The 57,671-nt window shown below is 54.9% G+C and carries 54 protein-coding genes and 1 pseudogene; 31 read left to right on the forward strand and 24 right to left on the reverse strand.

Translation table 11 applies throughout. The features are described from left to right. The 12 genes from bamD to rimP all read right to left on the reverse strand — a co-directional run. Positions 1-391 (reverse strand): outer membrane protein assembly factor BamD (gene bamD / locus ACKVOS_RS05230; protein ID WP_409210960.1); only part of this gene is annotated, 391 nt, incomplete at its 3' end. A 97-nt stretch (positions 392-488) separates the two neighbouring features. Then, positions 489-2,705, reverse strand: coding sequence for a M28 family peptidase (locus ACKVOS_RS05235; protein WP_409210961.1), 2,217 nt, complete (start codon positions 2,703-2,705; stop codon positions 489-491). A gap of 230 nt (positions 2,706-2,935) precedes the next feature. After that, positions 2,936-5,275 carry a polyribonucleotide nucleotidyltransferase gene (pnp, locus tag ACKVOS_RS05240; protein WP_409210962.1) on the reverse strand — a complete coding sequence of 780 codons (2,340 nt, stop codon included), beginning with the start codon at positions 5,273-5,275 and terminating at the stop codon, positions 2,936-2,938. A 170-nt stretch (positions 5,276-5,445) separates the two neighbouring features. Further along, a complete protein-coding gene (gene rpsO, locus ACKVOS_RS05245; protein ID WP_158898788.1) occupies positions 5,446-5,715 on the reverse strand; it encodes a 30S ribosomal protein S15 in 270 nt (89 codons plus the stop codon). Positions 5,716-5,739: 24 nt separating this feature from the next. Beyond that, positions 5,740-6,693, reverse strand: coding sequence for a tRNA pseudouridine(55) synthase TruB (gene truB / locus ACKVOS_RS05250; RefSeq protein WP_409210963.1), 954 nt, complete (start codon positions 6,691-6,693; stop codon positions 5,740-5,742). 30 nt (positions 6,694-6,723) lie between these two features. Further along, the gene (locus ACKVOS_RS05255) at positions 6,724-7,152 is read right to left on the reverse strand and encodes a DUF6491 family protein (protein ID WP_409210964.1); all 429 of its coding nucleotides are present in this window, start codon (positions 7,150-7,152) and stop codon (positions 6,724-6,726) included. Between the two features lie 43 nt (positions 7,153-7,195). After that, a complete protein-coding gene (locus ACKVOS_RS05260) occupies positions 7,196-7,777 on the reverse strand; it encodes a thymidine kinase (protein ID WP_409210965.1) in 582 nt (193 codons plus the stop codon). A gap of 7 nt (positions 7,778-7,784) precedes the next feature. Continuing rightward, the gene (rbfA, locus tag ACKVOS_RS05265) at positions 7,785-8,189 is read right to left on the reverse strand and encodes a 30S ribosome-binding factor RbfA (RefSeq protein ID WP_409210966.1); all 405 of its coding nucleotides are present in this window, start codon (positions 8,187-8,189) and stop codon (positions 7,785-7,787) included. Between the two features lie 28 nt (positions 8,190-8,217). After that, positions 8,218-10,758 carry a translation initiation factor IF-2 gene (gene infB, locus ACKVOS_RS05270; protein WP_409210967.1) on the reverse strand — a complete coding sequence of 847 codons (2,541 nt, stop codon included), beginning with the start codon at positions 10,756-10,758 and terminating at the stop codon, positions 8,218-8,220. 21 nt (positions 10,759-10,779) lie between these two features. Next, a complete protein-coding gene (locus ACKVOS_RS05275) occupies positions 10,780-11,490 on the reverse strand; it encodes a DUF448 domain-containing protein (protein WP_409210968.1) in 711 nt (236 codons plus the stop codon). After that, entirely contained in the window at positions 11,468-13,078 is a 1,611-nt protein-coding gene (gene nusA, locus ACKVOS_RS05280) for a transcription termination factor NusA (RefSeq protein ID WP_409210969.1), read from the reverse strand. Before nusA ends, ACKVOS_RS05275 begins: the two co-directional genes overlap by 23 nt. Beyond that, positions 13,071-13,643 (reverse strand): ribosome maturation protein RimP, encoded by a 573-nt coding sequence (rimP, locus tag ACKVOS_RS05285; RefSeq protein WP_409210970.1) that lies wholly within the window; start codon positions 13,641-13,643, stop codon positions 13,071-13,073. Before rimP ends, nusA begins: the two co-directional genes overlap by 8 nt. 186 nt (positions 13,644-13,829) lie before the next feature. On the opposite strand from rimP, the gene ACKVOS_RS05290 reads away from it, so the two are divergent. Further along, a complete protein-coding gene (locus ACKVOS_RS05290) occupies positions 13,830-14,969 on the forward strand; it encodes a PQQ-dependent sugar dehydrogenase (RefSeq protein ID WP_409210971.1) in 1,140 nt (379 codons plus the stop codon). 16 nt (positions 14,970-14,985) lie between these two features. On the opposite strand, the gene ACKVOS_RS05295 is transcribed toward ACKVOS_RS05290, so the two are convergent. Beyond that, complete coding sequence (locus ACKVOS_RS05295; RefSeq protein WP_409210972.1) at positions 14,986-15,867, reverse strand: DUF1499 domain-containing protein; 882 nt, start codon at positions 15,865-15,867, stop codon at positions 14,986-14,988. A gap of 118 nt (positions 15,868-15,985) precedes the next feature. Here ACKVOS_RS05295 and ACKVOS_RS05300 point away from each other — a divergent pair, with 118 nt between their 5' ends. The 5 genes from ACKVOS_RS05300 to ACKVOS_RS05320 are packed head-to-tail and all read left to right on the forward strand — an operon-like array spanning position 15,986 to position 20,105. After that, positions 15,986-17,221 (forward strand): TCR/Tet family MFS transporter, encoded by a 1,236-nt coding sequence (locus tag ACKVOS_RS05300; RefSeq protein ID WP_409210973.1) that lies wholly within the window; start codon positions 15,986-15,988, stop codon positions 17,219-17,221. A gap of 2 nt (positions 17,222-17,223) precedes the next feature. Next, a complete protein-coding gene (locus tag ACKVOS_RS05305) occupies positions 17,224-17,730 on the forward strand; it encodes a GNAT family N-acetyltransferase (protein WP_409210974.1) in 507 nt (168 codons plus the stop codon). Between the two features lie 31 nt (positions 17,731-17,761). Then, a complete protein-coding gene (locus ACKVOS_RS05310) occupies positions 17,762-18,313 on the forward strand; it encodes a DUF1285 domain-containing protein (RefSeq protein ID WP_409210975.1) in 552 nt (183 codons plus the stop codon). Then, positions 18,310-18,882 carry a CoA pyrophosphatase gene (locus tag ACKVOS_RS05315; RefSeq protein WP_409210976.1) on the forward strand — a complete coding sequence of 191 codons (573 nt, stop codon included), beginning with the start codon at positions 18,310-18,312 and terminating at the stop codon, positions 18,880-18,882. The genes ACKVOS_RS05310 and ACKVOS_RS05315 overlap by 4 nt, the downstream gene beginning before the upstream one ends. Continuing rightward, a complete protein-coding gene (locus tag ACKVOS_RS05320) occupies positions 18,879-20,105 on the forward strand; it encodes a CCA tRNA nucleotidyltransferase (RefSeq protein WP_409210977.1) in 1,227 nt (408 codons plus the stop codon). Before ACKVOS_RS05315 ends, ACKVOS_RS05320 begins: the two co-directional genes overlap by 4 nt. Here ACKVOS_RS05320 and ACKVOS_RS05325 read toward each other — a convergent pair. Both ACKVOS_RS05325 and parC read right to left on the reverse strand, forming a co-directional pair. Beyond that, positions 20,063-21,802: a putative bifunctional diguanylate cyclase/phosphodiesterase gene (locus tag ACKVOS_RS05325; protein WP_409210978.1), complete on the reverse strand. Its 1,740-nt coding sequence runs from the start codon at positions 21,800-21,802 to the stop codon at positions 20,063-20,065. The genes ACKVOS_RS05320 and ACKVOS_RS05325 overlap by 43 nt on opposite strands. Before the next feature lie 83 nt (positions 21,803-21,885). Next, positions 21,886-24,210 carry a DNA topoisomerase IV subunit A gene (gene parC, locus ACKVOS_RS05330; protein WP_409210979.1) on the reverse strand — a complete coding sequence of 775 codons (2,325 nt, stop codon included), beginning with the start codon at positions 24,208-24,210 and terminating at the stop codon, positions 21,886-21,888. 126 nt (positions 24,211-24,336) lie between these two features. Between parC and purB the strand changes: the two genes are divergently transcribed. The 11 genes from purB (at position 24,337) to ACKVOS_RS05385 (ending at position 33,901) form a co-directional block, all read left to right on the forward strand. Further along, entirely contained in the window at positions 24,337-25,647 is a 1,311-nt protein-coding gene (purB, locus tag ACKVOS_RS05335; protein ID WP_409210980.1) for an adenylosuccinate lyase, read from the forward strand. 514 nt (positions 25,648-26,161) lie between these two features. Beyond that, entirely contained in the window at positions 26,162-26,467 is a 306-nt protein-coding gene (locus tag ACKVOS_RS05340) for a hypothetical protein (protein WP_409210981.1), read from the forward strand. Beyond that, a complete protein-coding gene (gene pyrF / locus ACKVOS_RS05345; RefSeq protein WP_409210982.1) occupies positions 26,464-27,138 on the forward strand; it encodes an orotidine-5'-phosphate decarboxylase in 675 nt (224 codons plus the stop codon). Before ACKVOS_RS05340 ends, pyrF begins: the two co-directional genes overlap by 4 nt. Positions 27,139-27,158: 20 nt before the next feature. Further along, entirely contained in the window at positions 27,159-27,635 is a 477-nt protein-coding gene (locus ACKVOS_RS05350; RefSeq protein WP_409210983.1) for a GNAT family N-acetyltransferase, read from the forward strand. Between the two features lie 416 nt (positions 27,636-28,051). After that, a complete protein-coding gene (locus ACKVOS_RS05355) occupies positions 28,052-28,693 on the forward strand; it encodes a phosphoribosylanthranilate isomerase (RefSeq protein ID WP_409210984.1) in 642 nt (213 codons plus the stop codon). Next, positions 28,680-29,921 carry a tryptophan synthase subunit beta gene (gene trpB / locus ACKVOS_RS05360; protein WP_409210985.1) on the forward strand — a complete coding sequence of 414 codons (1,242 nt, stop codon included), beginning with the start codon at positions 28,680-28,682 and terminating at the stop codon, positions 29,919-29,921. Before ACKVOS_RS05355 ends, trpB begins: the two co-directional genes overlap by 14 nt. Beyond that, positions 29,918-30,229 (forward strand): cupin, encoded by a 312-nt coding sequence (locus ACKVOS_RS05365; RefSeq protein WP_409210986.1) that lies wholly within the window; start codon positions 29,918-29,920, stop codon positions 30,227-30,229. Before trpB ends, ACKVOS_RS05365 begins: the two co-directional genes overlap by 4 nt. Further along, positions 30,226-31,011 carry a tryptophan synthase subunit alpha gene (gene trpA, locus ACKVOS_RS05370; RefSeq protein ID WP_409210987.1) on the forward strand — a complete coding sequence of 262 codons (786 nt, stop codon included), beginning with the start codon at positions 30,226-30,228 and terminating at the stop codon, positions 31,009-31,011. Before ACKVOS_RS05365 ends, trpA begins: the two co-directional genes overlap by 4 nt. Before the next feature lie 2 nt (positions 31,012-31,013). Next, a complete protein-coding gene (gene accD, locus ACKVOS_RS05375; protein ID WP_409210988.1) occupies positions 31,014-31,868 on the forward strand; it encodes an acetyl-CoA carboxylase, carboxyltransferase subunit beta in 855 nt (284 codons plus the stop codon). 54 nt (positions 31,869-31,922) lie between these two features. Further along, positions 31,923-32,216, forward strand: a complete 294-nt coding sequence (locus ACKVOS_RS05380; protein WP_409210989.1) for a GIY-YIG nuclease family protein — start codon at positions 31,923-31,925, stop codon at positions 32,214-32,216. 347 nt (positions 32,217-32,563) lie between these two features. Continuing rightward, on the forward strand, positions 32,564-33,901 hold the full coding sequence (locus ACKVOS_RS05385) for a bifunctional folylpolyglutamate synthase/dihydrofolate synthase (protein ID WP_409210990.1): 1,338 nt from the start codon (positions 32,564-32,566) through the stop codon (positions 33,899-33,901). Positions 33,902-34,077: 176 nt separating this feature from the next. On the opposite strand, the gene ACKVOS_RS05390 is transcribed toward ACKVOS_RS05385, so the two are convergent. After that, on the reverse strand, positions 34,078-35,688 hold the full coding sequence (locus ACKVOS_RS05390) for an AmpG family muropeptide MFS transporter (protein WP_409210991.1): 1,611 nt from the start codon (positions 35,686-35,688) through the stop codon (positions 34,078-34,080). Between the two features lie 85 nt (positions 35,689-35,773). On the opposite strand from ACKVOS_RS05390, the gene ACKVOS_RS05395 reads away from it, so the two are divergent. From ACKVOS_RS05395 to ACKVOS_RS05410, 4 genes and pseudogenes are all read left to right on the forward strand, one after another. Continuing rightward, a complete protein-coding gene (locus ACKVOS_RS05395) occupies positions 35,774-36,619 on the forward strand; it encodes a pseudouridine synthase (protein ID WP_409210992.1) in 846 nt (281 codons plus the stop codon). 103 nt (positions 36,620-36,722) lie between these two features. Beyond that, a pseudogene (gene rsmD / locus ACKVOS_RS05400) lies at positions 36,723-37,277 on the forward strand (16S rRNA (guanine(966)-N(2))-methyltransferase RsmD); the annotation flags it as partial. Next, positions 37,274-38,197, forward strand: a complete 924-nt coding sequence (locus ACKVOS_RS05405) for a DMT family transporter (protein ID WP_409210993.1) — start codon at positions 37,274-37,276, stop codon at positions 38,195-38,197. The pseudogene rsmD and the gene ACKVOS_RS05405, both read left to right, overlap by 4 nt. A gap of 10 nt (positions 38,198-38,207) precedes the next feature. Beyond that, positions 38,208-40,496 carry an ATP-dependent helicase gene (locus tag ACKVOS_RS05410; protein ID WP_409210994.1) on the forward strand — a complete coding sequence of 763 codons (2,289 nt, stop codon included), beginning with the start codon at positions 38,208-38,210 and terminating at the stop codon, positions 40,494-40,496. Here ACKVOS_RS05410 and ACKVOS_RS05415 read toward each other — a convergent pair. Next, the gene (locus ACKVOS_RS05415; protein WP_409210995.1) at positions 40,485-40,946 is read right to left on the reverse strand and encodes a globin; all 462 of its coding nucleotides are present in this window, start codon (positions 40,944-40,946) and stop codon (positions 40,485-40,487) included. The two genes, ACKVOS_RS05410 and ACKVOS_RS05415, sit on opposite strands and share 12 nt — an antisense overlap. A 134-nt stretch (positions 40,947-41,080) precedes the next feature. On the opposite strand from ACKVOS_RS05415, the gene ACKVOS_RS05420 reads away from it, so the two are divergent. From ACKVOS_RS05420 to cysK, 4 genes are all read left to right on the forward strand, one after another. Beyond that, positions 41,081-41,740, forward strand: a complete 660-nt coding sequence (locus ACKVOS_RS05420) for a PilZ domain-containing protein (protein ID WP_409210996.1) — start codon at positions 41,081-41,083, stop codon at positions 41,738-41,740. Further along, on the forward strand, positions 41,730-43,010 hold the full coding sequence (locus ACKVOS_RS05425) for an HD-GYP domain-containing protein (protein ID WP_409210997.1): 1,281 nt from the start codon (positions 41,730-41,732) through the stop codon (positions 43,008-43,010). The genes ACKVOS_RS05420 and ACKVOS_RS05425 overlap by 11 nt, the downstream gene beginning before the upstream one ends. A 232-nt stretch (positions 43,011-43,242) precedes the next feature. Next, complete coding sequence (locus ACKVOS_RS05430) at positions 43,243-44,565, forward strand: MFS transporter (RefSeq protein ID WP_409210998.1); 1,323 nt, start codon at positions 43,243-43,245, stop codon at positions 44,563-44,565. Next, positions 44,562-45,482 (forward strand): cysteine synthase A, encoded by a 921-nt coding sequence (gene cysK / locus ACKVOS_RS05435; protein WP_409210999.1) that lies wholly within the window; start codon positions 44,562-44,564, stop codon positions 45,480-45,482. Before ACKVOS_RS05430 ends, cysK begins: the two co-directional genes overlap by 4 nt. Positions 45,483-45,566: 84 nt before the next feature. Here cysK and ACKVOS_RS05440 read toward each other — a convergent pair whose 3' ends face one another. From ACKVOS_RS05440 to ACKVOS_RS05455, 4 genes are all read right to left on the reverse strand, one after another. Beyond that, positions 45,567-45,848 carry a hypothetical protein gene (locus ACKVOS_RS05440; protein ID WP_409211000.1) on the reverse strand — a complete coding sequence of 94 codons (282 nt, stop codon included), beginning with the start codon at positions 45,846-45,848 and terminating at the stop codon, positions 45,567-45,569. Positions 45,849-45,995: 147 nt separating this feature from the next. Further along, entirely contained in the window at positions 45,996-47,795 is a 1,800-nt protein-coding gene (locus ACKVOS_RS05445) for an acyl-CoA dehydrogenase C-terminal domain-containing protein (RefSeq protein WP_409211001.1), read from the reverse strand. 33 nt (positions 47,796-47,828) lie between these two features. Next, positions 47,829-48,281 (reverse strand): MerR family transcriptional regulator, encoded by a 453-nt coding sequence (locus ACKVOS_RS05450; protein ID WP_409211002.1) that lies wholly within the window; start codon positions 48,279-48,281, stop codon positions 47,829-47,831. A 73-nt stretch (positions 48,282-48,354) separates the two neighbouring features. Continuing rightward, positions 48,355-49,116 carry a L,D-transpeptidase family protein gene (locus ACKVOS_RS05455; protein ID WP_409211003.1) on the reverse strand — a complete coding sequence of 254 codons (762 nt, stop codon included), beginning with the start codon at positions 49,114-49,116 and terminating at the stop codon, positions 48,355-48,357. 192 nt (positions 49,117-49,308) lie between these two features. On the opposite strand from ACKVOS_RS05455, the gene ACKVOS_RS05460 reads away from it, so the two are divergent. Beyond that, positions 49,309-49,944, forward strand: a complete 636-nt coding sequence (locus ACKVOS_RS05460; protein WP_409211004.1) for a murein L,D-transpeptidase catalytic domain family protein — start codon at positions 49,309-49,311, stop codon at positions 49,942-49,944. A 149-nt stretch (positions 49,945-50,093) separates the two neighbouring features. On the opposite strand, the gene ACKVOS_RS05465 is transcribed toward ACKVOS_RS05460, so the two are convergent. Further along, complete coding sequence (locus tag ACKVOS_RS05465) at positions 50,094-50,615, reverse strand: superoxide dismutase family protein (protein ID WP_409211005.1); 522 nt, start codon at positions 50,613-50,615, stop codon at positions 50,094-50,096. A 92-nt stretch (positions 50,616-50,707) separates the two neighbouring features. Next, positions 50,708-51,601: a phosphoserine phosphatase SerB gene (gene serB / locus ACKVOS_RS05470; protein WP_409211006.1), complete on the reverse strand. Its 894-nt coding sequence runs from the start codon at positions 51,599-51,601 to the stop codon at positions 50,708-50,710. Between serB and miaA the strand changes: the two genes are divergently transcribed. The 5 genes from miaA (at position 51,594) to ACKVOS_RS05495 (ending at position 56,930) form a co-directional block, all read left to right on the forward strand. Next, a complete protein-coding gene (gene miaA, locus ACKVOS_RS05475) occupies positions 51,594-52,526 on the forward strand; it encodes a tRNA (adenosine(37)-N6)-dimethylallyltransferase MiaA (RefSeq protein ID WP_409211007.1) in 933 nt (310 codons plus the stop codon). The genes serB and miaA overlap by 8 nt on opposite strands. A 122-nt stretch (positions 52,527-52,648) precedes the next feature. Further along, positions 52,649-54,391, forward strand: coding sequence for an acetolactate synthase 3 large subunit (locus ACKVOS_RS05480; protein WP_409211008.1), 1,743 nt, complete (start codon positions 52,649-52,651; stop codon positions 54,389-54,391). Continuing rightward, complete coding sequence (gene ilvN, locus ACKVOS_RS05485) at positions 54,391-54,906, forward strand: acetolactate synthase small subunit (RefSeq protein WP_409211009.1); 516 nt, start codon at positions 54,391-54,393, stop codon at positions 54,904-54,906. The genes ACKVOS_RS05480 and ilvN overlap by 1 nt, the downstream gene beginning before the upstream one ends. 120 nt (positions 54,907-55,026) lie before the next feature. Continuing rightward, a complete protein-coding gene (gene ilvC / locus ACKVOS_RS05490; RefSeq protein WP_409211010.1) occupies positions 55,027-56,046 on the forward strand; it encodes a ketol-acid reductoisomerase in 1,020 nt (339 codons plus the stop codon). Between the two features lie 254 nt (positions 56,047-56,300). Then, positions 56,301-56,930: a YceI family protein gene (locus ACKVOS_RS05495; RefSeq protein WP_409211011.1), complete on the forward strand. Its 630-nt coding sequence runs from the start codon at positions 56,301-56,303 to the stop codon at positions 56,928-56,930. Positions 56,931-57,050: 120 nt separating this feature from the next. Here ACKVOS_RS05495 and ACKVOS_RS05500 read toward each other — a convergent pair whose 3' ends face one another. After that, entirely contained in the window at positions 57,051-57,527 is a 477-nt protein-coding gene (locus tag ACKVOS_RS05500; protein WP_409211012.1) for a YHS domain-containing (seleno)protein, read from the reverse strand. Positions 57,528-57,671: the final 144 nt, after the last annotated feature.

Below are 57,671 nucleotides of genomic sequence, written 5' to 3' on the forward strand. Positions count from 1 at the left end.
GCTCATAATAGCTGAGCGCAATCAGATAATAGGCATAAGGCGCGTCTTTGTTGCCCGGGTGAATAGACAGAAACCGGCGTGACGACTGTATCGATTCGTTATATTTCTGAGCCATATAATAGCTGAACGAGCTCATCAGCTGGGCACGACGTGCCCAAGGTGAATATGGATGCTGGCGTTCAACTTCATCGAACAATGCGGCCGCAACAGGATATTGCTTGTTATCCAGCTTCTCTTTTGCCGCCGCGTACAGCGTGTTTACATCGCGCGCGACATAGCGGGTGTTGCTACCCGGTTTTGCACCGCCGCCGCCAAGCCCGAGAGCAGCGCAGCCGGAAAGCAATGAAGTAGTGGCAAGCAACGCCACGGACACGAGCATTTTTTTGTTCATAAACATTCCCTAGATAAACTTCATCGCGTCGCCAAGTGCTTTGCTGATTTTGTCCCCAGATGCATTGTATAGCCTGTATAACAGATGAACTTGACCATCATTCAGGTGGGGACGACATGCCATAACTCAGATTGATCGAACCGCGCACAACCCGTGTTCCGTTAAAGCGAGTCCAATCCGTATCCGGACCTCCCATAGGAGGCGCGCCCGGTGGAAGTTTTGCGACAGCATATAAATAATCGATAGTTAACTTGCCCGGCGCTTTCCGGTCGAATTCGAACATCAATTTTGCATCTGGCGTTTCTGCTCGCCACCCTATCCGCGCGGGTTGACCGGGGCGCATATTGATCGCCTTTCCATTCACGCGCACATTGGACAAGGTCAAAGTCGGTTTGATCGAGAAATTCATCAATCGCGGCGCAGCTTTGCTGATCATGCTAATCACAATTTTTTCGCGCTGCTCGTCAATTTTCACCTCCGGCAGTGCCACATCGGCAGGCGGCGCAGGCACAGCGGTCCATTTGTAACTCTCGAAACCTGGTGGAATGATTTCTGTTACGGGGCCGTCGGGCAACTCACGCGAAGTCGAACTGGTGGCCCAATAGTTTTTGCCATTTACGCGATCGCTGTAGTGAAACAGGTCACCAGGCTTGGGATTCTGGTCCGAAAAGCTCGGATCAAAAATCAACCAAGCTGCGCCAAGCCAAGCCATGGAAAAAAGGACAGCACCGAAGTGACGTGCGTAAGTAAGATTTCCGAAGCCCATGATAACAGGCCCGATCAAAGTAATCGCGAAAGGTATAATCAACGCCACCGGAGCGGGCGTCATCGGCGCAACGGTGTCGTAGGTTATAATGACGCCTGTCAGCAACAGAGCCCCCCATAATCCCCCTGTTATAGCGCTCACCCATATGACTGCAGAAGACTGCCAACCTGACCGTGCAGCCAAGTTAAGCAACAACGCCCCAATCAATCCACCCCAGTCAAAAAGCCAACTTGCACCCGGCATCCAGATTTGGGTTACCACCGCGGTAATAAGCATAAGGATAACCGAACCTGTCCACATCGCCTCTCTTGGTCGCACTAGCAGGACTGAACTCGAAGCGAGCGCGACAAAAAGCCACAGTGCTGGGCCCATTTCATTTATCCGCTCGCGCAATTGTATGATGCCGTTGCCATAAGCATAGCTCGAGAAAACATGGCTTACCAAACCAACCGTGACGGTCAACGCTAGCACACCCAATGTGCCGCCCAGCGCCTGACGCCAGCGAACACCAAGTCTTTCAACCTTTGCTGTAAACAATAAGCCAAAACCTATCGCTAGCAATATCCAGCCGAACCACATCGGATAGCGGACAACGAAAAGCCCGAAAAAATCAAAATAGGCCGCTTCACTCGCAGGCGCAGGCAACAACTCGGCATTTGCCAGAGCAGTTGTCGTGGTCAGCGCAAAATTCCCCAAATGTTTCACCGCATGCATATCGATATTGTCAAGCCGATCGCTGGGCATGTGATAGTCTTTTAACCGGTTGATAAACGCAGCATTTATGCCCGTGACGCCCTTCTTCAAAGGTACCGATAAATCAGTGTCATTTGGCAGCAACTGGTAAACATTATTGGCCAGACTGTTCCCGGTCGGCTGAACTGCATGTTTCGCCCAAAGTTGAATAAGTTCCCCATTTTTCGGGGACGTCTGGAACATGATGGCCCGGCCTCGAGATCCGCGTGCTTCGACATTGACCACCGCTCCAACCCGCGGCGCAAGAGTGTGCTTGTCAAAAAACTCCTGCGCGCCGACAAGTCCAACTTCCTCAGCATCGGTTAGCAAGAATATGACATCGCGCGCTGGCGTAGGTCCATTTACAAGAATCCGGGCTGTTTCCAGTACCGCAGAAACGCCAGAAGCATTATCGGCCGCACCGTTTGCTCCCAACACACTGTCATAATGCGCCATCAGCAGCACGGCCTTTTTCGCCCGATCCCGCCCCGGTATAACCGCAACAATATTTTGGTAAGGAGAAACGCTCACCGCGCCTTTTCGCCGATTGTCAAAGTCCGCCTGCCGAACTCCCACACCAACCTGCGTATGCACGTCCAGTCCAAGCGCCGTTAATCGTGCCACAAGCCAGTCATGTGCCTTGGCATGCCCAACCGAGCCTACGGGGCGCGGTTCAGAAGCAATTGCAATCAAAACTTTCCTGGCTTCGTTGAAAGAATAGCCGGTGCTGTCACCTCCATATGGGGCAACGCGTGTAATTAGAGCGATCGCAAGCGCGACGGCAACGACCATTGGTAAAAATAGATATCGACGCATTCAGAAAAGGGGCCCCTCAACTCCGCTGCACCCTGATTATCGTGATGATGCGCCGCTATAGGGAAAATTAACCATAAAACAATCGATGTGATGGTGTGCCGGCAAGTTTCCCGTCACATAATGATACACAGTTGCTTTTTTTCGCATCTTTTTGTCAGATGGGTCGGCCTTTCCAGACAAAAAAAGGGGCCGCGCGCGCGACCCCTTTCCTCTCCATTGCCTTTACGGGCTTAGTCTTTCAGGAAATCCGGAACATGGTCTGGATTTCCTTCGCTGGCGTTTCCGCCTTCCGAACGCTCACGGCGCGGTCCACGGTCGCCGCGGCCTTCGCCACGGGGGCCACGTTCACCGCCACCATCCCGGCGTGGACCACGATCACCGCGACCTTCGCCACGGCCACCTTCGCGGCCGCCATCACGACGGGGGCCACGATCGCTGCGCTCGCTCTTTTCGCGGGGCGGACGTGTATCTTCCAGTTCTTCGCCAGTTTCCTGGTCGACGACGCGCATCGACAGGCGAACCTTGCCGCGCGGGTCGATTTCGAGAACCTTGACCTTGACGTCCATTCCTTCGCTGACAACGTCGGTTACCTTCTCAACGCGTTCGTTGCGCATTTCGCTGACGTGGACGAGTCCGTCCTTGCCGCCCATGAAATTCACAAACGCACCGAAATCGACGAGGTTTACAACCTTACCGTCATAGATTTTGCCGACTTCAGCTTCTTCAACGATACCGCTGATCCACTTGCGAGCTGCTTCAATCTGCGTCAGGTCGCTCGACGAGATCTTGATCAGACCTTCATCATCAATGTCCACCTTGGCGCCGGTTGTTGCCACGATTTCGCGGATAACCTTACCACCGGTGCCGATGATGTCGCGGATCTTCGCCTTGTCGATTTGCATCGTTTCAATGCGCGGAGCATGCGCCGACAGTTCGCCACGGACTTCGCCCAGTGCCTTGGCCATTTCGCCTAGGATATGCGCGCGGCCTTCCTGGGCTTGGGTCAATGCGGCTTCGAAGATTTCACGGGTAATCCCGGCAATCTTGATGTCCATCTGCATCGTGGTGATGCCTTCGGAGGTACCGGCAACCTTGAAATCCATATCGCCCAGATGATCTTCATCACCCAGAATGTCGGAGAGGATCGCAAAATCCTTACCTTCGAGGATCAGGCCCATGGCAATGCCGCTGACCGGACGCTTGATCGGCACACCAGCGTCCATCATGGCGAGGCTTCCGCCGCACACCGATGCCATCGACGACGAACCGTTGGATTCGGTAATGTCGCTGGTCAGACGGATGGTGTAGGGAAACTCGTCCTTGCTCGGCAGAACAGGGTGCAGAGCGCGCCATGCAAGCTTGCCATGGCCGACTTCACGACGGCCCGGCGCGCCGAAGCGGCCGACTTCACCAACCGAATAGGGCGGGAAGTTATAGTGCAGCATGAAATGCTCATAATGCAGGCCACCAAGGCCATCGATCATCTGCTCTGCGTCCTTGGTGCCCAAGGTGCAGGTTGCGATAGTCTGGGTTTCGCCACGGGTAAACAGGGCGGAACCATGTGCGCGTGGCAAGAAGTGCGTTTCGCCGAGGATCGGACGAATTTGCGTGGTGGTGCGTCCGTCGATGCGGGTGCCGTCCTTCAGGATCGCGCCGCGAACGATTTCAGCTTCCAGCTTCTTCATCAGCTTGCCAGCAGCCATCTGGTCCTGCGGGGTTGCATCGGCGAAGGCTTCCTTCGCTTTTGCACGTGCTTCGTTCAGGGCATTGCTGCGTGCCGACTTGTCGGTCAGCTTGTAGGCTGCAGCAATATCCTTGCCGATCAGCTTCTTCAGCTTGTCTTTTGCAGCCGAAAGATCGGCCTGCTCTGCCATTGCCCAAGGTTCCTTGGCGGCTTGTTCGGCAAGCTTCACGATTGCCTTGACGATTTCCTTACATGCGTCGTGCGCAAACAGGACGGCGCCAAGCATGATTTCTTCCGAAAGCTCGTTTGCTTCGGATTCAACCATCATCACGGCATCATAAGTTGCCGCAACCACCAGATCGAGGTCGCCTTCGGCAACCTGTTCGTCGGTGGGGTTCAGGATATATTCGCCATTCACATAACCAACGCGTGCTGCGCCGATCGGGCCCATGAAAGGAACGCCCGAAATGGTCAGAGCAGCCGACGTTGCAACCATGGCAAGAATGTCGGGCTCGTTGTGGCCATCATAGCTCAGAACCTGTGCAATGGCGTTGATCTCGTTGTAGAAACCTTCGGGGAAAAGCGGACGGACCGGACGGTCGATCAGACGCGAAACCAGCGTTTCCTTTTCCGTGGCGCCACGTTCGCGCTTGAAGAAGCCACCGGGGATACGGCCGGCTGCGGAATATTTTTCCTGATAGTGAACGGTCAACGGGAAGAAATCCTGACCTTCTTTCACCGACTTTGCAGCGGTAACCGCGCAAAGAACAACAGTTTCGCCCAGCGACGCCATGACAGCACCGTCGGCTTGACGGGCAACCTTGCCCGTTTCGAGTGTCAGGGTTTGTCCGCCCCACTCGATTGATACAGTTTTCGTATTAAACATAGATTTTCCTTTGACTCAGCACCGCCCTATTGCGGTGTGAGGCCTCTTGATTGCGGAAATACCGATCCGCTGCGGGTGGGGCTAAAAAGCGCCCCTATGGCAAACCAGCCTCATTGCCGGATCGCCCCATAAGCAAAAAGCGGCCCGTTTTGGGGGCCGCTTTCGCATAATTACTTGCGAAGACCGAGCTTCGCGATGAGTGCGGCATAACGGTCCGCATCAATTTTCTTCAAATAGTCCAGAAGCGAACGACGCTTGTTGACCATCATCAAAAGACCACGACGCGAGTGATTATCCTTGTGGTGATCCTTGAAATGACCCGTCAGGGTGTTGATACGGTCGGTCAGAATGGCAACCTGCACTTCAGGCGATCCGGTATCGTTAGGCTCGCGAGCATGCTCTTTGATAACCTGGGCTTTACGTTCTGCAGTAATAGACATATTTTTCCTTCGAACATCATGGTTTTAAAGGTTAAAGCCACGGACGGATCTTAATTCTCCGTCGATGTTCTCCACCAGCGCAATAGGCCGCATTTCCGCGTCCCTCGCCCAATGTAGACCATCTTTCATGGCAATCCCGGTCGAGACGCGACCCTGTTGGATCGCCCTTGCCTGTTCCGGGGAGAGATCAAGAGCCGGGATGTCGACCAGCCCTGCCTCTATCGGCAAGATAATGTCTTCTTGGGCCGCCCCTTGGCCGAAAGCATTCAGTTTGTCCAGCGAAATCGCGCTTTCCAGGTCAAATGGTCCGGCGCGTGTCCGGCGCAGCATAGTCACATGACCGACCGTACCAACAGCATAAGCGATATCGCGCGCCAGTGAACGGATATAAGTGCCTTTGGACACATCGGCGATAAGGGTGACCGAACTCAACGTCTCGTCACCCTGAACTTGTTTCAGGGTCTTACTATTCTGCTCGTCAAAGTAAGACCCTGAAACAAGTTCAGGGTGACGGAGTGTGAGGCTGTGGATGAATACTGACCGCGCCTTCATCTCCACATCTTCGCCAGCCCGGGCCCGTTCATACGCACGTTTACCATCGATTTTGATAGCTGAATATGCCGGTGGAATTTGCGCTATGGCACCGGTGAACTCGCCCAAAACCAGCTCCATTTCTGATATGGTCGGCCGACGGTCCGAAGTAGCCACTATATCACCCTCTGCATCAAGGCCGCTAGTTTCGGCTCCGAAACTTATAGTGAACTCATAGGTCTTCGACGCATCTAGCATTCGCCCGCAAAGCTTCGTTGCCTCACCAAGAGCAATTGGCAATACCCCGGTTGCCAAGGGATCGAGCGTACCACCATGACCCACCTTGACCTTGCCAAAGCCAGCCTGACGCAGGTTCCGCTTTACGGCTGCGACGGCCTGGGTGGAGCCCAGACCCAGAGGTTTATCCAATATAATCCAACCATGCATGGCCTGCCTTTAAGGCCGCACGCGCTTTAGTCAATTTGAAGGCGCTACCACGTCCTTTGCAGCGACCTTTGCGGCATTCCTCAATTTCAGCCTTTCCTTGCGCGGCAAAGGCTTTTCCGATGTTTGCAGGCTAATCAAAGGACATTTCTGTCCACGCACGATAATCGAGCTGAATTTATCAAATTGCGGCGAACCGCCGGTATCAAAACCGATTGCCTGCGCAAAATTCAAATCGTAGCATCCACCCAGAAGTTCGGCATAATACCAACGCCGCTGACGATCCTCCAACCATATCCCGTCGCTACCGTCTGCTTCGAAATTGCGAATAGCCCCGTGATTTGGAAAAATTATCTTACTTTCCACCCCAAGTTCGGGCCAAACATATGGCTCCGGCTTTTTGGCATGAACAGAATCAGACAGTGTGGCTGCGGCTAAGGCGATGATAATGAAGCTTTTCATAAACAATATGATAAAAGCGCGAACCTGAACGGGCGATTAAAATTTACCGGGCCGAGCGTGCTTCCATAAAATGATTACGGCACATCGCAACATAACGGTCATCGCCGCCGATTTCGGTTTGGGCACCATCAATTACCGCGTTGCCCAACTCGTCAACGCGCAGGTTCATCGTCGCCTTGCGACCACAATCGCACACGCCTTTCAGTTCCACCAAACTGTCCGCGATGCCGAGAAGAGCCGCAGAGCCGGGAAACAACTCGCCCTGAAAATCGGTCCGCAGACCATAGCACACAACCGGAATATGGGCTCTATCCGCCAGACGCGCACATTGCCACACCTGCTCCTTTGACAGAAACTGCGCCTCATCGATCAACACACAGGCTAACGGGCTTTCCAGATGCTGGCGCAATACAACGGTCTCAATATCGGTATTTGACTCAAACCGGCTCGCATCCCCCGCAAGCCCGATCCGCGAGCTTATCGCCCCAAAGCCGGGACGGTCGTCAATGGCCGCCGTCCACAACATCACCTTCATGCCGCGCTCGCCATAATTGAACGCCGCCTGCAGCAGGGTCGACGATTTTCCGGCATTCATGGATGCGTAGTAGAAATAGAGCTTGGCCATCAGCCGCTTAGCCCTCGTTATCGGTCAAATCCTGTTGGACCTTGGGGGCGCTTAACAGGGTTTCGATGTGCGTCGCCTGATCAAAGCTGTCGTCTGCAAGGAATTTCAGCTTGGCCGCATATTTCATGCTCACGCGTGATGCGACTTCCTTTTGGAAGAATGCCGTATTGGTCCGTAGCGCCTTCAGCACCACATCTTCATTTGCGCCAAGCAGCGGCTTGATGAAAGCCGTGGCGTGGCGCAGGTCGGGCGACATTCGTACTTCGGTAACGCTGACGCTGTGGCTGTTGAGGACATCGTCATGTACCTCGCCGCGCGCGAGCAGTTCCGACAGAATATGGCGGAATTGCTCGCCTACACGCAGCAAGCGGACGGAGCGCCCTTCTGGCGAGACATCGTTATGCTTGGCCATAATGCCTCCTTTGGTGCCGACGCCGAACTTACAATGTCCGTTCACGCTCCTCGATTTCGAAGACTTCAAGCATATCGCCTGCCTTCACATCGTTGGTATCCGCCAGAACTACGCCACATTCCATCCCGGCGCGGACTTCATCCACATTGTCTTTGAAGCGACGCAGCGATGCGATCGTTGTTTTCGATACAATAACGTCTTCGCGGGTAAGGCGGGCATGAAGGCCCTTTTTGATAACGCCTTCGGTAACCAGAAGACCGGCTGCCTTGTCGCGCTTGCCCGATTTGAACACGTCCTTGACCTCGGCGCGTCCGACGACGGTTTCGATGATTTCCGGACCCAATTCGCCCGCCATTTCCTTGGCGATGTCGGCGGTCAGGTGATAGATCACATCGAAATATTTCAGACGCACCCGATCCCGCTTGGCGAGCGCGGCCGCCTTGCTGTTCGGGCGCACGTTGAAACCGATAAGCGGCGCGTTGGATGCCGCAGCCAAAAGCATGTCGGATTCGGTGATACCACCGACACCGGCCAGCAAAACGCGGACCTTGATGTCATCGGTGGAGATATTGTTGAGTGCGGTAACAATCGCTTCAACCGAACCTTGTACATCGCCCTTGATAACCACCGGATATTCCATCGCCCGTGTGGCCGACAGATTGTCGAACAGATTTTCAAGGTTCGGTGTAACCTGGGCTGTACGGACCTTGGTCGACTGTTCCTTACGATAAAGGGCAACTTCGCGGGCACGTGCTTCATTTTCGACAACCGTCAAAACGTCGCCTGCCGAAGGTACGCCGGTTAGACCGAGCACTTCCACAGGTGTTGCAGGACCTGCTTCGGTAACCTGCTGGCCCTTGTCGTTGATCAAGGCACGGACTTTTCCGCTCTCTGACCCGACGACAAAGATGTCGCCGCGTTTCAACGTACCGCGCTTGACGAGTACCGTCGCAACGGCTCCCCTTCCCTTATCGAGTTGGGCTTCCACCACGATTGCTTCTGCTGCGCGGTCAGGATTGGCTTTCAATTCCATAACCTCGGCCTGTAAAGCCAGCTTTTCGAGCAATGTGTCGAGGCCGGTCTTTTTCAGTGCGGAGACTTCAACATCCTGCACATCGCCGCCCATCTGTTCGACGATCACTTCATGTTCGAGCAGACGTTCACGGACCTTTTGCGGGTTCGCGCCTTCCTTGTCGACCTTGTTGATCGCGACGATCATCGGCACACCAGCTTCCTTACTATGCTTGATGGCTTCGATTGTCTGAGGCATCAGGCCGTCGTCAGCGGCAACAACCAGGATCACGATGTCGGTCACCGAAGCGCCGCGACGGCGCATCTGGGTAAAGGCCTCGTGGCCCGGTGTATCAAGGAAAGTAATGACAGAACCGTCCTTTGCCTTCACCTGATAAGCACCGATATGCTGGGTAATGCCACCGGCTTCACCGGATACGACATTGGCACCGCGCAAGGCATCAAGCAGCGAAGTTTTTCCGTGGTCGACATGGCCCATGACCGTAACAACGGGCGGACGCGGCTTTTGCGTTTCGGAGGCATCGACGTCTTCATCATGCACAATGTCGACATCGGCATCGGACACGCGGGTGATGTTGTGGCCAAATTCTTCAACCAGCAATTCTGCCGTATCCTGGTCGATCGTTTCATTGATCGTGACGGGCATACCCATCTTAAACAAGGCTTTGACCAGATCGCTGCCCTTTTCGGCCATACGGTTGGCGAGTTCCTGAACCGTGATGGTTTCAGGCACGACAACATCGCGGCTTTGCTTGGGCTGTGCGGTACGATTACCGCCACCATGCAGGCGCTTTTCCTTTTCGCGGGCGCGCTTCAGTGCTGCGAGCGAACGGGCGCGTGCACCTTCATCATCATCAAGTGCTCGGGTAACGGTCAGCTTACCCGATTGACGCCGGTCGGCGGTGCGATCGCGGGTCGGACGGTGCGGAGCCTTTTTCGCTTCTTCGCGCTCGCGCTCTGTAGGTGCGGGCGCAGCAGCGGGGCGCTTTGGTGATTCCACGGGCGTAAACCGGCGAGGAGCAGGCGCAGCGCCGTCATCATTGCTGACAGTTTCTTCGGGTTCCTGTTCGACCACAGGCGTTGCAACTTCAACAACGGCAGGCGGGGCTTCCTCGGCTTTCCGATTTTCCTCTGCCCTCCACTTTTCCTCTTCGGCTGCACGTGCCCGGGCCTCATCTTCGCGACGACGGCTTTCTTCGAGCATCGACAAACGTGCTTCTTCGGCTTCACGCAGTAATTTTGCCTGACGCTCCTGCCGGCTGAGCATATCATTTGCGACAGGCTTAGGGGCTGGCGCAGGTTCGGGTTTTGGAGCAGCGGCCACAACCGCCACGGGCGGTGGCGGAGGCGGTGGTGCCGCTTCGGGTTCAGGCGCATAACCCGGTTTGCCCACCAGTTTCTTGCGCTTTACCTCGACCACAACCTTGTTGGTGCGGCCGTGGCTAAAGGTCTGTTTGACTTCACCCGACTCAAGCGAGCGACTCAAGGTGAGCGGCTTGCGCGTTAATGTCGGCTTGTTGTTGGTATCATCACTCATCGAAACAGAACCCGTCCTTACTCAATCAATAGCGGGGATATCAGTATCGGGGCCCCACTTTTCCGAAGCATTGCTTCCGGAATCGAGGGGCGCATTACTGCATCCTTTGAAATTTAGCCAGCGTCCAAGATGATGTGTCACCCTGTCTGCCGCTTTTTGGTCAATTAGTGCGACATGCACGGCATTTTGCCGTCCCAGTGCCGCCGACAATTGGTCACGGTCGACGGGCAGCTTTATACCGCCTTTTCCGGAACCTTCCGCATCTTCACCAACGCGCCATGCCTGATCACGCTTTCCGCTGCCGTCGGCGCTCGCGTCCGATGCGTGTAAAAGCAAACGAACTTGACCGCTGCGTGATGCGGCATCAATCTTCTCGGCGCCCAAGATAAGATGCCCTGCCCGCGCTTCCAAGCCCAACCGGTCAAGAAACGCCTTCTCAAGACTACGCTCAATCCGCCCGGCCATATCATCGATTAGTTCAATTTTTTCAGTCTTGAATGCACGACGAAGCAGTCCGGCGAGCTTACCCTTGGCCTGCGCCTTTGCCAGTTCATCGTGATTAACGCCGATCCATGCGCCACGACCGGGAGCCTTGGCGAACACATCGGGCGCGACACTGCCATCGGGGCCGAGCGCTAGACGAATGAGCGTGGCACGGTCGCCATGCTCACCCGATAATATGCACTTCCTTATTGGGGAGTGTCGGTCCTCATTGGGAGTCGTCCGCTGCAACCGCGTCCTCCTCTTCGAACCAATGGGCACGTGCGGCCATGATGATCTCATTGCCTTGCTCTTCGGACAAGCCGAACACAGCCAATATACCTGCTTTGTCTTCGGTGCGATTGCGGCGCACTTCGCGGTCGCTGCGTTCGTTGCGGCGCGGTTCGCGTGCTTTCTGGATCAACTCGTCCGTCGCCAAATCGGCCAGATCATCAAGCGTCTTGATGCCCGCTTTACCCAGCACAACCAGCATCGCTTCGGTCAGTATCGGCAGTTCGGCCAGCGCATCTTCGACACCCAACTCGCGCCGTTCTGTGCGGTTGGCTTCTTCGCGACGCTCCAGAGCTTCCTGCGCGCGGTTTTGCAATTCCGCTGCCAAGTCTTCATCAAATCCTTCGATCGCTGCAATTTCCGATGGATCGACATAAGCAACTTCTTCAAGTTCGCTAAAGCCTTCGGCCACCAGCAATTGTGCCAGCGTTTCGTCAACGTCCAGCTCTTGCTGGAACATTTCGGAACGCTCGACAAATTCCTTCTGCCGCTTCTCGCTCGATTCCGCTTCGGTCATGATATCGATGCCACGACCCGTCAATTGCGAGGCCAGACGGACATTCTGTCCACGGCGGCCGATCGCGAGGCTCAACTGATCATCGGGCACAACGACTTCGATGCGGCCTTCTTCTTCGTCGATGACCACGCGGCTAACCGTTGCTGGCTGCAGCGCGTTCACGATGAAGGTTGCGGTATCTTCCGACCAGGGAATGATGTCGATCTTTTCGCCCTGCATTTCCTGAACAACAGCCTGCACGCGGCTGCCCTTCATGCCGACGCAGGCGCCGACAGGGTCGATGCTGCTGTCGTAGCTGATGACACCGATTTTGGCGCGGCTACCGGGATCACGTGCGGCTGCCTTGATTTCAATCACGCCGTCGTAGATTTCGGGAACTTCCTGCGCAAACAGCTTCTTCATGAAGTCAGGATGCGCGCGGCTCAGCAGGATTTGCGGCCCGCGATTTTCGCGCTGCACTTTCATGATGAGCGCACGAACGCGGTCACCGTTGCGGACAACCTCGCGCGGAATTTGCTGGTCGCGGCGAATGACACCCTCGGCACGGCCCAAATCGACGACGACGTGGCCGAATTCGACCGACTTCACGACGCCGGTGATAATCTCGCCAGCGCGTTCCTTGAATTCTTCATACTGACGCTCACGCTCGGCATCGCGTACTTTCTGGAAAATGACCTGCTTGGCCGATTGCGCATCGATACGGCCCAGATCCACCGGAGGCAACGGGTCCACGATAAAGTCACCCACGACCGAACCCTTTTGCAGCTTTTCCGCCTGCTTAAGATCGACCTGCTTGAAATAATCCTCAACTTCTTCAACAACCTCGACAACGCGCCACAAGCGAAGGTCGCCGGTCTGCGTGTCAAGCTTTGCACGAATGTCGTTTTCCGCACCATAACGCGCACGGGCAGCACGTTGGATCGCTTCTTCGAGAGCTTCGACGACAATCGACTTGTCGATCATCTTCTCAGATGCAACCGCATTGGCAATTGCGAGCAATTCAGCCTTGTTCGCGGCAATCGTATTAGCCATACTCTTCGTCTTCCTGTGCTTCGTCGTGAATGGGGTCTGCCTCTACTTCGTCGGCCCCATCGCTGTTGATGGGCGCAGTCGACGCAATAAGGCGGTCTGTCAAGAGCAGCTTGGCTGAGCCAAGCGCGGAAAAGGGAAAAGTCAAACGTCCGGCTTTGCGGTCATCGACCATTATGATATCGCCATCAACACCAGCAAGATCGCCACGCATATTCTTTCGGCCATCCATAGGCTCGGCAAGTTCAATCTTCGCCTCATGCCCTTTCCAATCGGTGAAATCGGCAAGACGGGTCAACGGGCGGTCGATCCCGGGCGAGCTGACTTCCAACCGATAGGCTTCTTCGATTGGATCAAGTTCATCAAACAGATCGGAGATACGATGCGATAACGCCGCGCAGTCATCGATACCAAGCTGTCTAGTCTCTGGTCGTTCCGCCATCACTTGCAATGTTGGCTCATCGCTACCTTGCGCGCCATTTTCAAACCACGCAACGCGCACCAACGTAAAGCCAAGCGCTTGCGCTTCGGGCGATATCAACGCGGACAATTTGTCGAGGTCGGGCAACGTCGGTCTTTCTTGTGCTTTTATGCAAAGCTTTCGGGTGCCGGCCCCGATAGGCGCCAGCGCTTCCAAAATCTCGCGATGTAAGGATGGAAGCTGTATATCGCCGATAAGGATATTATGCAAGCCTCTTGCTATCGAGGGGTACACACACCAATTCGTGTCGATGCACAGCAAAGGAACCGCCCCATGAACAAACCCGCTTTATTGCTATCGGCAACATTGATGATCGCCGCATGTCAGCCAACAAACAGCGATGCCGCAGCGGCCGTCAGCAGTGACAAGCCCTTTGATGTTACGGCGGTCGCTGACTTTAATCAGCCATGGGCCATGACGTTCATTCCGGGCACACCCTATGCGCTGATAACGGAGAAAAAGGGAGAGTTGAAACTTTGGCAAAATGATGGCGTTGTGGTTGACATCGCGGGAGTTCCGGAGGTCGCTTACGGCGGCCAAGGGGGCTTGGGCGATGTTATAGTCCATCCAGACTTTGCCAATAATCAATATATCTATCTCAGCTTTGCCGAAGCTGGCGCAGGCGGCTTCGGCGCGGCGGTTGCCCGCGCAAAGCTGCTACTCGACGATGCAAAGCCAGCTTTGAGCGATGTCCAGATAATCTGGCGACAGGAACCCAAAGTTTCAGGACAAGGGCATTATGGCCACCGATTGGCATTTGGCCCCGACGCCATGCTGTATATCAGCAGCGGCGAACGGCAGAAATTTCAACCTGCGCAAGATTTGAACCAGAATTTGGGCAAGATCGTCCGATTAACCGATGGCGGCATGGTGCCTTCTGACAATCCATTTTATGATCAGGGCCGAGTAAAATCACAGATATGGTCCTATGGACATCGCAACCCGCTGGGGCTCGCCTTTGATGCACAGGGCCGTTTATGGAATCAGGAAATGGGGCCTGAAGGCGGGGATGAATTGAACCTTGTCAAGAAAGCCGCTAATTATGGATATCCCAAGGTGTCAAATGGCCGCAATTATGGATCATTCACTGACGATATCCCCGACCACAAAACCGGAGACGGATATGAAGCCCCCAAGGTCTATTGGAACCCGGCGATCTCGCCCGGCGGCCTGATGATTTATTCTGGCGACATGTTTCCGGAATGGAAAGGCGATGCTTTCATCGGTGGATTGGGTGCCCAGGCTCTGGTCAGGGTAAAGCTGGATGGCGAAAACGCCGCCAAAGCTGACCAGTGGGACATGGGCGCCCGCATCCGTGAGGTCGAGCAAGGCCCTAATGGAGCCATCTGGATACTCGAAGATGGCAACAACGGGTCTGAAGGACGCTTGCTTAAGCTAACACCGAAAAAATAGACAATCGACGTAAATTCTAACGCGCTGCCGTCACGGTTCCGGTCAAATCGGCGAGGAAGGATCGAATGCGCATTGCATTCATTCCCAAATCGCTAACCCCGACGCGGCTGACAGAGCGCATATCGACAACGCTGCCTTCACCGGTATCCGTTGGACGCACCCTGATGACGACGTCGTCCTTGAACTGGAAAAATGCACTGGTTTCGGTGGCTTCCATCCGCCCTTCTTCTGGTAGGGCGATTGCTATCGTCCAGCCCCGGGCCTTTGCCAACCGCTCTGCCTTGGCAACAACATTGGGGACAGGTTCGTTAATTCGCACCGAACGAATGTCGCCATATGCCTTTTGATGAACCGTTACCCACCGCTGTTGAGGGGTAAGGCCTTTCATCTGCGCGTCATCGGCGCCCGGAATATTGTCCAGATTATCAGCCCTGAGTTGGAGAGTCCGGAATGCAGGAGGGTCGGCCAGGTCGGTTGAAACATCATGGATAGCGGGCACCGACAATGCGGAAACCAAAAACGTTCCTACCCATCCCACATAGACCAAAGCGATCAGCATACCGGCCCAGCGGCGCGTGCGCGGTGGCGGCGCGATGGACTTGCGCGCACGCCAACCAAATAATACGCCAAATAACAGGGCACCTATCCCAAGGAAGAACGCCCATGTTACGCCTTTTAATCCAGACGTAAATTCCCAGAACCCCCAGCCAGTCCCGACAGCTGACACAAGGCCCCACAATAATGCGCCGACGCCTGCCACAAGAACGAATGTGCCTTGATAATCGAATTTCTTCTTTTCGGCCAACGGCATCGCCGTTGACGAGACGTTCGGCGGCACAATAGCTTCGGCCTGATCGGCGGGATTTTCCTGTTCGTTCAAAACCTGTTTCCTTATCATGACGACATAACCCCCTCATGCTAATCGAAGATCCTCTTGATGGCAATTTACCCTTCAAAATTATGTTTGCCCATGACATTCAATTGGACAAAATACCGCTCAACTGACAGGAGGCGGCATGATAATCGACCCTGCCTCGCAGAAACGTGCCAAGCGATTTATCTTGCTGACGGTGTTCATATATTCGGCAGGCTTTGGTATCATCATGCCGGTTCTGCCCGATCTTATAAGGGAACTTACCCAACTTAGCCTATCGGAAGCGACGCAATTGGGCGCTTGGATTGGTGCGGCTTACGGCATTTTCCAGTTCATAATGGGGCCGATGATGGGCAATCTTGGCGACCGGTTTGGACGCCGCCCCGTATTTCTGGTTTCATTGTTCGGGTTTGGCGTCGATTTCCTGCTCATGGGGTTGGCTCCCTCTATAATCTGGCTGTTTGTCGGACGCTCGATTGCTGGCGGATTTGGTGCAATATTCGGCCCGGCCAACGCAGCGATGGCCGACATGTCGAGCGCAGAAGATCGCGCTGCCAGCTTTGGTAAAGTTGGTGCGGCCTTTGGACTTGGATTTATTATCGGCCCAGCGCTTGGCGGTTTTTTAGGTGACTATGGCACAAGACTGCCCTTCTTCGTTGCCGCAGGCCTTGCCTTTGCAAATGGTATCTACGGGTATTTTGTATTTCCCGAAACAATGGCCAAAGACAGGCGGCGTCGATTCGAATGGCGTCGGGCTAACCCCTTTGGTGCCTTGGCCAATCTTGGGAAAATTAAGGGCATTTTGCCCATAGCCTTCATTTATTTTCTGTGGGTCTGTGCGATCAATATCTATCCTTCATCCTTTTCCTTTTTCGCGCCTGCGCAATTTGGCTGGGACAGCAAAATGGTCGGTATTTCCCTGACGCTGGTCGGGGTATCCATGCTGCTTTTCCAGTCGCTGGTCATTGGCAAGGTCGTCAAACGGTTTGGCGAACGGAAAACGGCAATGATCGGCATGGCATTTGGCGTGACCAGCTTCGCGATTACGGCGTTTCTGACCAATGGGACAATTGCACTTGTGCTGAATATCCTGAACGGATTTTCCGGCATGGCTATGCCCGCTATTAACGCGATGATGTCGCGGCGAACGCCACCGAACCAACAAGGCGAACTGCAGGGATTGAATGGCAGCATGTCGGCTTTGGCATTTTTGATGGCGCAATTGGTTTACAATAATCTGCTGTCGATGTTTACGAGCGCAACTGCCCCGATCTATTTTCCGGGCGCCATTTTCCTTGTTGCCGCCAGTCTTGGACTTGTAACATTAACTTCGTTATTTTTGCTGTCGCGACGTGATCCTGAAACATCGATGCCTTAAACGTGTTTACGCCCATTTCCCTTTCCCGCGTTTCCGGTGAAGCCGTCGAAGCTCTTTTGGATGATGCTTTTGGCTTGGACCGGCATCAACGCACGGCATATTTGCTCCGCCAGGCTATGCCGGTAATCGACCATCTGTCTTTTGGCATGATGTTAAATGACAATTTGGTCGGCAGCATCCAATGTTGGCCGGTTGCGATTGGCAAAGCACCCTTGATACTGGTCGGCCCCGTGGCCGTTGCGTCGAACCGACAGAATGTCGGTATCGGAAAAATGCTCATGCATCACATGCTTAAAGCAAAGCGAGCTTTGGATGCCCCAATGGTGATAATCGGTGACCCCGAATATTATGGTCGCTTCGGTTTTGATTCGGTCGCGACACAAGGCTGGATTTTACCAGGCCCATGGGAACCGAGGCGATTGTTGCTGCGGAACCCCGAAAACCACCCATTGCCATCGCACGCTGATCTGGGTCCAGACCCTCAGCCGCGAAATTCGCCCTTCATTTGACGGCTGCGACCTTTGGCCTTATCGATTTCTTATGCCTTATGAAGCGCCAGATCTGGCTACATTGACCCTTGCAGAAGTCGCCGAACTCGTCGCCGCACGAAAATTGCCCGCCGTCGAAAACTGGCAACCATCGCAAGTTGGTGACAGTGAAATGCGGATATCGCCCGATGGCAAATGGTATCATCAAGGCGGCGAGATTCAACGCCCGGCAATGGTTCGGGCATTCTCCAGCCTGTTACGATGTGATGCCGACGGAACATATTGGCTGGTTACACCCCAGCAGAAATTATCTATTTTGGTCGATGACGCTCCGTTCATAGCGGTCGAAATGCAAAGTGAAGGAGAAGGCAATAAACGGACGATCATGTTTCGCCTGAACAGCGATGATTTGGTTGTAGCGGGGCCGGACAATCCCATTGAAATTCGCAATGGCCTCCTTTACCTCCACGTCCGCGCAGGTTTAACGGCGAAAATCGCACGACCCGTCTTCTACGAATTGGCTGATATTGCCCTAAACGAAAACCCCGATGCACCGGAGGTGTGGAGCAAAGGTGTGGCATATTCGATTGGTTCGGCGGAATGAACTGGATCGAACATATGGCCGCCGCACTTGACCCTGCACGGCGCATAGAAATTGAAGATGAACGCAGTCTTGGTGAAGTCCGCCACCGCCCCGCCGCCGTGCTCATTCCCATAACCGAGAGGGCAGAACCCGGGGTAATCCTGACCCAGAGACCCGACTGGTTGCGCAGCCATGCGGGGCAAGTTGCCTTTCCGGGTGGCAAGATTGACGATACCGACACCGATGAAGTGTCGGCCGCATTGCGTGAGGCGCAAGAAGAATTGAGCCTAAATCCAGACGATGTAAATGTCATCGGCGTTGCCGACACCTATTACTCGGGAAGTGGATATCGCATCGCACCTGTCGTGGGTATCATTCCCCCCGACCTTCCCCTTTTGGCGAACCCGGGCGAAGTCGAAGACTGGTTTGAAGTCCCCCTGTCCTTTTTACTTGATCCTGCCAATGCAATGAAGAAGGAGGCCCGATGGAACGGGCAATGGCGGACCTATTATGATATGCAATGGCAAGACCGTCGGATTTGGGGTGTTACTGCCGGTATCATCGCAAATTTGGTGCGTCGCCTGAAATGACTTCCATGCTTGCAAACACCATTTGGTTTCGCGCCGATAGTTTGCGCCGCATCGTTGCCGCTCTCCGCGATGAACAGGGTGGTCCGCGTATCGTCGGCGGTGCGGTGCGCGATACGCTAAAAGGCGTTGATGTTACCGATGTAGATTTGGCGACACCGTTGATTCCGGCAACCGTAATTGACCGCCTTGACGCAGCGCGGATTAAGGCTGTTCCTACTGGTATCGACCACGGGACGGTCACGGCAGTTGTCGATGGCAAGAACTATGAAATCACAACTTTACGACGCGATGTAGCGACAGACGGCAGGCGCGCCACGGTCGCATTTTCGACCAACTGGCGCGAGGATGCGGCCCGTCGCGATTTTACCATCAACGCCCTTTATGCCGATTCTGAAAGCGGTGAGATTTTCGACTATTTTGGCGGGCAAGCTGATCTGGAAGCCGGAATTCTGCGTTTCATCGGCGATGCCAATCAGCGCATTGCCGAGGATTATCTCCGCATTTTACGCTTTTTCCGGTTTCTGGCGCGCTTCGGCTCCGGCTATGTAGATCCGGCAGCTTTATTAGCATGCAAAAATGGAGCGCATGGCCTGACCGCGTTGTCACGTGAACGAATTGCTCAAGAATTGACGCGGCTTATGGTGTTGCCCAACCCGGTCCTTTCGGTGCGGTTGATGATTGAAAACGACATATTCAGGTCGTTTCTGCCCGAACTCAAAGACGAAGCAGCGCATCATCTGGAACAGACCTTTGCTCGCGAAACCGGGTTCAATCAAAAAATTTCCCTTCCCGCGCGATTGCTGACTTTGTTACCCCGCGATGCGGTAATCGTGGACCGCGTTGCAGCGCGCCTGAAACTGTCCAATCGGTTGCGGGAGCAATTGACCAAACGGGTAAACACTCCCGACCCTGACGTTGAAAATATCAGGGTAATAGCCTATCGAAATGGTGTGGAATGCGCCACCGATGCGGCCATGCTATACTGTGACAACAGCTGCCTGCCCTCGTGCCTTTCAAAGCTCAAAGATTGGATTGCGCCTGACTTTGTTGTAAAAGGGGGCGATTTGATTAGTCTTGGGTTACCTGTCGGCCATATGGTGGGCAAGACAGTTCATTCTGTGGAAGCTTTATGGATGGAAGAAGATTTTCCGCCGCACGACCGACAATTGGAAATCGCGCGTCAGGTGGTTGAGACGCTTCTGTCTGCACCGAGAAACGCGTAAGCCGCTTCGCCTATCATTGGACGGGCAAAGTAATATCCTTGGCCTACGGAGCATCCCAAACGGCGTAAGACTTCGGATATTTCGCTGCTTTCGATGCCTTCCGCGGTGGTTTTCATGCCCAATGCCCGGGCCAGAGAAAGGACTGTCCGAACGATAGCCCGCTTGTCCTTGTTCACCATCATTTCCGATACAAAGCTGCGGTCAATTTTCAACACATCGATCGGAAGTTGCTGCAAATAGGCGAGGTTGGAATAACCCGTGCCAAAATCATCCATTGCCAAATTGGTATCCAGCGCTTTCAAATTGTCGAGCAAATGCTTCGCACCTGCAGGATCGTTGATAAACGCGCTTTCGGTCAATTCCAGAGTCAAACGGTTCCCGGCTATTCCGGCTCCGCGCAAGGCTTCGTCAACCGCAGCCACCACATCGTCGCGCTGTATTTGTACCGCCGACATGTTAACCGAAATACGGAAATCCTGATTACCGGACAAACGGGAATCCCACAGGGCGATTGTCTTTGCGGCTTCCTGCAGTGCCCAGCGTCCCAAAGGAACGATCAGCCCGCTTTCTTCGGCCACGGGTATAAAATCTTCCGGGGAAATCGCGCCAAGGTCTGGATGATGCCAGCGCGCCAAGGCTTCGAATCCGCTCAAGGACCCTGTGTCCAAATCAACCAAGGGCTGATAATGCAATTCCAGCTCGCCCATTTGAAGTGCGCGGCGGAGATCCGTTTCCATACTGAACCGACGCCGTGCGGTATCCACTGTCCCGGGTGTATACAGCTCAAAAGATTTAGTGATCTTCGCCTTTTTCAAGGCTATCTGGGCATGGCGCAACGTATCCATCGGGTCGTCGTCACCAACTGTTCCTATGGCCGCCGCAGCAGCGCAGTCTACCTGTATTTCAAGGCTGGAGAGCTGACATGGGGTCGCAAACGCGTCCATGAGCCGGTTTGCAATCCGGCTAACGTCCGTGCAGTCACCGCCCAATTGCACGAACAAAGCGAATTCATTCCCGCCCAAGCGGCACAAAATCTCGTTGCTTCTAATGCGTGAGTTCAAACGTCGGGCGACTGTGATTATCAATTCGTCACCGACCATCGCACCGGCGGATTCGTTTATCCGGCTGAAGCGAGCGAGATCGAACAGGATAATGGCATAATCCTGAACAGACCCTGCTTCAGCCAACGCGTCAATTCTGACTTCGATTTCTTCTTCAAATCCCGTCCGGTTGCAAAAGCCCGTGAGGCTATCGCTCAGCATTTCCCGGCGCAGATTCAACCGGCTGGTCGCCTCGGCAGTTCGGTCCACCATCGACAGCAAGATCATATTACCGTCTGCGCCAAAACGAGCGATGCTGATTTCCAGTTCCCGCTTATTTACCGGATCGGGGGATTGCCAACATTCGAAATGTGTTTCCCGTCCACTTGCCACCATCGAAAACGCACGGTCAGCAAGCGTTCCAAGGTCCAAACCCGCTTCGCGTTCAAAGCCGAGCGCCAAATCATCGAACTTGGGATTGCTCAACACATATTCGACCCGGTCTGCTTGCAACCGGAAAATTGCACCGGCGATTGGCAGTGATGCCAACCAGCCAAATTCCAAACGCGGATCGACCGGATTTGGCTCCGTAACCTTCATCAGCTTTGGGCTGAAAGGGGACAATTCTGCAATATCGCGTCGGATAATATGCTTCATTCCAACAGGCCATAAGGACCAGTTGTAAAAAATAGTCACCTAAGTTGTGGTGGATATTTGGTTAATTTTTGCGCGACAGGATATTAGTCAAACCGGTTATTTCGCGGAAATCCTTGCGGAGGGAGCCTTCCTGCGGCCCCGCGTGCCACACGCCACAGCGACATGTCTTGTTCGGTCCGCATCCGACCGCTGTCGCCGCCCATTGCCCAACTTAAACCCTCGCTCATCCGGAAGCACATCGCATCTGCAAGTCCGCCGTCCTTATAGCGCTGCAGTGTCACGCCCTGCCCCTTTGACATTTCCGGCACCTCGCTCAGCGGGAAGACGACCAGCTTGCGATTATCACCGACAACGCACAGATATTGGTCTTTCAACATTGCGTCATCGTCGGTTTCCGGCGGTGCTGGTCGTACTACCTTGAGTTGGGCCCCCGGTTTCAGCGTTACAACGCCGCGCCCTTTTCGGGTTTCGGCAATGACATCCGCCATCTTCGCAATGAAGCCCTTGCCTGTGGAGGCCGCCAGCAACATCCGTCCATTGGCGGTGGCAGGAAAAACGGATATAATGTCATTGCCGGCTTCGATATCGACCATCGACCCGACAGGTTCACCAAAGCCACGCGCACCCGGCAATTTGTCCGCACCCAATGTGTAGAAACGGCCATTTGCCGTCGCAACCAGGATCTTGTCCGTCGTCTGCGTGTGGAATGCGAAGGCCAGACTATCGCCTTCCTTGAATTTATAATCTGCCTTCGCCGACAGGTCCGCATGGCCTTTCATGGCCTTAATCCAGCCCCGTTTCGACATGATGACCGTCACCGGTTCGCGTTCGACGAAGGCTTCCAGCGAAATTTCCCGCGCTTGCCCCGCTTCTTCCAAAGACGTGCGGCGTCGGCCCAAGAGCGTGTCTTCGGCATAGCTTTTGCGTAACGCCGCCAAATCCTTTTTCAATCGCGTCTTTTGCCGCGCGGGGCTCTCGATCAGCTTCACCAATTCTTCGCGTTCCGCCTGCAATTCGCCAAGTTCGCGGCGGAGTTCCATTTCCTCAAGCCGGCGCAGCGACCGCAAACGCATGTTCAAGATCGCCTCTGCCTGCCGGTCGTTCAGCTGGAATTCCTCCATCATCACTGGCTTGGGCTCATCCTCAGTCCGGATGATTTCGATAATCCGGTCCAGATTAAGAAACGCAATGATATAGCCAGCAAGAAGTTCCAGGCGGGCATCGATCTTGTCGAGCCTGTGCTGTGAACGGCGAACCAAGACTTCCAGTTGATGGTGCAGCCAGTGCCGCAGCACCTCGCCAATGCCCATGACTCGCGGAGTACGCTCTGCATCCAATACGTTGAGATTGAGCGAAAAACGGGTTTCCAAGTCAGTCAGACGGAATAGCGCATTTTTCAGGTCATCCGGGTCGACATTACGGCTTTTGGGTACCAGCACGATACGAATGAGTTCGTCACTCTCGTCGCGAATGTCTTCCAATATTGGCAGTTTTTTATCGGCAATCAGTTGGGCGATTTGCTCGATCAACTTGCCCTTTTGCACCTGATAAGGAATTTCCGAGACGACGAGTTGCCATGTGCCGCCCGACTGTTTTTCAACGCCGCTTTGTTCCCAATTCCCTGCCTCGTCACGCCCGGTTGAAAAGCGTGCGCGGACGCGCATGGCCCCACGACCGCTGGCATAGGCGGCGCTGATGACGTCTTTGCTGTCGACCAACAGGCCACCCGTTGCAAAATCCGGGCCCTGAACGATGCTCATAATCTGCTCATGCGATGCAGAAGGTTCGTCAATCAACAGCGTCGCCGCATCAATGATTTCCGCGACATTGTGCGATGGTATGCTCGTCGCCATGCCCACAGCAATCCCGCTTGCCCCATTGGCGAGCAAATTGGGGAAAAGCCCTGGCATAACCTCCGGCTCTTCATCCTCGCCATTATAGGTTGGACGGAAATCCGCTGCGTTCTCGTCCAGCCCATTCATCAACTCGATGGCGGTCTTGGTCAGGCGGGCTTCGGTATAACGATACGCCGCTGCATTATCGCCATCGATATTGCCAAAATTCCCCTGTCCGTCGACCAGCGGATAACGGAGCGAAAATGTCTGCGCGAGGCGCACCATCGCATCGTAGACCGACTGGTCACCATGGGGGTGATATTTACCGATGACATCGCCCACAACGCGGGCGCATTTTTTGTACCCCTGCGACGGATCAAGCTTCAGCAACCGCATCGCCCACAAAAGCCGCCGGTGCACCGGTTTCAGACCGTCGCGCAAATCCGGCAAGGACCGCGCGGTAATCGTCGACATCGCGTAAATCAGATAGCGTTCGGACAAGGCCGCATCAAAAGGCGCATCAACGATGGCGTCGAACGGGTCTTCGGGCAATGTATCAACTGTATCGGACATTGCAGCCCCGATAGCGGCGGTTGCGCGACGCGCAAAGTGGCGAATTCAGCAATCCACAGATTTGTTATCAAACGCCTGCTCTGCTAACGGGGCCGCGACTCTGACATTCTGCTGAAAGCTGCGCCCATGATCCCTCGTTATTCCCGCCCCGCCATGACCAAAATCTGGGAACCGGAGAACCGGTTCCGCATCTGGTTTGAAATCGAGGCGCATGCAACGGACGCGCTTGCGGAACTGGGTGTCGTACCAAAATCTGCTGCCGAAGCCCTTTGGGCGTGGTGGGCGACCAACCCTGCTATCGACGTAACGGCAATCGATGCCATCGAAGCAGTCACCAAGCATGATGTTATCGCGTTCCTGACATGGGTTGCCGAACAAGTTGGCGATGAAGCACGCTTCATGCATCAGGGCATGACTTCCTCGGATGTTCTGGATACGTGCCTTGCAGTGCAGTTGACGCAGGCAACCGACCTTCTGCTGGCCGATATGGATGCGCTGCTTGCGGCCCTGAAATCGCGGGCGATGGAGCATAAATTCACCCCCACCATTGGCCGAAGCCATGGCATCCACGCAGAACCCGTGACCTTCGGATTGAAGCTAGCGCAGGCCTATGCGGAATTTGCGCGCGGACGCGAGCGCCTGGTCGCGGCCCGGGCCGAAATTGCGACCTGCGCGATATCGGGCGCCGTCGGCACATTTGCCAATATCGACCCCAAAGTGGAAGCACATGTGGCTTCTAAGCTGGGGCTATCGGTTGAGCCCGTTTCAACACAGGTCATACCGCGTGACCGGCATGCTATGTTTTTTGCAATTCTGGGCGTTATTGCATCGTCCATCGAACGGCTCGCCATCGAAATCCGTCATCTGCAACGCACCGAAGTGTTGGAGGCGGAAGAATATTTCTCGCCAGGTCAAAAAGGCAGTTCGGCGATGCCGCACAAACGCAATCCGATCCTGACCGAAAATCTGACGGGACTTGCCCGTATGGTTCGCAGCGCGGTGACACCCGCGATGGAAAATGTCGCGCTGTGGCATGAGAGGGATATCTCGCACTCCTCGGTGGAGCGCTATATCGGCCCCGACGCGACGATCACGCTCGATTTCGCACTGGGCCGTTTGACCGGTGTTGTCGATAAACTGCTGGTTTATCCCGCCCGTATGCAAAAAAATCTCGACCGCATGGGCGGCCTTGTTCATTCACAGCGTGTTCTGCTTGCCCTCACCCAAGCCGGCATCAGCCGAGAGGACAGCTATTCCATCGTCCAACGCAACGCGATGAAGGTATGGGAATCCGATGGGGCATTGTCGCTTTTGGAACTGCTCAAGGCAGATCCTGATATTGCCGCCAAGATGAGCGCGGAGGAAATCGAAGACCGGTTCAATCTTGATTATCATTTCAAACATGTCGAAACGATTTTTGACCGGGTGTTTGGGTAGGTTATCCACGTGGAATTGGGACGTTACGCAATAACATCGGTGACACCACCCACCGTCACCCTGAACTTGTTTCACCTTTGGTGACTACGTTCCAGGGTCCATTTTGCCTCTCTACCCTTTGGCCTTCGTAGGACGGTTGCGTTTATAGACGCCGAAACTGAGCCCCACACTTTGTCATTCCCGCGCAGGCGGGAATCCATGGCCTGACTTTTCGGAAATACGGTTCGCACGAAGACATGAAGGCACAAAGAAGTTGCTTCGTGTCTTTGTGTCTTTGTGCGAACCAAAATCCTCTCGTGTGTGGAAACATCAGACCATGGATCCCCGTCTTCGCGGGGATGACAATATCGGGTTTTTTGGTGACCAAGTCATGAAAATCTCTCCGCAACATCACCTTGAACTTGTTTCAGGGTGATGGGTTAGATATTTTGAGCGGGTAAAAGCAATAATCAATTCTTCCCCTACCCAAGGCGACAATCTTTCCATAAGGTAAGATAAAAGGAGCCGACCCCCCATGCGATTTTTGAAAACACTGATCTGGGTGACCATAGTTGTCGGCCTGATTGTGTTTGCAACAAACAACTGGGTTCCCGTTTCCGTCAGCCTGTGGGGCGGCATGCGCCTTGACACCAAATTGCCGGCTTTGGTGATTGCTGCATTCATTTTGGGCTTTTTTCCCTTATATTTTGTTCACCGCACAATATTGTGGCGTATGCGGCGGCGAATTTTGACTTTGGAGGGGAACCAGCGAACCGCCATAACTCCGCCAACCCCTCCGACCACACCCAAACCCATTTATACATCGGGAGATGCTGCATGACGAACCCGCTGTATGTGGCAATTGATACGCCTTATCTCGACGCTGCGCTGGACCTCACCAAACGTATCAAAAATCATGTTGGCGGCGTTAAACTCGGCCTCGAATTTTTCTGCGCCAATGGCCATCATGGGGTGCATGAAGTGCAGAAATTGGGACTGCCGATTTTTCTCGATCTGAAATTGCACGACATTCCCAACACGGTTGCCAAAGCCATGCAGGCGATACACGCACTTGAACCTGCTATCGTTACGATCCACGCCGCCGGTGGCCGCGCGATGATGGAGGATGCCAAGGCCGCTGCAGGAGCGCATACGAAGGTCGTGGCGGTGACAGTGCTCACCAGTCTTGATGACCATGACCTTAGCCGTATCGGCGTACCAGATGGCCCGGATGTGCAGGTGGCCCGCCTCGCCGCATTGGCGCAAGAGGCCGGGCTGGACGGTATTGTCTGTTCAGGTCATGAGGTGAAGGCGGTCAAGAAACTTTGGAAAGACGGCTTTTTCGTGGTACCAGGTTTACGCCCGGAGGGCGGCCATAGCGGCGACCAGAAACGCACAGTGACCCCACGGCAAGCGCGTGACGACGGCGCTAGCGTTCTCGTGGTGGGCCGGCCCATTACCAAGGCCGAGAATCCGGATGATGCGGCGCGGGCCATTGTCGGGACGCTGTAAAGAGCGTCAGGATCACATAAATGACCGTAAATTACCGTTGGGCAGATTCAGCCGACTATGATGTTTTGGGCGAAGTTATCTTTGATGCCGTCAGAAACGGTCCCAGCCTTTACAACGAAGCCCAGCGTCGCGCCTGGGTTGAAGAGCCGCGATCTGGCCCTGAATGGCATAGGCATTTGGTAGAACAGTCAATAGCTATTGCAGAAAATGAAGCTACCATTGTTGGTTTGATGAGCCTGAAACAAGACGGATATCTTGATTTAGCGTTCATCCGGCCTGCGTTTCAGGGCACCGGGATATTTCGAATATTATATGCTATGATCTTCAAATTGGCACTGTCTCAGGGTCATTCAAAGATTCTTGTTCATGCCAGCCTGATGGCTCAACCGGCATTTTCCGCGATGGGTTTTGAAATCGTAAAGAAGGAAACCGTTGATGTGGACGGCCAATGTCTTGATCGTTTTGAAATGCAATGGTTGATGCAGAATCCCGCTTAACGCCATACCCCGCAATTTGGTCATTCGCGCGAAGGCGGGAATCCATGGCCTGACTTGTCGGAAATAGGGTTCGCACGAAGACACGAAGGCACAAAGAAGTTGCTTCGTGTCTTTGTGTCTTTGTGCGAACAATAGGCGTTGTTAGGCGGCAAGGGTGGCCCATGGATCCCCGCCTACGCGGGGATGACAATATCGGGTTACGTTTTGAACACGCCAAAACCCAGGCCCACACTTTGTCATTCCCGCGAATGCGGGAATCCATGACTTGACTTGTCGACTAGAATGGTTCGCACGAAGGCATAAAGAAGTTGCTTCGTGTCTTTGTGTCTTTGTGCGAACCAAATCGTCTCATGTAAAAAATATCAGACCGTGGATTCCCGCTTTCGCAAGAATAACAAATGTGGTTTGGGGTTGCCATGCCAACCCACATCAAAATTTGCGGCCTGAAGACCGAAGCTGAAATCGTTGCTGCAACAAAGAGTGGCGCGACGCATATTGGGCTGAACAATTACGAACCAAGTCCGCGTTATGTGAACCTTGAGCAAGCAGCGTCCTTGCGGATGCGGACGCCGGAACAGGTGAAGGTCGTTCTTCTGCTTGTCAATGCCGAACCCGGTTACACGGTCAAAGCACTCGAAATTGTGAAGCCCGATGTGGTCCAGTTTCATGGCACCGAAACGCACCAATGGCTTCGCTTGTTAAAAGAAGCAACGTCGATGGAAATCTGGAAAGCGCTGGGCGTCAAGGACGCCGAAACGTTGAAGAATAGTGCCCGCTTTGTCGGTGCCGCCGATCTTTTGTTGTTCGATGCTCCGGCTCAGGCCTTACCCGGAGGCACCGGGATGCGGTTTGACTGGTCGCTTTTGGCCGATCACCGGCATCAGTTGCCGTGGGCTTTGGCGGGCGGCCTGACTTCGACAAATGTGGCGGACGCACTGCGACAGACACGCGCACCGATGGTGGATACTTCGTCGGGCGTGGAATCTGCGCCGGGCATCAAGGATATGGACAAGATTGACGAGTTCTGCAAAGCGGTGCGCGACTATGACAACAGCTGAACCCACCCCGAACTCTTTTCGCAACCAACCCGACGAGCGTGGCCATTTTGGCCAGTTTGGCGGGCGATATGTCGCCGAAACACTGATGCCACTGGTGCTTGATCTCGAACGGCACTACCGACTCGCCAAAACAGACCCAGCGTTTCAAGCGCAGTTTGACGATTTGCTCGAACATTATGTCGGTCGCCCGTCCCCGCTATATTATGCCGAGCGGCTGACCGAGGAAGTTCGCAAAACCGCGCCTGAGGGCAAAGGCGCGCAAATCTGGTTCAAGCGCGACGAACTGAACCATACCGGTGCACACAAGATCAACAACTGCATCGGCCAGATTTTGCTCGCCATGCGGATGGGCAAGACGCGTATCATCGCCGAAACCGGCGCGGGACAGCATGGCGTTGCAACAGCCACCGTATGCGCGCGCTTTGGCCTGCCCTGCTTCATCTATATGGGCGCGAAAGACATCGAACGGCAGCAACCCAACGTATTCCGTATGCGTTTGCTTGGTGCAGAGGTTATCCCGGTCACCAGCGGCGCGGGTACACTCAAGGACGCCATGAACGAAGGCCTGCGCGACTGGGTCGCCAATGTGCACGACACGTTCTACATCATCGGCACAGCTGCCGGACCGCATCCCTATCCAGAACTGGTTCGTGACTTTCAAAGCGTCATCGGCAAGGAAGCCCGCGCCCAGATGCTAAGCCGGACGGGCCGCTTGCCCGATATGCTGGTTGCAGCAATTGGCGGCGGATCGAACGCAATTGGCCTGTTCCACCCATTCCTCGACGACAAAGACGTTGCAATGCTGGGTGTCGAGGCCGCAGGACATGGCCTCGACAAGGAACATGCCGCGAGCCTTGCGGGCGGACGCCCCGGTATTTTGCACGGCAACAAGACCTATTTGCTTCAAGACGAAGACGGCCAAATCGCGGAGGCGCATTCGATTTCCGCGGGGCTTGATTATCCCGGCATCGGGCCCGAGCATAGCTGGCTGAAAGAAATTGGCCGCGTGCGTTACGACAGCGTAACCGATGTCGAGGCGCTGAGCGCCTTCCAATTGCTGTGCCGGACCGAAGGCATCATCCCGGCCCTAGAACCCGCCCACGCGATAGCCGCTGTGGAACGCGAGGCCAAGAAATTGGACCGCGACCAGATCATTTTGGCGAATCTGTGCGGCCGTGGGGACAAGGATATCTTCACTGTGGCCGAGGCTCTGGGGACGATGATATGAAACAGTTTTCGGCCCAAAATTTTACCGCAGAACGGGCGTGGGGCAGTGATTTGCTTAGTGATTTTGGCGACGTAACTGTCAGAATGCATTGGACCGACCAGCCTTACAAATGGCATAAAAATTCCGGCAAGGAAGTTTTTGTTGTTTTGGATGGTGCGGTCGACATGCATGTTCGGGAGGACGGCGTGGAAAGGATAATTCATCTGAAGGCCGGTCAGGGCGTATCAGTCGAAGAAGGTGACGAACATGTTGCTCATCCGGTCGGCGAAGCGCGTATACTTGTGGTGGAATTGAAAGATTCCGAATGACCCGCCTCTCTTCCGCCTTTTCCAAACCACACCCCGCGCTCGTCACCTTTATTACTGCAGGAGATGGCGACACAGCGGCCAACCTCGACGCACTTGTCGCAGGCGGCGCGGATGTAATCGAATTGGGGATGCCCTTTACCGACCCGATGGCAGACGGTCCCGCAATCCAGGAGGCGAATATCCGCAGCCTTGCCGCTGGCACAACCACCGCCGATATTTTCGTAATCGCCGCCGCATTCCGCGCGCGCCACCCCGACACCCCACTGGTCCTGATGGGCTATGCGAACCCGATGACGATCCGGGGCGGCGAATGGTTTGCGTCCGAGTGCAACAAGGCAGGCGTCGATGGGGTCATCTGTGTCGACATACCGCCAGAAGAAGACGCCGAACTTGGCCCATTGCTGCGCTCGGCAGGGATCGACCTGATCCGCCTTGCCACGCCCACCACCGACAAAGCGCGCTTGCCCGCGGTTCTGGATGGTGCCTCCGGCTTTCTATATTATGTCAGCGTCGCCGGGATTACCGGCCTGCAACAGGCGGCCCAAACCAGCATTGACGAGGCAGTCGCCCGCCTGAAAGCCTATACCGACCTGCCCGTCGCCGTCGGCTTTGGCGTCCGCACGCCGGAACAGGCGGCCAACATTACCCGCGTGGCGGATGGGGTGGTGGTCGGGTCCGCCCTTGTGGAACTGGTCGCGCAGCATGGCAGCAATGCCGCTGGTGCCCTGCAGGATTATGTGGCATCCCTGAAACACGCAATTGTCGCAGCCAGAAAGGCCTGAATATGAACTGGGTCACCCGCGTCCGCAACGCCATCCCCTTCATCGCCAAGCGCGAGACTGCGGAAACACTCTGGCACAAATGCAAGGGGTGTAACGCCATGATTTTCCTTAAGGAATTTGAGGAAAATCAGTCAGTCTGCCCCAAATGTGACCATCATGGACGCATCGGTCCGGCAGAACGGTTTGCAGCCCTGTTCGACGATGACAGCTATAATGTGCTGAAGCCCCCTGTGGTGGGTGAAGATCCGTTGAAATTCAAAGATACCAAGAAATATGTCGACCGGATAAAAGCCGCTCGCCTCGCCACCGGCGAGCAAGATGCCATGATCAGCGCCAAAGGCGAAATCAACGGCCAAACCGCCGTCGTCAGCGTTCAGGATTTCGCCTTCATGGGCGGTTCAATGGGCATGGCGGTTGGCGAAGCTTTTGTCGACGCGGTAAAAACTGCCATCCGCGCCAAATGCCCTTATGTCATATTCACGGCCGCTGGCGGGGCGCGGATGCAGGAAGGGATTTTGTCCCTGATGCAGATGCCGCGTTCCACCGTGGCGATCCAGATGCTCCACGATGCCGGCCTGCCCTACATCGTGGTGCTGACCGATCCGACCACAGGAGGTGTAACGGCATCCTATGCCATGCTCGGCGACGTACAAATTGCAGAGCCGGGTGCGCTTATCGGTTTTGCAGGACAACGGGTGATCGAACAGACAATCCGCGAAAAACTGCCCGAAGGGTTCCAGCGTGCGGAATATCTGCTTGAACATGGCATGATCGATATGGTCACCCACCGCCACGACCTGCGCGGTGTTTTGTCGCAGTTAATTGGTTATCTGGCACCCGAGAAAAAGGCGGCCTGAACCGCTATCCCTCCCATTGTCATCCCCGCATAGGCGGGGATCCATGGTCTACCCGTGCAACCTACCTACTTCATCTACATCATGGCTAGCCAGAAAAATGGTACGACCTACATCGGCGTTACCAATGACCTCTATCGCCGTGTTCATGAACATCGCGAAAAGCTTTACCCCGGATTTTCAAAGGAAAACCGCACAACACGGTTGGTATATTATGAACAATATGTTGACGTCAGAGATGCGATAAAGCGGGAAAAGCAGTTGAAGAAGTGGAACCGTGCTTGGAAGATAAACCTTATCGAACAAAACAACCCAGAGTGGCGCGATTTATGGTTTGATTTGAACCGCTAGATCCCGCCATGGATCCCCGCCTTCGCGGGGATGACAGTGTCTGGGGTGGCCGACGCGTATCCATTTCTTACCTCTCTTCGTCATCCCCGCGTAGGCGGAGATCCATGGTCTGATACTTCTACACACGAGACGATTTTGGTTCGCACAAAGACACGAAGCAACTTCTTTGTGCCTTCGTGCCTTCGTGCGAACCATTCAAACAGATACGTCACGCCATGGATCCCCGCCTTCGCGGTGATGACAATGGCTGGGACGGCGGGGAGGACAAAGATTGGGCGGGAGAAGAAAGACGGGTGTGGGGTGACAATATAGGTTGCAAAATCACACATCATCTTTGAAGTCATCTTATGCCTGATCACGCCCACTCCACCAACCCTGCTGTTCAAGCGCAGCTGGACAGGCTGACCAAGCTGTCCCCCGGACGCGATGTTCTGGGCTTGGAACGAATTACCGCCGTGCTCGACCGGCTTGGCAATCCGCATCACCATTTGCCTCCAACGTTCCATGTTGCGGGCACAAACGGCAAAGGGTCCACCTGTGCCTTTCTCCGCAGTGCTATAGAGGCAGCCGGGATGACGGCGCATGTTTACTCCAGCCCGCATCTGGTGCGCTTTAACGAACGAATCCGCGTCGCAGGGCAATTGATCGACGACGGACCTCTCGCGTCGCTGCTGTCTGAAGTGCTCGACCAAGCTGAGGGATTGCAGGCTAGCTTTTTCGAAGTCACCACCGCCGTTGCATTCCTTGCCTTTGCTCGCACGCCCGCAGATGCCTGCATCTTTGAAGTCGGTTTGGGCGGACGGCTTGACGCAACCAATGTTCTCGCAAGCCCTGTCGCATGTGGAATTGCGTCGCTTGGCATTGACCACGAGGCATTTCTGCTTGCGCCCGAAGCAGGTACGCCCGAAGCACCGCTCGACCGTATCGCCTTTGAAAAGGCCGGCATCGCAAAAGCGGAGTCGCCCTTGCTCATTCAGAAATACGCGGCATCGATGGTGGATACGATCAGCGCGACGGCCCAGCGGACGGGTGCAAAGCTGCTCGCGCGCGGCACAGACTGGGATGCCGCGATTTATGAAGGGCGCCTGCATTACCGCGATGATAAAGGGAAGCTCACCCTCCCCCTGCCCCGCATGTCCGGTACACACCAAGCGGATAATGCCGCTCTTGCTATTGCGATGCTCCGTCACCAGTCCGCGCTCGCCATCCCCGAGGCAGCTTTGTCCGCGGCCATGGAATGGACCCGATGGCCTGCGCGGATGCAAATGTTGGCGGACGGGCCATTAAAGGCCAAATTGCCAAAAGGCCGCACACTCTGGCTGGATGGAGGGCATAATCCAGACGCCGGCGTTGCTATTGCAAAATTGCTAACCGACGGCCCGCCTGTGCATGTCATTGTCGGAATGCTCAAAAACAAAGATGCGGTCGGTTTTCTAAAGCCGTTCGCTGATAAGATCGCTTCCCTGCATGCGGTGCCCATCCCCGGACATGAGCATCATGATCCAAAGGATATCTGCTTGTTAGTCCAGGGCGATATGTGTTTAGTGGACGCGAAACCGGTCGCTACCGTGTCCGAAGCTTTGGACCGAATCGCGGCAAATAAGGCAAGCGGCGACGTGCTAATCTGCGGTTCGCTTTATCTTGCGGGCGAAGTTTTACGCGAGAATGAGCAGATTCCGGATTGAACTCATCTCCACACCGTCAACCTGAACTTGTTTCAGGGTCCATCATGAAGCGTCATCTTTTCGACTAAAACGAACATAAGCTTGCGTAACTGTGCCGCTTACACTCAATGGGCAGAAATAGGCTGACGAATGGACCCTGAAACAAGTTCAGGGTGACAATCTCCTTATTTCAAAGACTATGAAATTTGCGAACCCGAAGGCTTTCCCTGTCCCTTCCAAGCCAGCAAGCCACCCAGTGCCAAGACCGCTGCAAAAATAGCTGTGATGCTATTCGCGAATTCCAAAGGTTGCGACAGAAGGAGCCCGATCAAACCCGCAACAATCAGGACAAAGCCGAAGATGCGCGCTGCGCCCACCGGTTCTTTCAGCGCCTTTTCGTCAACAGCTTCCACCTGATGGATACTCTGCACGACATAGCCTTTGCTCCACAACACCCATAACAGGATCATGCCCGGGATAGCTGCCGCAACGGTAAAGCCCCAGAAACCGACCCAACCCACCTTTTCCGCAACGATACCCGCAGGCCCCGCCATGAATGTCCGTCCGACACCTGCAAAGGAGGACAGAAGGGCAAATTGCGTAGCTGTGTAGGCGATACTTGAAAGCCCCGACAAATAGGTAGTGAACACGGTCAGGCCGATGCCGCTGGTCATATTTTCGGTGCAAATCGCGGCAACCATCATCCAGTAATTGTTGCCGGACACCGCCAAGAGCATGAACATGACATTCGAAAACATCATCATCAGACCCGAAATCAGAAGCGCACGCCCCATGCCAAGCCACAAAATAAAAGGCGCGCCCAAGGCCGAGCCGACAATCAACGCGCCAAAGCCCCAGAGCTTGTTCGCGGAAATATAATCAAGATCGGAAAAGCCGAGATCGACGATCATCGGACTGAGCATTGCCTGCCCCATGGCATCGCCCACTTTGTAAACCAGCACAAAACCCAATATGATGAACGCACCATGACGTGTCAGAAATTCGCGGAAGGGATTGACCACCGCCTCGGTTAACCACTGGCCAGGCTTCATCCCGGATACATGAGCGAACCGGTCTACAAATTTGCCTGGGCCCGCCCAAAGCGCACCAATAATGGCAGGAACGATACAGAAAGCGGTCAATCCATAAGCCGTAGCCCATCCTAGGCCCAATCCTTCTTGGGAGGCAAAATAGATGGTGCCTGCACCCGCAATAAGATTTCCGGTGCGATATCCAAACTGGTTTGTCGCAGTCCCGTGGGCAAATTCGTCTTCCTCCAATATCTCGATTCTATACGCATCGATGACAATGTCCTGCGTCGCAGAGAGGAATGCCGTTATGAGCGCCCAGACGGCAAATAGGGTCATATTACCTGGTTGCGGATTGCTTGCCCCCAACTGCCATATTGAAAAGAAAAGCAGCGCCTGCACGAAAAACAGCCAACTGCGTCGCTGGCCGAAGGCTTTTGTTAAAAAGGGCAGATGCAGTTTGTCGACCAAAGGCGCCCAAAGAAACTTGATTGTATAGGGAATCCCCAATGCCACTGCGAAACCGATCGTTGCTGTGTCAATTCCCACTTTTGCCAGCCAAAATGTCATCGTGGCGACAAGAAGGGTCAGCGGGAATCCGCTCGATATGCCCAAAAGAAAGGTGATGACCGGATTTTTACGGAGATAGGGTCGAAAGGCCGGAACGAGCAGCGCGATCACAGGCAAAGATGCAAGGATCGCAACAAAGATGAAAAAGCGTATTAAATCGACCGACATCCGGACCCCTCCGATATTCTTTGTCTGAATGACTAACGCCATTTTCCTGAATGGCCAGTGACTTTAACAATGAAGTGACTTTAACAGTGACGTGACTTTTCAATCGCAATGCGTCAAAGGCGCAATCATGGCCAAACCACCAACCAGAGCGCCCGCGCGCCCCGCCAAACCACCCCGCCTGCGCTGGGACGCAAAACCTGTCCGAAAGCCAAAGCCGGATGCCGCGCCATCCAAGGGCGCGCTAGAGCGCGCGGATGGAGAGGAACGCATCGCAAAATTGCTCGCACGCGCCGGTGTTGCCTCGCGACGGGAAATTGAACGGATGATCGCCGATGGCCGGATCACCCTGAATGGCGAGAAAGTTGAAACGCCCGCGACATTGCTAAAATCGCTGCATGGCGTTGCTGTGGATGGCAAGGCTGTGGGGCAACCGGCGCCAACCCAGCTCTATCTCTTCCATAAACCCGAGGGATGTCTGACGGCCGAACGCGATTTTAGTGGGCGCAAAACTATATACGATGTTTTGCCCAAGGACTTGCCGCGTCTGATGCCGATTGGTCGGCTCGACTTGAATACTGAAGGTTTGCTGCTGCTGACGAATGATGGCGAATTCAAACGGCAGATGGAACTGCCGTCCACTGGCGTTGAACGCACCTACCGGGCCCGATGTTTTGGCGATGTATCGCAGGATCAACTTGAGGAGCTTATCCACGGGGTCGAGATTGACGGCGTGCGTTACGGCAAAATCGACGCCAATCTGGAACGGCGGACCGGACGCAATGGCTGGCTGGAAATGACCCTTACCGAGGGCAAAAACCGCGAAGTACGGCGTGTATTGGAACATCTCGGGCTTGAAGTCAGCCGCCTGATCCGCACACGGTACGGACCTTTTGTGTTGGGCGATATGGCCCCTGGCACTGTCGGAGAGGTGCGCAGGGTGGACCTGATCGAGTTTCGAAAGACCTTGAAGTGAAGTCCCCCGCCCGCTTGCAGGAGGGGTTAGGGGAGGATCACGCACCTCACCACCTCTTTCCAACCTTCACCCTCCCCCTGCCCCTCCCGCAAGCGGAAGGGGAGTTATGAGGATAATTGCCGGTCAGTGGCGGTCACGCCCTTTGGTGGCCCCAAAAGGGGACACGACACGACCGACCGCAGATCGCACCCGCGAAACGCTGTTTTCCATGCTGAACAGTCGCCTGGGTTCGTTCGAGGATTTGGCGGTTCTGGACCTGTTTGCCGGATCCGGCGCATTGGGGCTGGAAGCCTTGTCGCGCGGTGCGGCGCATTGCACATTTGTCGAACAGGATGCGTTGGCGCTCAAGGCGCTGGAAACCAATATCGACAAGCTCGGTGCCAAGGCGCAGACAGACATTAAGCGCGGCTCGGTGCTTTCACTGGGTTCGGCCATCAAGCCTTTCGACCTCGTGTTCATGGACCCTCCTTATGCCAGCGGTGCGGGTTCGGTTGCGCTCGACAAATTGGCGCGCTTGCGCTGGTTCGCCCCATCCGCCTGGATAAGTGTCGAAACCGACACCAAGGAAACTATCGACGTCAAAGGCTTTGTGATCGATACGGTCCGCAATGTGGGCAAGGCGCGCCTTACGCTTCTTCGCCCGGATGAAATCATATGACCAGCCCCAGAATGTCGGGTGGCGATTGGGGCATCATCATGCTGCTGTCGCTGATTTGGGGCGGTGCATTTTTCCTGATTGCGCTTGGCTTACGTAGCTTTCCGCCGATTACCCTCGCCTTTCTGCGGATGGCGCTTGCGGTGCCCCCCATGCTGATCGCTTTGGCATATTTGGGGCAGAAACTGCCGACCGATCGTCGAAGTTGGCAGCAGCTATTTGTGCTGGGCGCGTTGAACGCTGCCTTTCCTTTCATGCTGTTTTTCTGGGGCCAATCCCATATCAGTACCGGGCTCGGCTCCATTTTGAATGCGACGACACCTTTATGGGGTGTCGTTCTTGCCCATCTGTTTACACGGCATGAAAAAGCCACACCGTCACGGATAGCGGGCGTATTGCTGGGGCTGGCAGGTATCATCGTGATGGTTGGAACCGGCGCGCTGAAGGGGATGACGAGCGATGTTCTGGCGCAAATCGCCTGCCTCAGCGCGACCGTCCTCTATGCTGTCGCCGCGATTTACGGGCGGACTTTATCACAATCCACCATGACACCGATTGTGGTCGCCACAGGGCAAGTGTTCACCGCGGCAATACTCATCCTGCCGTTCATGCTGTTTTTCGACCATCCATGGACCCTTCCCTTTGCCCGATGGGATGCGTGGTTGGGTGCGATCGGCCTTGCCATTCCATCTACAGCTTTCGCTTATTTCCTCTATTTCCGGCTGATCGACCGCGCAGGTGCATCCAATGCGATGCTTGTTGCATTTATCCAGCCCGTCGTCGCAATCATGCTTGGGGTCCTTGCGCTGGGGGAATCTTTTGCAACAAAGGAAATGATCGGCGCGGCGTTGATTGCACTTGGTCTTGTCGCAATCGACGGACGGGTGTTTGCAAAGCTTGCACCGAGGCGTTCCGTTCCCTAACTGTTCGCAGATGCCCGAAGCAAGCTTACAATCCGATCCGCCGTGGTTGCACGGCCTGAATGCCCCGCAACGCGAAGCCGTGCTAACCACCGAAGGGCCGGTCTTGTTGCTGGCGGGAGCTGGCACTGGAAAAACCGCTGCCCTGACTGCACGTATGGCACAGATATTATTTATGCGTCTTGCATGGCCATCGGAAATATTGGCCGTGACCTTCACCAACAAGGCCGCGCGCGAGATGCGTGAACGGATTGGTGCGATGGTGGGCGAGGCAGTGGAGGGCATGCCATGGCTCGGGACGTTCCACAGCATCGGTGCAAAGCTGCTCCGCCGTCATGCCGAAATTATCGGCTTGCAGAGCAATTTCACCATCATCGACACCGACGACCAGATCCGCCTGTTGAAACAGTTGATCCAGTCCGAGGATCTTGACGAAAAACGCTTCCCTGCCCGCGGTCTTGCGGCCTTGCTCGACAAGTGGAAAAACGCCGGAAAATCGCCCTCCGACCTCGATGCTGCCGACAATGAAGCCTATGCCAATGGCAAGGGGCAGCGGATGTACGCGCTGTATCAGGCGCGGCTTCTGGCCTTAAACGCCTGCGACTTCGGTGATTTGCTGCTGCACGGGTTGAACCTGCTCAAGAACCACCGCGATATTCTTGAGAAATTTCAGGCGCAGTTCAAATATATCCTGGTGGACGAATATCAGGACACGAACGCCGTCCAGTATCTCTGGCTACGTCTGCTCGCGCAGAAGCGTAAGAATATCTGTTGCGTCGGCGATGACGACCAAAGCATCTATTCCTGGCGCGGGGCGGAGGTTGCCAATATCCTGCGTTTTGAAAAGGATTTTCCGGGCGCGAAGATCATCAAGCTTGAGCAAAATTACCGCAGTACGCCCCACATCCTCGCCGCCGCCAGCGGCTTGATCGACGCCAACAGCGCGCGTCTGGGCAAGACCCTGTGGACGGAACTGGATGAAGGCGAAAAGGTCCGGATCATCGGCGTATGGGATGGCCCCGAAGAAGCCCGGCGAGTCGGTGAGGAGATTGAGAGCCTGCAATATAAGGGGGAAAGCCTCGACAGCATCGCAATCCTGGTCCGCGCGCAGCACCAGACCCGCGAATTTGAAGACCGCTTCATACAAATCGGCCTGAACTACCGCATTGTCGGCGGCTTCCGTTTCTATGAACGGGCCGAAATCCGCGATGCCATTGCCTATTTGCGGGTGGTAAATCAACCAGCGGACGACCTTGCGTTTGAACGTATCGTCAATGTCCCCAAGCGCGGCATTGGGGATAAGGCTGTGGAAAAAATCCACATATTGGCGCGCGCCGACCAAGCTCCCCTCAGTGTTGCCGCCGCCCGGCTCGTCTGTACGGACGAACTTTCCGGCAAAGCGCGCAAGTCCCTTGCCGACCTTGTGGTCGACATCGCCCGCTGGCGCGACGAGGCATCACGCATCACCCCTGCCGATCTGACTCGCCTGATTCTCGACGAGAGTGGATATACCGCGATTTTGCAGGCCGAACGCAGTGTGGAGGCGTCAGGACGGCTTGAAAACCTGAACGAACTTGCGCGTGCGATGGAGGAATATGAAACTTTGGGCGAGTTTCTGGAACATGTCAGTCTCGTCATGGACAACGACCGGGGCGACACCGGGGCGAGTATAACGATCATGACGATCCATGCCGCCAAGGGCCTTGAATATGAAAATATTTTTCTCGTAGGATGGGAAGACGGCATTTTTCCCTCGCAACGCGCGCTGGACGAAGGCGGCCTCGCCTCACTGGAGGAAGAACGCCGCCTCGCTTATGTCGCGATTACCCGTGCGCGGCGCAAATGCACCATCATCCATGCCGCCAACCGGCGTATCTACGGCCAATGGACTTCCAGTATCCCGAGCCGGTTTATCGAAGAATTGCCGCTTGACCATATCGAGGCAGAACAGACGATGACGGGCGGCGCATCATTATGGCGGGCCAATTGGTCGGAACAATCCGATCCTTTCGCCCATCTTGCAGTTGCCAATCAGGGCCGCAGCAATGCGCGTGGTCCCGGCTGGCAACGCGCCGCAACCAGCGGCGGTTTCAATCCCCGCCCACAACGCATCGCCGAAAACACACGCAGCGCGGTAAGTCTTGGCAATAAAGGCCGCACCGACGTGTCGGTCGGTATGCGGGTCTTTCATGAAAAATTCGGATATGGCACCGTTGCCGAAATCGAGGGCAACAAGCTGGAAATCGATTTTGAGGTTGCGGGGCGCAAGCGGGTTATGGACAGTTTCATATCACCGGGGTGAAAGGCGGCCTGCGACATGGCCAGGCATGACTTCGTCCCACCCGGTGCGCGCTTCCAAAATCAGGGTTTTCAATCGCTCTGCCTGACGCGTCCAGGCCGCTTCTGTTTCCAAGCTCCATGCGGCACCGGCGGCTTCGCCGACGGTTTCTATGGTTAATTCGATCCAGCTTTCATATTCGGCCCAAGGCAATTGGCCGTAACTGCGATGGGTAAATGCAAGTTCGGCAACCAGTGGCCAGACCCATTGTTCCTCGCCTTTCGCAAGGCCGATAAGCATTTCAAGTGTTTCATCAGTCATACGCCGTGATGCCGCATCCAAATTCAGGAAATCGGCCTGTCGATCGGGCCAAATCGCAAAAAATTTCCGGAACAAGATAAAGCGCAATTCGACCCCGGCTTCCGCGCCGGCAATCAGGCTTGATTCCATTCGTTCCGCATCGGTTAAATTCATCTGGACCAATTAGTCACATAGCGAACGGCGCACAAAGAGAAATTTGGAAAAAACCCTAAATATCCGCGGACAACTGCCGTAAATCCATGAAATGCAGGGTGCACGTAACGTAGCATCTCGGAAATGGACCATTCATGGAACTGAACCCTTCGTTGAACACTGTTTCAACCCCAGTATCGGACGAGGCCCAGCCGACCAGCGAACGGCGTTCGGGCGAGCGTCAGGTTTCGGTGATGCTGACGGCGAAGCTGGACGCTGGTGGCCGGCAACAGCCGTGCCGTATCCTGAACATTTCCGTCAAAGGCGCGAACATCGAAACGCTGATCGAGCTGCAAGTCGGACAGCCCATCGAAATCGAGTTCCGTTCGAACCTGAAATTGAGCGGCATCGTTCGCTGGGTTCGACAATCACAAGCGGGCGTGGAATTCCAGAACGCCATTGATCTCAATGAAATCTGGAAACGGACCGAATCCAGTATCATGCGTATTAAACCAAGGCCGCCGCGCTTTTGCTGCTTTGCCCCGGCCACAATTGAAACCGCAGACGGCAACCAGATTTGCCAGATTATTGATATTTCGGCATCCGGACTGCGGGTAATTGACCTGTCCAACATTCCCGCTGGAACAGCTGTAATGATCGAAGCTGACGGATTACCCCGCCACCGCGCTGTCGTCATTTGGTGCAACGCCGATTCAGCCGGGCTGAAGCTGGTTAACGCTTATAAATATAGTGAACTTGAATCCTGGTTACTGCACCAAGAGGGCCGTTCGGACGTAGATCGCCATGCTAATTGAAATCAAGCCCGAACAACTTCGGGTCGGAATGTACGTCCATTCACTTGACCTGTCCTGGTATAATCATCCGTTCTGGCGGCGGCGATTTCTGATCAATAACGAAGCCGATTTATCGACGCTTTTGTCATTGGGAACGCGGGTGATTGTCATTGACGATAGCAAAGGGCTTGGCCCGCAACCAAGGCATGACCCGGTTCCGGATGTCGCCAGCGCCCCGGAGAAAGCTGACTTTGCCCATTTCGATGTGAACCCAGCTACACCCAAACCTGCGCCAAAAACGCCTGTGCCAAATGGGCCTGATAGCAAACCGGTGCCCTTGGTCGGTGCGGCGCGCGAAGCCGAGATGCAGCGCGCTTCAAAAATGTTGCACCGGTCCAAGACCGAAGTGATGACGCTGTTCGGCAACGCGCGGATGGGCAAATCCATTTCGACCCGCAAAATAACAAATCTGGTCGCGCAGATTTCGGATAGCGTTACCAAAGATCCATCGATCATTTTGAATGTCGCACGGCTGAAAACAAAGGATGAATACACGTTCCTGCATTCAGTTTCTGTATGCGCCTTAATGATAAATCTGGGACGTAAGCTCGGGTTGGATGAGGTTGTCGTGCAAGATCTGGGAATGGCCGGAATGCTCCATGACCTTGGAAAAATGACGATCCCTGACGTGATATTGAATAAACCGGCCAAGTTGGATGAAGAAGAATGGCGCATTGTCCGCAGTCATCCGGAAAAAGGCCACGCCATATTGTCGTCGGCGAAATGCGGGACCGAAACCGCATTGGATGTGTGCTTGAACCATCACGAAAAAATGGACGGCACGGGCTATCCCAATAAAATAAAGGGTGAGGATTTAAGTCTCGCAGCGCGGATGGCCGCCATCTGCGACGTGTATGACGCGATCACGTCACAGCGCAGTTACAATGCGCCGCTGTCCGGCGCGGTAGCGTTATCAAAAATGTTAAGCTGGAAAGGTCATTTCGACCAAACGTTGCTCCGAAGTTTTATCGAAAGCCTCGGCATTTCGCCAATCGGAACCGTGGTACAGCTTACCGATGGTACATTTGCAATAGTAACAGGTGAAAATCCGGAAGATTTTTCGCAACCGATCGTCAGAACATTTCACGATCCTGAAAATCCGGATTCTTCAATATCCAAGGACATCCGCATTTCCAGAATTGAAGGCACCGTGCAAGTCCGTGAGATCATTTATGATCTGACACCGGAGTTGGCGGAAAAGGCGCAGGCTTTATCGGTTTTTGTGTCCTGAAGTTTTTTTTCGCGCGAAATATCAATCCCCCTGCAATGTTGGGGACAGTCCCTGAAGGGACAGTCCCCGCAGAACACGATCTTGAGGACTGTCCCCTTGGAGCAGCTTAGAACGCGACCTTGGAGACTGTCCCTTCAGGGACTGTCCCCTTGGAGCAGCTAAACGCAATTTCAGGATATAGGCCGGACTACCAACTTGCCTATCCGCCGTTACATCCATAGTGAGCCAAAGGATGACCGCAGCCGAAGTCCACCCACTTTCTATCCCCGACTACCGCTATTTTTGGCTCAGCCGGTTTATGGCGGTCCTCGCGACAATGGGTATGGTCGTCGTTATCGGATATCAGGCCTATGACATCGCACGCAGCGACTACGGCATGTCGATCCGCGAAGCATCGTTTCAACTCGGACTATTGGGATTATTCCAGTTCATCCCGCTCGCATTGCTGACTCCGGTTGCAGGCTGGGCGGCCGACCGGTGGGAACGGCGGACTGTGGCCCGGTTGGCGAATTGTGTTGATATGCTGGTCGCTTTGGCGCTGGGTTGGTTCACCTTTCAGGATTCACTCACCCTACCCCTGCTGTTCCTGTTTGCCGCATTGCATGGCGTAGCACGGGTCTTTGTGGGGCCGGCGATGTCGGCGATCGCGCCGAATATTGTGCCGCCTGCGTCCCTGCCCCGCGCCATCGCGCTGAGTTCTATTGCATGGCAAGTCGGGTCCGTATTTGGTCCAGCAGGCGGCGGCTTGTTGTTCGCGGCCAATCCATCCGCCCCATATTGGGCAGCCGCCGCTCTTTTGTTGCTGGCAACCATCAGCCTCAGCTTCGTCAAACCTGTATTTCCGCCACCGATGGAAGCGAAAGTACATCCGATCCGGCAAATGGTCGACGGAATGCGATATACCTGGACGGAACGGTTTTTACTGGGCGCGATTACACTCGATTTATTTGCGGTGCTGCTCGCCGGAGCAACGGCTTTGCTGCCTGTTTATGCCCGGGATATATTGCACGTGGGGCCCGATGGTCTGGGCCAATTGCGCGCCGCTCCTGCGATTGGCGCATCTCTTGTCGCGCTGCTTTTAACGCTTCGTCCGTTGCGGCACAATGTCGGCAGCAAGATGCTATGGTCTGTTGTCATATTTGGTGTGGCGACCATCGGATTTGGATTAAGTCATGAAATCGGTGCCCACATATTTGGCGATGGCCGGATCGAATTTCTTAACATGGGTGCCGGAATGGCGGTTGCGTTGGTTATGCTTATAATCCTGGGCGCATCCGATATGTTGTCTGTATATGTCCGTTCGTCTCTGGTGCAATTGAACACACCGGACGATATGCGCGGCCGGGTTAGCTCGGTATCCGGCCTCGCAATTTCCGCATCCAATGAACTGGGCGAACTGCAATCCGGTGTTGCCGCCGCTTTGCTTGGACCTGTCGGCGCGGTTGTTTTTGGCGGCGCGGGTGCCATAATGGTAACAGGCCTATGGGCATGGCTGTTTCCCGAGCTTAAAAATGCCCGCACATTTGAACCGCAATATAGAGGAAAAAGTCCATGAAAGCGCAATCCATCCTCGAAACCATTGGCAACAGTCCGCATATCCGGTTGGGACGGATGTTCCCCGACGCGGAAGTGTGGGTGAAATCGGAACGATCAAACCCCGGTGGATCAATCAAGGACCGGATCGGCCTTGCCATGATCGAGGCCGCGGAAAAGGACGGCAGCCTGAAACCCGGCGGCACGATTATCGAGCCGACTTCGGGGAATACCGGCGTGGGGCTGGCGATGGTTGCTGCGGTCAAGGGCTATCGGCTGATCCTTGTCATGCCCGAATCCATGTCGCTCGAACGCCGCCGCCTGATGCTTGCTTATGGTGCGACATTTGACCTGACGCCCCGTGAAAAGGGTATGAAAGGCGCCATCGAGCGCGCGATGGAGCTGGTTGCCGGAACGCCCAATTCCTGGATGCCGCAACAATTTGAAAATCCCGCAAATATCGATGTACACGTCCGCACCACGGCGCAGGAAATATTGGCCGATTTCGCCGATACGCCGATCGACGTCATGATTACCGGCGTTGGCACAGGCGGACATATCACCGGATGCGCCGAAGTGTTGAAAAAGGCTTGGCCCGCCATCAAGATTTTTGCGGTCGAACCCACATTGTCCCCCGTCATCAGCGGCGGCCAACCGGGGCCACATGCCATCCAAGGCATAGGCGCAGGATTCATCCCGGCCAATCTGCACACCGCTTTGCTGGACGGTGTAATTCAGGTTGATCCCGAAAGCGCAAAAGAAACAGCCCGGCGCGCGGCCCGCGAAGAAGGCATGCTGGTCGGCATTTCATCGGGGGCAACATTGGCGGCCATCGCGCAGAAAATTCCCGAATTGCCCGCAGGCAGCCGGATATTGGGCTTCAACTATGACACCGGCGAGCGTTATCTGTCGGTGCCGGATTTCCTGCCAGTTGAATAAACCGGATGTGCCGGGGCGGTAAAACCCCGGCACATCTCTTTGCCCCGCTTTTGAGCGCCCCTTGCGACCCGAAGGCGCTCCTTATTACGGCTTGGTTTTCTTTTCCATTTTGTCGTCTGGCTTGCCATCGCCATTGTCATCGAACAAGTCAGGCTTTCCATCACCGTTCACATCCCACGCATCGGGCACCCCGTTTCCATCGCGGTCCCATGCGTCTGGTTTGCCATCCTCGTTTGAATCAATGGTGGGCGGTGGCACCGTCCCTTCGGGCGCAGGTGCCATTTGCGCGAATGCCGCGCTGTGCAGTGTGAAAATAGCGAGTGCCGAAACTACAGTGTTTGCGACCCGGTTATATTTATAAGACATTGGTTGCTCCTTAAAAGCCAACCCCCTGTCATTACCGATAGTCGGACAAAAGCACCGCGGGCACCAGCGTGATGCGTCGACCTGTGTCGGGGGGAAGGCTGCTCGAAAACCGCCCTCCTCCCGTCGCAACCCATGCTCCCTTTGCCGTCAGGCGACAGCGAACATTTCTGGCGACAACGCCATGATGGCTTCGCTTCCGGCCTCGATCTTGCGACGCAGCGCGCCGCAATCGGGCAAGAAGCGTTCAGCAAAATAGCGCGCCGTAACAAGCTTGGTTTCATAAAAGGCGGAGTTTCCGGTACCAGCGTCCAACGACCGCTGCGCCGCTTCGGCCATACGAAGCCATTGCAGCCCGAGCGCGACGATCCCCATGATGTGCATATAATGATGTGCACCTGCCCCGACATTGTCCGGGTTCGCCATGCCATTTTGCATGAACCACATTGTCGCCGCCTTCAATTCTCCGTTGGCTTTTTCGAGACGTCCCGCAAAGTCAGCCAGCGCGCCCGATTTTGCCGAAGCGCACTCGTCGTCGACAACCTTGAAAAACGCCTGAACCGCACGGCCACCATTTTGCGCCAGCTTGCGTCCGACCAGATCCATTGCCTGCACGCCGTTGGTGCCTTCATAGATCATGGCGATCCGGGCATCGCGGACATATTGTTCCATGCCCCATTCGCCAATATAGCCATGTCCGCCATAGACCTGTTGCGCGTTGGTCGCGACTTCATAGCCCTTGTCCGTGCCATATCCTTTGATCACCGGCGTCAGCAAAGACAACAGGTCGTCGGCCATCTGCCGTTCTTCCTCGGTCTGAGCGTGGTGCAGCAAATCGGCCTGCAATGCGCCCCATAGACATAAGGCGCGCATCGCTTCGGTAAATGCCTTGGCGTCGAGCAACATTCTGCGCACATCGGGGTGCACGAACAGCGTGTCCGCTTTCTGATCCAGGTCCTTTGGTCCTGTCAATGCACGACCCTGCCGCCGGTCCTGCGCATAATGCACCGCGTTTTGATAGGCCACTTCGGCGATGCCCAGACCTTGTTGTCCAACGCCCAACCGCGCGATATTCATCATGATGAACATCGCAGCGAGACCCTTATTCTCCTCACCAACCAGATAGCCGGTCGCGCCGTCATAGTTCATCACGCAAGTAGAATTGCCGTGAATGCCCATTTTATGTTCAATCGAACCACAGGAAAGCGCGTTGCGTGCGCCCAGCGTTCCGTCTTCATTGACCAGGAATTTGGGTACGATGAACAGCGAGATGCCCTTCACATTGTCCGGCGCATCGGGTGTCTTTGCCAGCACCAGATGGATGATATTTTCGGTCAAATCATGTTCACCCGACGAAATGAAGATTTTCATGCCGGTAATGGAATGTGACCCATCGCCATTGGGAACCGCCTTGGTGCGGATCAGACCCAGATCGGTGCCGCAATGCGGCTCCGTCAGGTTCATGGTGCCGCCCCATTTGCCCGAGATCATGTTCGGGGCATATTTGGCCTTTTGCTCTTCGCTGCCTTTGACCAGTATCGCCGATACAGCGCCATGGGTCAGGCCGGGGTACATGGCAAACGCCATGTTGGAACTGGCCATATATTCTTCGAACGCCATCGACACGATATGCGGCATGCCCTGACCGCCAAATTCGGCAGGAGCCGACAATGTCCCCCATCCAGCCGCGCAATATTGTGCATAGGCGTCCTTGAACCCATCGGGTGTCGTCACGCTGCCATCTTCGTGCCGGGTGCAGCCTTGCAAGTCACCCACCTGATTGAGCGGAAACAGCACGCCCTCGACGAACTTCGCGCCTTCACCCAAGATCGCTTCGATCATGTCGGCACTGGCATTTTCAAAACCGGGCAAATTGGCGAAGCGTTCGATTCCCAAGACTTCGTTGATAACAAATTGAGTGTCACGGACTGGGGCTTGATAATGTGGCATGATATGTCCTTCGAAGAATAAGTGAAAAAAGTTTCAGGCCGCGGCCGATTTCTCGGACTCTTCGACCTTTTCAACCATGAAGACAAAGTCGGTCAGTTCGTTGATTGCGCTTTCGATATCGTCACGCTGCGCTTTCAACAAATTGATCCGATCGCGGCATTTTTCAATCGTCACGCGGCGCTGGATATTGCGACCGTCGTTCAAATCGTAAAGGTCAATCATTTCCCGAATTTCCGCAAGGCTGAACCCGACGCGCTTCGCGCGCAATATCCAGGCCAATCGCGCCCGATCTCGCTTGGAATATATCCGCGCCAGCCCGAGCCGTTCTGGTGATATCAGGCCCTGATCTTCATAAAATCGTAAAGCACGGGCGGTGACGTCAAATTCATTAGATAGATCGGATATCGTGAAGGAATCGCGATTGAATTCATCTGGTGTGTCAATCGTTGCATCGGCGTGCCCTTCATTGCGTGACAGATGATCCATGAAGACCCTTTCCCTTCTCATTGCACTAGCGTCACTACTTTACGTTAGCGTAAACGTCAATCGGGATTCTGCATCAGCCTGACTTTGGCAAGACGTCCGGCGATGTCCCGCCGGTGCTCTTTTCAGGCAAATCCGGGGCTGTTGCGGGTGCTGGCAACGGCTCCACTTTAGGTTCGGGCCGCTTGATCGGAGTAGAGATGTTCTGCAGCACAAGAACCTCTTGGTTCATTTGAGTCGCACCAAAAAGCGACTTTGCAAATGGATGCGGCAAACGAATGCAACCATGCGATGCCGGATAGCCCGGAAGGTGCCCGCCATGCAGGGCAATGCCGTCCCACGTCAGACGCTGCATATAGGGCATCGGCGCATTGCTATACAGGTTGGATTTATGATCGATGTTCTTCTGGAGGATGTTGAAATAACCGGTGGGCGTTTCTTTGCCCTTTTTACCTGAAGAAATGGTACTAAATCCAAGCAGTTTGTCGTTCTGGAACACGTAAATACGCTGGATATCGAGAACGATCACAATTTTCATCGGACCTTCATAAACTTCCTGCGTTTCCCAGACATATTGGCCCGGCTTAAGCGCGTCGACAGGTCCTTTCTTGCGGACCGGTTTAGGGACCGGTTTCGCAACCGGCGGTGGAGCAACCGGCGGTGGAGTGACTATAGGGGTACTATTCGGGGTACTTTGCTCAGGCACGGACGACTGGCTTGCCGGCGGTGACGATATTTGAAGAGCAGCAGACCCTTCTTCGGTTTGCGCCAATGCAGATACTGCAGAACAGATGAGGATGGTCGCGATAGATCTGCGAATGAACGCAAGGAATTGCATGAAATTGCCCCGGGTAAACGTTAAAGTGCGCGATGCGACCAGATTATTCTGACGTTCTTAGCAACTGTTTGAACCGGTTTCGACCCGATTATGCATATGACCAAAGAAATTATCGCGCTTAACCGTCCGCAATTTGCGGCCAAATGCTGGCCGTAAGGCTTTTGGCAATCCTTGATAGGCACTATCAGTGACATGATGACAGTTTTCGGACGCAGACAATTTATTCAATCGGCGATAGTGGGCGCAACAGCAATCGCGGCTCCGTCAACTGCAAGCGAAATCATTTTCCGTTCAGGCACCGGAAATCCTGCCGGCGCGGCCCCTCCTCCTATATTGCTCGCGCGGGCGAAGGCGGCTCTGGACACAAATCGCTCGCGTATCGTCGTTGTTGACAGGTTGGCCATCGCCGATTTTTCAAAACCCTCGCGCGACCCGCGTTTTTATATCGTCGATTTGCAAAACGGGAAAGCCACGTCATTTCTGGTGGCCCACGGCAAAGGATCAGATCCCCAACACAGCGGCTGGGTGCAAAGCTTTTCCAACACACATGGGTCAGAAGCCACGTCCGCTGGCGCTTATGTTGTCGGTGACACCTATTTCGGCCAATATGGAGAGTCGCGACGTTTGCTCGGCCTCGAACCGCAAAATGACCAAGCGGAGGCGCGCGCGATTGTCATCCATCCGGCCTGGTATGTGAACAGGTCACTCATTCAGGAACAAGGCAAAATCGGCAGAAGCCAAGGCTGCTTCGCCTTTGACCAAAATGATATCGGACAGATACTTCAACAGGTCGCGCCAGGCACGTTATTGTTCGCCGACAAGGCTTAGGTGCCTTTTTTCGTCAGAAGGCAGCGTTAGGGACAGTCCCCACGGGGACAGTCCCTGTAGAATCAGCGGGGACTGTCCCCAACACCTTCCTTTAAAATCAGCGGGGACTGTCCCTTCAGGGACTGTCCCCAACACCTTCTGCCCAAGCATCATCCCTTAAACACGCCGCATATCATGCGTTTGCCGCTATTTCCTGTTGGGTCGGTTTTATAATCATCCGCCTTTTCGTGAACAATCAGCGCCGCGCCGTCCGCATCGAGCAAACCGCCTTCGCCTTTTAACACTATATCGGGCATCTGGAATTCCAACGTCATCTTTTTATCGGGACCGGCAACGGCATTGGGAAGGTCACCATTATGCGGGCCCATCGGGTTATCGCGCCCATGTTGTTTCATCCCGGGGTTCCAATGCCCCCCTGCACTGGCGAAATCGGGTCCTTCGCACTTCCCAATGCTATGCAGGTGCATTCCGAAAGTACCGGCAAGCGTCGCTTGCGATTTCAGGCTAAAGAAAACCCCGTTACCTCGCTTTGTTATCGTTGCCACACCCGCAGAGGACCCATCGCCGCGCACCAAATCCGCCGTGAATATGTCGGATGCGGCCGGAGATGGCGCAATTGTTGTGCACCCTGCGATCAAGGGAAGGAACAGCACCGGCAGAAATTTACGCATGTCATCGTCCTCAATCAGATCATGATATTATCAAACAAGGCGTGATTTATATCCATAATCTCAACCTGTTCAAATTTTAATCGGCCCTGATCTTAGCCTTCCGCCCAAAGATCACGTCCGACGCCTTGGGCATAGAGCAACGCCGTCAGGTCGTTGTGCCGAATGGCAAAATTGGAGGCAGAGGCCAAAACCGGTCTTGCGTGATATCCTGCACCGATCCCGCCCCCGGCAACGGCAGACGCGACCATCGGCAAATCATTTGCACCGTCACCCACAGCAACAGCCATTTCCATAGATATGCCCTGCCCCGCCACCGCTGATTCCAGAACCGCGCGTTTTGCAACCGCATCGACGATATTTCCAATTAGAGCGCCCGTCAGTCGGCCATCAACGATTTCCAAAACATTGGCGTGCACTTCCGCAAAGCCCAGAATGCAGGCGACAGTGTTGGTGAAACTTGTAAAACCGCCCGATACAAGTACATTGTGGGCGCCCCAAGCGGCCATAGTACGGACCAATATTTCTGCGCCCTGCATGGGACGGACCCGTTCTTCTATACATTGGGCAATGATTTTCTCGTCCATGCCGGCCAACAGCGCCACCCGTGCTTTCAACGCCTCGGCAAAATCAAGCTCGCCTGCCATTGCACGCTCGGTAATCGCGGCGATTTCGGCCTTTATACCGGCATAGTCAGCCAGTTCGTCGATACATTCGACGGTAATCATCGTGCTATCCATATCGGATACCAGCAACATCTTGCGGCGATGGAGGCTGGATTGGCAGATGATGTCAAAATCCGCCTCAAGCGGGGACAGCGCCAGACGGGCGTTTGCAATATCGCCGGTAAAGCCGATGTCCAGGGCTTTGCCGGCATCGATCCATTCAATCTCCGCCGGGATGCAGCCTGCCTGCGCCAGACGATCGCAGGCTTCGGAAATTACTCCGCTCTCGGCGAAATCTGCTGCTATTAACGTTGCGATGGGCATACCGAATCCTGAAACAAAGCCGAAGTTGGCGCTTATTGCGGGTCCAACCGCCAGCGGCAAGACCGCACTCGCGCTGCATCTGGCAAAAAAGCGTAATATTGTGATTATCAATGCCGATAGCGCGCAAGTATATTCCGACTTACCGATATTGAGCGCGCAACCATCGCCCGAGGAATTGGCAAGCACAGCACACCGTCTGTTCGGTTACCTCGATGGGGCGACACCATGTTCCGCGGCGCAATGGGCCGCCGACGCCAAACTGGAAATCGCAAATGCCCATCAATCCGGCGCTTTACCTGTGTTGGTCGGGGGTACCGGACTTTACCTGAGAACCTTGCTGGATGGAATTGCGCCGATTCCGACTATCGACCCTTTGGTGCGTGCCGCGATCCGGAGCCAGAATGTGGTGGACAGCTTTGCGGCGTTGCAAAGCCTGGATCCTGTCATGGCCGATACCTTGTCCCCAACCGACAGCAGCCGTATCGCCCGCGCGCTGGAGGTTGTTCAGACAACCGGGCGCAGCATCGCCGATTGGCGGCGGGATAAAGTCGGGGGGATCGCTGACGATGTTGACCTTCGACCGGTGTTATTGCTGCCTCCGCGTGATTGGTTGTACCAACGATGTGACCAGCGATTTGACGGCATGATGGATGCCGGTGCGCTCCACGAGGTTTCCGCCTTGCTGGCGCGCAATTTACCCGGAGATGCGCCGGTTATGCGGGCGATTGGAGTGCGCGAAATATCCGCCTGTCTTTCCGGCGAAATAGCGCATGATGAAGCCATCAGACTGGGTAAAATTGCGACAAGGCAATATGCAAAACGGCAATATACATGGTTTAGAAACCAATCACCGGAGGATTGGACCCGGATAGAAAATGTTATATGTATCGAAAATGGGAATGAAATTGAAAGATTATTACAATAATAATGATTGACACGGCATAATCTAATAACTAGTGGCACCCCTCTTGCTAAATCTATTGCAGCGCAGCATGGCAAAAAGCCATATCGCGCGGCGATGTAAACATTATCGAACAGGACAACAAAGTGCCCGAAAAATCCGGTGCGGAAATATTGATCGACTGCCTCGTTGAACAAGGGGTGGATACCGTATTCGGATATCCCGGCGGCGCGGTTTTGCCGATTTACGACGCCTTGTTCCAACAGAAAAAGATCAAGCACGTCCTTGTCCGGCATGAGGCTGGCGCTGCCCATGCGGCCGAAGGCTATGCCCGATCCACCGGCAAACCCGGCGTTGTTTTGGTAACGTCCGGCCCCGGGGCGACCAATGCGGTGACGGGTATCGCTGACGCATTTCTGGATTCGATACCGATGATTGTCCTTACCGGACAAGTCGCGACCACCCTGATCGGCACCGATGCCTTTCAGGAAGCGGATACGGTCGGCATCACGCGGCATTGTTCGAAGCATAATTATCTGGTGAAAGACCCCGCCGACCTCGCCACCACCGTGCGGGAGGCGTTTATGATTGCGACCAAGGGCCGGCCCGGCCCGGTTGTCATCGACATCCCCAAAAATGTGCAGGTCGCAACCGCGCGCACCGACATAAAGAACACCACACCCAATCGTTTTCACCCGGCGGGTGAAGCGGATTATGGCGCTATTAACCGGGCCGTGGAACTGCTTGCCAACGCCAAGGCACCTATTTTTTATACAGGCGGTGGTATCATCAACTCCGGCCCGCACGCCAGCGCCGCTTTGCGTGAACTGGCCGAACTATGCGGGGCTCCGGTCACATCGACGTTGATGGGCCTTGGCGCGTATCCGGCCTCGGGCGACGCATGGCTAGGGATGCTTGGGATGCATGGCACCTATGAAGCCAATATGGCGATGAACCAGTGCGATGTGATGTTTTGCTTTGGCGCGCGCTTTGATGATAGGGTCACGGGTCGGCTGGATGCATTTTCCCCTGACAGCATCAAGGTGCATATCGATATCGACCGCAGCTCAATCAACAAGACCATCCGCGTCGATTTGCCGATCGTGGCCGATGTCGGCATCGCCTTGCAACAGATGATCGACGTCTGGAAGGGGCGCAAATATAAGCCGCAGCCGCTGACCGAATGGTGGGCGCGGATCAAGGGATGGCGCGCGGTGGAATGTTTGAACTATCCCGGCAGCGCCGCCGAAATCATGCCGCAATATGCCATCGAACGGCTGTTTGCCGCAACGAAGGACAAGGCCCCGATCATCACGACCGAAGTTGGACAGCACCAGATGTGGGCGGCGCAGCATTTCCATTTTGATGCGCCTAACAAATGGCTGACCAGTGGCGGCCTTGGCACGATGGGTTATGGCCTGCCTGCCGCCATTGGCGCACAAATGGGCAATCCCGACGCGCTGGTCATCGATATCGCCGGTGAAGCATCGATCCAGATGAACATTCAGGAAATGGGCACCGCCACCCAATATCGCCTGCCGGTGAAGGTCTTCATCCTCAACAATGAATGGATGGGCATGGTCCGCCAATGGCAGGAACTGACCTATGAAAGCCGCTATTCCGAAAGCTATTCGGACAGCCTGCCCGACTTTGTCGCATTGGCCGAAGCCTATGGCTGGAAAGGCATACGTTGCGAAAAGCCGGAGGAACTGGACGCGGCCATTGCGGAAATGCTTGCCTATGATGGCCCCGTCATGTTCGATTGCCGCGTTTCGAAAAAGGCGAATTGCTTCCCGATGATCCCGTCGGGCGCCGCGCACACGGAGATGATCCTGAATTCCGACGAAGTTTCCGGAACGATGGACGATGAAGCAAAGGCGCTGGTATAATGCATATCAAGGAAGAAATCTCCGAACGGCACGTGCTGACGCTCACCGTTGATAACGAAGCCGGTACATTGGCCCGAATCGCCGGCATGTTCACATCGCGCGGGTACAATATCGATAGCCTTACCGTCGCCGATATTAGCGAAGACCATACGACAAGCCGCATCACCATTGTCACCAAAGGCCCACCGCCCGTCATCGACCAGATTATCGCGCAGTGCGAACGTCTGGTACCGGTGCACAAGGTAACCGACCTGACCGAGGCAGGCCCCCATGTCGAACGCGAACTGGCGCTGGTAAAGGTCCAGGGGTCCGGCGACCAGAGGGTCGAGGCGATGCGGTTGGCCGACATTTACCGTGCCCGCGTCATAGACGCGACGGTCAGCAGCTTTATTTTTGAAATCACAGGTGGCCCCGACAAGATCGACACCTTCGTCACATTGATGCGCGAAGTCGGCCTTGTCGAGGTTGGCCGCACCGGAATTGTTGGCCTGATGCGGGGCAGCGAAGCGAGTTAAATATAAGGGATTCAAAACCGCCGTCACCCTGAACTTGTTTCAGGGTCCTGCTTTCGACGGCGCAATATTAAGACCCTGAAACAAGTTCAGGGTGACGATAATGGAAAAGGGAATATTAAGATGAAGGTTTATTACGACGCCGATTGTGACCTCGGCCTCATCAAGGACAAGAAGATCGCGATTGTCGGCTATGGCAGTCAGGGTCATGCCCATGCGCAAAACCTGCGCGACAGCGGCGTTGCCGATGTGGCGATTGCCTTGCGCGCTGGATCAGCCACCGCAAAGAAGGCCGAAGCCGCCGGTTTCAAGGTCCTCGCCAACGCCGATGCCGCGGCTTGGGCGGACATTTTGATGATCCTTGCACCCGACGAGCATCAGGCGGCAATCTATGCGGATGACCTGCACGCCAATATGAAGCCCGGCGCGGCACTCGCCTTTGCCCATGGCCTCAACGTCCATTTCGGCCTCATTGAACCACGCGCCGATGTCGATGTCATCATGATCGCCCCCAAGGGCCCCGGCCATACGGTCCGCAGCGAATATCAAAAGGGCGGCGGCGTCCCCTGCCTGATCGCCATTGCGCAAGATGCCAGCGGCAACGCACATGACATCGCGCTTGCTTATGCCAGCGGTGTTGGCGGCGGACGCAGCGGGATTATCGAAACCAACTTCCGTGAAGAGTGCGAAACCGATCTGTTCGGCGAACAGGCCGTTCTATGCGGCGGCATCACCCATTTGATCCAGGCCGGATTCGAAACCCTGACCGAGGCGGGATATGCCCCGGAAATGGCCTATTTCGAATGCCTGCATGAAACCAAGCTGATCGTCGATTTGCTCTATGAAGGCGGCATTGCCAATATGCGCTATTCAATCAGCAACACCGCCGAATATGGCGACATCACCACAGGTCCTCGCATCATCACCGATGAAACCAAGGCCGAAATGAAGCGCGTTTTGGCCGACATCCAGTCGGGCCGCTTCGTCAAGAATTTCGTGCTCGACAACCGCGCCGGTCAACCCGAACTGAAAGCCGCGCGCAAGGCGGCGGCTGCCCATCCGATCGAAGCCACAGGCGCCCAATTGCGCGCCATGATGCCATGGATCGCAAAGAATAAGTTGGTCGACCAAGCAAAAAACTAGGCAGTTGGGTTTAAGGGGACAGTCCCTAAAGGGACAGTCCCCGGAGCTGTGTCCTACGGGGACGGTCCCCTTGGGGACTGCCCCCATCGTCGTGTTAAGGGGACAGTCCCTAAAGGGACAGTCCCCGGCGTCGCGTTCCACGGGGACTGTCCCCTTGGGGACTGTCCCCAACACATCAGTCACTATCAAAGCTTGACTATTTAAGTGGACACATCAACATTGGTGCGTCCCCTTTTATTTTTGGAGCATCCCCCATGCGTAAACTCTTACTCGCCCTTCCCCTGTTGGCAGCCGTTCCCTTGATGGCGCAAAGCGCACCACAATTGCCCGGTGTCGCCGATGTGAGCCGCGTTGCCGCCGGCACATATAAAACAGACCCAGGCCATACGTTGATCGGCTGGCGCGTCAGCCATTTCGGCTTCAACGATTATTTCGGTATTTTTGGCGACGCCACCGGTACTCTGGATATTGATCCTACAAACCCGAATGCGGCCAAGGTCGACATCACTATTCCGGTTGGCAAATTGACGACTGCCAGTGCAGGCTTGACCGGCCATATGCTGGCGCCCGGTAAGAATGGCGGGAAAGCCGACTTTTTCGGTGCTGCCCCTGCAGATGCCAAATTTGTGTCGACCAAAGTCGAAGCCAGCGGCATGACGGCAAAGATCACAGGCGATCTGACGCTTAATGGCGTAACAAAGCCCGTTGTACTGGACGCAAAGTTTTCGGGCGCAGGTAACAATCCGTTCAACAAGAAAGCCACGGTCGGCTTTCACGCCACCACGACCATCAAGCGGAGCGAATTTGGCGTGTCTTATGGCGTTCCGGTTATTTCCGACGACGTGGCGCTCGATATTTCAGTCGCGTTCGAAAAAGCGTCCTGATGTTGGGGAAAGTCCCCGCATGAAGCAACGCCGGGGACTGTCCTTTTATGGACGGTCCCCACGTAGGACGTAGACTATGAGGACAGACGTTTTACCGCCTGCCCCCATGCCGCCCACAAATCATGCTCCGAATTTGGCGTCATCGGGGAATGTTGGCCAATTCACATCGCCTTGCTTAATGAATCCCGCGATGTCTTTGAGCCACATCGCCCGCACTTCAGCGTTAAAGTTGAGGTAGAGTTTTCCATCAACCACGCGATATTGTTTCGGATCACCGGGTGCGAGATAGCCGCGTGCCATTGCCCATGAACAATGACCGCCATATTGCGGCGCGAATGCCGCCGGATCGGCTTTGAAAGCTTCGGCGTTTTCAGCATTCGCAAAATGATAGTCGGCACCGTCATAACGCACGGTAAACGCCGCATTGCCCTTTACAGGCGTGCCATTGCCGCGAAAATAGCTGACGGTATCAAAACCATTAACCGCGACACCCTCATTTTGCGAGGCAACATAGACCGGACGAGCCACTGCGGTTTCGGCAAACACCAACGGTGCAGCAACTCCAGTGGCAAGAATCAGGAGCAAAATTTTCTTCACGCGACACACTCCATAAAAAAGGTGCCTGACCGCTATGATGAGGGGGGGGCCATATTACGGTCAGGTTATTACCCTGTTCGGTGGTCCGGTCCATTTGGTTTCAAGGTACGAAATTTAATTCTCGAAATTTTGAAAAATCACCCA

The sequence above is a fragment of the Sphingorhabdus sp. genome, from assembly GCF_046154385.1.
GTDB lineage: Bacteria > Pseudomonadota > Alphaproteobacteria > Sphingomonadales > Sphingomonadaceae > Sphingorhabdus_B.

Bases quoted from the DNA above. Each gene is read 5' to 3' on its own strand.
- ACKVOS_RS05235 (WP_409210961.1), bottom strand. From the start codon at position 2,705: ATGCGTCGATATCTATTTTTACCAATGGTCGTTGCCGTCGCGCTTGCG.
- pnp (WP_409210962.1), bottom strand. From the start codon at position 5,275: ATGTTTAATACGAAAACTGTATCAATCGAGTGGGGCGGACAAACCCTG.
- rpsO (WP_158898788.1), bottom strand. From the start codon at position 5,715: ATGTCTATTACTGCAGAACGTAAAGCCCAGGTTATCAAAGAGCATGCT.
- truB (WP_409210963.1), bottom strand. From the start codon at position 6,693: ATGCATGGTTGGATTATATTGGATAAACCTCTGGGTCTGGGCTCCACC.
- ACKVOS_RS05255 (WP_409210964.1), bottom strand. From the start codon at position 7,152: ATGAAAAGCTTCATTATCATCGCCTTAGCCGCAGCCACACTGTCTGAT.
- ACKVOS_RS05260 (WP_409210965.1), bottom strand. From the start codon at position 7,777: ATGGCCAAGCTCTATTTCTACTACGCATCCATGAATGCCGGAAAATCG.
- rbfA (WP_409210966.1), bottom strand. From the start codon at position 8,189: ATGGCCAAGCATAACGATGTCTCGCCAGAAGGGCGCTCCGTCCGCTTG.
- infB (WP_409210967.1), bottom strand. From the start codon at position 10,758: ATGAGTGATGATACCAACAACAAGCCGACATTAACGCGCAAGCCGCTC.
- nusA (WP_409210969.1), bottom strand. From the start codon at position 13,078: ATGGCTAATACGATTGCCGCGAACAAGGCTGAATTGCTCGCAATTGCC.
- ACKVOS_RS05290 (WP_409210971.1), top strand. From the start codon at position 13,830: ATGAACAAACCCGCTTTATTGCTATCGGCAACATTGATGATCGCCGCA.
- ACKVOS_RS05295 (WP_409210972.1), bottom strand. From the start codon at position 15,867: ATGATAAGGAAACAGGTTTTGAACGAACAGGAAAATCCCGCCGATCAG.
- ACKVOS_RS05300 (WP_409210973.1), top strand. From the start codon at position 15,986: ATGATAATCGACCCTGCCTCGCAGAAACGTGCCAAGCGATTTATCTTG.
- ACKVOS_RS05310 (WP_409210975.1), top strand. From the start codon at position 17,762: ATGCCTTATGAAGCGCCAGATCTGGCTACATTGACCCTTGCAGAAGTC.
- ACKVOS_RS05315 (WP_409210976.1), top strand. From the start codon at position 18,310: ATGAACTGGATCGAACATATGGCCGCCGCACTTGACCCTGCACGGCGC.
- ACKVOS_RS05320 (WP_409210977.1), top strand. From the start codon at position 18,879: ATGACTTCCATGCTTGCAAACACCATTTGGTTTCGCGCCGATAGTTTG.
- ACKVOS_RS05325 (WP_409210978.1), bottom strand. From the start codon at position 21,802: ATGAAGCATATTATCCGACGCGATATTGCAGAATTGTCCCCTTTCAGC.
- parC (WP_409210979.1), bottom strand. From the start codon at position 24,210: ATGTCCGATACAGTTGATACATTGCCCGAAGACCCGTTCGACGCCATC.
- purB (WP_409210980.1), top strand. From the start codon at position 24,337: ATGATCCCTCGTTATTCCCGCCCCGCCATGACCAAAATCTGGGAACCG.
- ACKVOS_RS05340 (WP_409210981.1), top strand. From the start codon at position 26,162: ATGCGATTTTTGAAAACACTGATCTGGGTGACCATAGTTGTCGGCCTG.
- pyrF (WP_409210982.1), top strand. From the start codon at position 26,464: ATGACGAACCCGCTGTATGTGGCAATTGATACGCCTTATCTCGACGCT.
- ACKVOS_RS05350 (WP_409210983.1), top strand. From the start codon at position 27,159: ATGACCGTAAATTACCGTTGGGCAGATTCAGCCGACTATGATGTTTTG.
- ACKVOS_RS05355 (WP_409210984.1), top strand. From the start codon at position 28,052: ATGCCAACCCACATCAAAATTTGCGGCCTGAAGACCGAAGCTGAAATC.
- trpB (WP_409210985.1), top strand. From the start codon at position 28,680: ATGACAACAGCTGAACCCACCCCGAACTCTTTTCGCAACCAACCCGAC.
- ACKVOS_RS05365 (WP_409210986.1), top strand. From the start codon at position 29,918: ATGAAACAGTTTTCGGCCCAAAATTTTACCGCAGAACGGGCGTGGGGC.
- trpA (WP_409210987.1), top strand. From the start codon at position 30,226: ATGACCCGCCTCTCTTCCGCCTTTTCCAAACCACACCCCGCGCTCGTC.
- accD (WP_409210988.1), top strand. From the start codon at position 31,014: ATGAACTGGGTCACCCGCGTCCGCAACGCCATCCCCTTCATCGCCAAG.
- ACKVOS_RS05385 (WP_409210990.1), top strand. From the start codon at position 32,564: ATGCCTGATCACGCCCACTCCACCAACCCTGCTGTTCAAGCGCAGCTG.
- ACKVOS_RS05390 (WP_409210991.1), bottom strand. From the start codon at position 35,688: ATGGCGTTAGTCATTCAGACAAAGAATATCGGAGGGGTCCGGATGTCG.
- ACKVOS_RS05395 (WP_409210992.1), top strand. From the start codon at position 35,774: ATGGCCAAACCACCAACCAGAGCGCCCGCGCGCCCCGCCAAACCACCC.
- ACKVOS_RS05405 (WP_409210993.1), top strand. From the start codon at position 37,274: ATGACCAGCCCCAGAATGTCGGGTGGCGATTGGGGCATCATCATGCTG.
- ACKVOS_RS05410 (WP_409210994.1), top strand. From the start codon at position 38,208: ATGCCCGAAGCAAGCTTACAATCCGATCCGCCGTGGTTGCACGGCCTG.
- ACKVOS_RS05415 (WP_409210995.1), bottom strand. From the start codon at position 40,946: ATGAATTTAACCGATGCGGAACGAATGGAATCAAGCCTGATTGCCGGC.
- ACKVOS_RS05420 (WP_409210996.1), top strand. From the start codon at position 41,081: ATGGAACTGAACCCTTCGTTGAACACTGTTTCAACCCCAGTATCGGAC.
- ACKVOS_RS05425 (WP_409210997.1), top strand. From the start codon at position 41,730: ATGCTAATTGAAATCAAGCCCGAACAACTTCGGGTCGGAATGTACGTC.
- ACKVOS_RS05430 (WP_409210998.1), top strand. From the start codon at position 43,243: ATGACCGCAGCCGAAGTCCACCCACTTTCTATCCCCGACTACCGCTAT.
- cysK (WP_409210999.1), top strand. From the start codon at position 44,562: ATGAAAGCGCAATCCATCCTCGAAACCATTGGCAACAGTCCGCATATC.
- ACKVOS_RS05440 (WP_409211000.1), bottom strand. From the start codon at position 45,848: ATGTCTTATAAATATAACCGGGTCGCAAACACTGTAGTTTCGGCACTC.
- ACKVOS_RS05445 (WP_409211001.1), bottom strand. From the start codon at position 47,795: ATGCCACATTATCAAGCCCCAGTCCGTGACACTCAATTTGTTATCAAC.
- ACKVOS_RS05450 (WP_409211002.1), bottom strand. From the start codon at position 48,281: ATGGATCATCTGTCACGCAATGAAGGGCACGCCGATGCAACGATTGAC.
- ACKVOS_RS05455 (WP_409211003.1), bottom strand. From the start codon at position 49,116: ATGCAATTCCTTGCGTTCATTCGCAGATCTATCGCGACCATCCTCATC.
- ACKVOS_RS05460 (WP_409211004.1), top strand. From the start codon at position 49,309: ATGATGACAGTTTTCGGACGCAGACAATTTATTCAATCGGCGATAGTG.
- ACKVOS_RS05465 (WP_409211005.1), bottom strand. From the start codon at position 50,615: ATGCGTAAATTTCTGCCGGTGCTGTTCCTTCCCTTGATCGCAGGGTGC.
- miaA (WP_409211007.1), top strand. From the start codon at position 51,594: ATGGGCATACCGAATCCTGAAACAAAGCCGAAGTTGGCGCTTATTGCG.
- serB (WP_409211006.1), bottom strand. From the start codon at position 51,601: ATGCCCATCGCAACGTTAATAGCAGCAGATTTCGCCGAGAGCGGAGTA.
- ilvN (WP_409211009.1), top strand. From the start codon at position 54,391: ATGCATATCAAGGAAGAAATCTCCGAACGGCACGTGCTGACGCTCACC.
- ilvC (WP_409211010.1), top strand. From the start codon at position 55,027: ATGAAGGTTTATTACGACGCCGATTGTGACCTCGGCCTCATCAAGGAC.
- ACKVOS_RS05495 (WP_409211011.1), top strand. From the start codon at position 56,301: ATGCGTAAACTCTTACTCGCCCTTCCCCTGTTGGCAGCCGTTCCCTTG.